The following is a 55,060-nucleotide window of genomic DNA, read 5'->3' as shown; positions in this document are numbered from 1 at the left end:
TCTTGTTCGTAGGCGCATCCGCTGATGCCTTGCCAAGAAGGAGCTGTGCCGCATGGCCGACCACAAGCTGGATCGCATCGATGTCAGGATTCTGGCCGAATTGCAGCGCAACGGTCGCATCACTAATGTCGAACTGGCCGATCTGGTGGCCCTGTCGCCCTCGCCCTGCCTGATGCGGGTGAAAAAGCTGCAGCAGGCGGGCTACATCACCGGCTATACCGCACAGATCGACGTGGCCAAGCTGGGCGAGACGTTGACCGTCTTCACCGAATTCACGCTGAAGAATCACCGCCAGATCGACTTTGCCCGTTTTCAGGAGGCGCTGGAAAAGGTCGACAGCTGCATCGAATGTCACCTCGTCTCGGGCGGCTACGATTATCTGGCGAAATTCGTGACGGCGGGGATCACCGATTATCAGAACATCGTGGAGGCCCTGATCGACCGCGAGATCGGGATCGACAAGTATTTCAGCTTCGTCGTCATCAAGACGCCCTTCGTGAAAAGCCAGATCCCGCTGACCCGGCTTTTCACCGACCGCCCCTAACGGCGGGCGAACTGCGCGACCAGTTCGGGATCCTGTTCCAGACGGCGCAGCCAGTTCGGATCCAGTTGCGGGATGGAGGAAATCAGCAACCGCGAATAGGGGTGGCGCGCCTTGGCGGCCATGTCGGCGGCGGGCAGCGCCTCCACCACCTCGCCCTTGAGCATGACCAGCACGTCGTCGCAGATCGCCTCCACCGTGGACAGGTCGTGGCTGATGAACATGTAGCTGAGGTTCAGTTCGCGCTGCAACTCCTTCAACAGATCGAAGATCGCGGCCCCGACGACGGTGTCGAGCGCGGACGTGATCTCGTCGCACAGGATCAGGTCGGGTTCGGCGGCCAGCGCGCGGGCCAGGTTGATGCGCTGCTTCTGGCCGCCCGACAGTTCGGCGGGCAGGCGAAAGCGCAGGTTGGCGGGCAGGTGGACCATCTCCAGCAATTCGATCACCCGGCGATCGCGCGCCGCCCCGCGCAACCCGTGATAGAAGGTCAGCGGGCGGCCCAGGATCGTCTCGATCGGCTGGGCGGGGTTCAGCGCGGTGTCGGCCAACTGGAACACGATCTGCATCCGCCGCAACTGATCCTTGCTGCGCTGGCGAAGATCGGCGGGAAGGTCCGCGCCGTCCAGCCGGACCTTGCCGCGATAGGCGGGCAGGATCCCCGCGATCGCCCGCGCCAGCGTCGATTTGCCCGAACCGGATTCGCCGATGACCCCCAGATTGCGTCCACGCTCCAGCGTGAAGCCCACATTGTCCAGAATGCGGATCTGGGGTGTGCCGTCGCGGATCAGACCATAGCCCGCGGCAAGGCCCTCCACCGTCAGGATCGGGCTGGCCGCGGCGCGGGGCGCCACCGCCTGATGTCGCGCGGGTTCGAACGCGTCCAGAAGCTGGCGGGTATAAGGGTGGGTGGGCGCGTTCAGGATCTGCTCGGTCGTGCCCTCCTCCTGGATCTCGCCGCCTTTGAGGACGATGATCCGGTCGGCGATCTGGGCCACGACGGCCAGATCGTGACTGACATAGACCCCCGCCATCGACGCCCGGTCCATGACCGCGCGAAAGGCGCGCAGCACCTCGATCTGGGTGGTCACGTCCAGCGCGGTCGTCGGTTCGTCGAAGATCACCAGTTGCGGGTCGGAAATCAGCGCCATCGCCGCCGACAGGCGCTGCAACTGCCCACCCGACACCTGATGCGGAAACCGCGCGCCGATGGTGTCGGGATCGGGCAGCGCCAGCGCGCGGAACAGCTCGCGGGCCTTTGCCTCGGCCTCGGCCCGCGGCATCAGCTTGTGGATGGCCGTGACCTCCACCACCTGATCCATGATCCGCTTGGACGGGTTGAACGCCGCCGCCGCCGATTGCGGGACATAGGACACGTCGACCCCGCGCAGCGACCGTCGCCGGCGTTCCGACATGGCGGTCACGTCGTGCCGCCCGACCCGGATGCTGCCCCCCCGGATGGCACACCCGGTGCGGGTGTGCCCCATCAGGGACAGCGCGATGGTGGTCTTGCCGGAACCGGATTCGCCGATCAGGGCCACGATCTCGCCGGGAGCGATGTCGAAACTGACGCCCTGGATGATCGCCACGTCGCGCCCACTGTCGGTTTTGGCCCCGATGCGCAGGTCGCGAACCGAAACGAGGGGCGTGTCTGCGGAGGTGTCGGCCATCATTCGCTCCGATCTCTGATGCGGGTGGGCAGGTTGTCGATGAACAGGTTCACCGAGATCGTCAGCGTGGCGATCGCGACCGAGGGGAAGATGACCGCCGGCGCGCCAAGGCTGAGCCCCTCGATGTTCTCGCGCACGAGGCCGCCCCAGTCGGCATTGGGGGGCTGCACCCCGATCCCCAGAAAGGACAGGCCCGACAGGACCAACACGATGAAGACGAAGCGCAGGCCCAGATCGGCCAAGGCCGAGCCGAGGATGTTGGGCAGGATCTCGCGCAGGATCAGATAGAAGAACCCCTCCCCCCGCGCGCGGGCGACGGTGACGAAATCCATCGTGTTGACGTTGACGGCCAGCGCGCGGGCAAACCGGTAGGACCCCGGCAGATAGATCACGGCCAGCGTCAGGATCAGCACCGGGATGCTGGAGCCGACCGCGGCCACGACGACCAGCCCGAACAGCAGCGAGGGAATGCCGTTGAACGCATCCAGAAGCCGCGACAGGATGGTGTCGAACCAACCGCCGACCACGCCCGCGATCATGCCAAGAAGAACGCCCCCGGTGCAGGCCAGAACCACCCCGGCCAGCGCGATCCCGACGGTATAACGTGCGCCCATCAGCACGCGCGACAGCACGTCCCGCCCCAGATAATCGGTGCCCAGCCAATAGGTATCGCTGACAGGGCCGAAATAGTCCCAATCCACCACCTCGCCCGGCGGATAGGGCGCGACCCACGGGCCGATGACGGCCATGACCGCCCAGAACAGCATGATGGCCAGACCAAGGCGGCCGACCCAGTTGAACGAGTAACCAAGACGGGCCGGGGTGGGGATGAACTTGAGCGATCGGGTCATCAACGGCGCAACCTCGGATTGGACAGGATGGCGATCACGTCGGCCAGCGTGATCAGGGACAGATAGCTGACGCAGAAGATGATGGCGCAGGTCTGGATCAGCGGCAGATCGCGCGTCGCCACCGCATCCACCATCAGCTTGGCCACGCCGGGATAGTTGAAGATCGTCTCCACGATGATGACGCCCCCGACCAGATAGGACAGCGACAGCGCCATGGCGTTGGCGATGGGGCCAAGCGCGTTCGGCAGGGCGTGGCGCAGCACCATCCGGGGCCGCGACGCCCCCTTCAGCAGCGCCATTTCCACATAGGGGGTGTTGATCGTCTCGATCAGGGCCGCGCGGCTCATGCGGATCATCTGCGCCGCGACCACGAAGCTGAGCGAGATGACCGGCATCGCATAGGCGCGCAGCATGGCGCCCCAACTGTCCATGTTCACCCCATAGCTGAGCGCGGGCAGCCATCCGAGCCAGACGGCGAAGACCAGCACGGCCAGCGTCGCCACCATGAATTCGGGCACCGAGATGACCGAGATGGTGAAGATCGACACGATCCGGTCCAGAAGCGATCCCCGATACATCGCGGCCAGAATGCCCAAGGTCAGCGCGATCGGCGTGCAGACCACCGCGACGATCCCCGCAAGACGCAAGGAATTCGCCAGCCGGCCCGCCAGAAGGTCCGCCACCGGCAGGTTGTTGACATAGGACATGCCCAGATCGCCGGTCGCAAGCCCAGCGAGCCAGCCCAGATAGCGCGAGATCGCCGGTTCATCGAGGCCCATGGCCGTGCGCAGGCCCGCGACCGCCTCGGGCGTGGCCGCCTGGCCCAGCAGGATCTGCGCCACGTCGCCGGGCAGAAGCTGGGTTGCGAAGAACACCGCGAAGGACACGATGAACAGGGTCAGGATCGCGATGGCCAGTCTTTGGACGATCAGGATCCAGGTGGTGGATGATAGCAGCATGCCGCCCCCGTTTTGGAAGTGGCCCGCGCACCGCATCGGCGCGCGGGCGGATGGGCTCAGTCTTCCAGCCAGACGTATTCGGCGAAGGCATAGCCGAACTGGCCCCCAAGCGGGTTCGGGCGCATCCCCTTCAGCTTCGATGACAGCACATCGACGTTCGAGATATAGGCCGGGATGACGGTGCCCGCCTCGTTCGCGACCATCTCCTGCATTTCCCAGTAGATGTCGCGGCGCAGGTTGTCGTCCAGCAGGCCGCGCGCTTCAAGCAGCATGGCGTCGAACTTCTCGGACTTGTATTGGCTCTCGTTCCACGGCGCGTCCGAGGCATAGAGCAGCGAGAACAGGATGTCCGGGGTCGGGCGCGGGTTGATGTTGCCCAGATGGATCGGCGATTGCAGCCAGTAATTCGACCAGTAGCCGTCCGCCGGCACGCGCTGGACGCGGAAGTTCATCCCCGCCTCACGTCCTGCCTGCTGCACCACCATCGCATAGTCGATGCCGGAATTGGGCGCGTCCGAGGTGATGATCTCGATCTCCTGCCCCAGGACGCCCGCCTTTTCAAAGGCGGCGCGGGCGCGCTCGGGATCGTAGGCGCGGGGTGCGAGATTGGGGTTGTGATACCGGTCCATGGGCGAGATGGGCTGATCGTTGGCAATCTGACCCAGACCGCGCAGGACCGAATTCACGATGACCTCGCGGTTCATCAGATACTTCATCCCTTCGACCATGCCCGCCTTGTCGCCGGGCGACAGGTCCAGACGGATGTTGACGTTGGTGTAGTTGCCCGCCGTCGTCACCGAGGACGTGACCTGGCTCTGGCCTTCGATCGTGCGCATCGAGCGGGGGTTGACCGATGCCGCCAGATGAACGTCGCCCGACAGCACCGCGTTGACCCGGGCGTTGTTGTCCGAGATCGCGAAATACTCGAAACTGTCGAGATAGGGCATCTGCTCTTTGAAGTAGTTCGGGTTGCGCACCCCGATCGACCGGATGCCGGGCTGGAATTCGTCGCAGATGAAGGCGCCGGTGCCGTTGGCGGTGCTGAAATCGGTCGTGCCGTCGGCCACGATCATGAAATGGTGCAGCGACAGGATCACCGGAAGGTCGGCATTGGCGGCGGCCAGTTCGATCTGCATGGTCAGATCGTCGCTGGCCTTGAAGTCGACCATCTGCGCCGCGATGGCCGCCGCTTTCGAACCCACCGCGGGGTCGAGGTGGCGCCGCATGGAATAGATCACGTCCGCCGTGGTCAGCGGTTTGCCGTCATGGAACGTCACGCCCGGGCGCAGCTTGACCTGCCACGTCTTGGCGTCATCGCTCTCGACGCTCTCGGCCAACTCCATCTTCAGCTCGCCCCCGTCCTCCAGGAAGGTCAGGCGGTTGTAGAAGGCACAGCAGCGGACGTAATCCGTCGACAGCGACGCCTTGGCCGGATCCAGCGTGTCGGCGGTGGAGGACGACCATCCCGCCCCCCGCAGGTGCCCGCCCTGAACAGGCGTCTGCGCCACGGCGCGCGAGGCGCCCAGAAGAAGCGAGCTGCCCGCCCCCATGGCCACGCCCGATGCCATCAGCATCTTGATAAGGTCGCGGCGCGAGGCGCCCCGGCGGATCGCATCCTCGACCATCGCATCGTCGCGGCGGGTCCAGTTCGTCGTCTTGTGCGTCATGTTCGTGCTTCCCCGTGATATGCCCGGAAGATTCGATGCCTTCCGGGGCTGTTGATCTCAAGCGGCGGCGGCCTCGACGGCGTCCGCCAGGTCGCGCAGTGACAGGAAGTGATGGTCCGGTTCGGTGAAGGCCTGCGGCGCGATGCTGCCGCCATATCCGTCCTGACCGTGGCGGCGCTGGATCCACGCGCTGGTCAGCCCCAGATCGCGCGCCACGCCGATGTCGTGATACTGGCTTTGCGCCGCGTGCAGCAGATTCTGCCGGTCCGCGCCTTCCGCGCGCAGAAGCTGGAACGCGCGTTCGAAAAACGCAGGGTCGGGCTTTTCGGTGCCGGTGTCGTCGGTCGTCAGGCTGGCCCAGAACGGTTGGCCCAGCTTTTCGGCGTATTTGTCGAAGGCCCACCGCCGGGCGTTCGTCAGCGCGATCAGCCGGGCGTTCCGCTTCAGCCGGGCCAGGGCCGCGACGCTGTCGGGAAAGGGCACGGCCTCGGCGGCGGCATCGACCAGCGCCTGCCGGTCGGAGGGCGTGTCGGGCAGCCCCGTCGCGGCGGCGATGCGGCCATAGCAGCGGGCCAGATCGTCCGGGAACAACCCCGCCCCCTCTTCGGCCCGGGCGGCGCGATAGATGTCCAGCGCCCGTTCGGCATCGAAGCGGACGCCCGACCGCGCGGCGATGGCCCCAAGCGCGGAGGTGATCGCACCTTCAAAGTCGATCAGCGTGCCGACGACGTCGAAGCTGACATAATCGAAATCGGCCAGCGACCGATCTGTGTTCTGCGCGTCCATGAAAACCTCGTCTGTCGGTGAGGGTGGCCGCCCTTCGTGCGGGGCGGTCCGTAAGGTTCAGCCTCCTCTGGCGCGGGCGCGCGAAGTCACCAAAAGGTGGCGGGAGGGCAGCATTATATTCCGTTCTTATGCGGTCGACGGCAGAACCGCCCCGCCGGGGTTCAGTATCCCAGCCCGCGATCCACCACCCCCGGCAGGGGCATCCCCGCGCGGGCCGCCGCCACGACTTGCAAGGCGAAGGCCGCCCCGTCCGCCGCATCGGTCTGGGCGGCGACATGCGGCGTCACGATCACCCGCGGATCGGTCCAGGCCCAGTGATCCGGCGGCAGCGGTTCGGGGTTCGTCACGTCCAGCATGGCGGTGGACAGGTGCCCCGCATCCAGCGCGCGGCGCATGGCATCCATGTCCAGTTGCGCGCCCCGCCCGGCATGGACCAGCATCGCGCCGGGGGGCAACGCGGCAAAAAGGGCGTCGTTCAGGGCCCCTCGGGTTTGGTCGGTCAGCGGCATGAGGCAGACCAGCAGGTCGCTGCGGGCCAGAAACGCGCCGATCCCGTCCGCGCCATGCACCTTGATGCCCCCCGGCCCCCGGCCCGAGCGGCTGTAACCCTCGACCTCGAACCCCAGCGACCGCAGGCTTTCGGCCGCCAACGCGCCGATGCGGCCCATCCCCATGATCCCGACACGGCGGGACCGCGCCGTACGGACGGGCCGGGCCTGCCACGCGCCCCGCCGCGCCTGATCGACATAGGCGGGCAGGTCGCGATGCAGGCATAGCGCGGCCATCGTCACCCAGTCCCGCACCATCGCATCCAACCCCGGCGACAGGGTGCGGACCAGGGTCACCCCCTCCGGCAGGTCCGACAGATGGTCGGTCCCCGCCCCGACGCAGATCACGCAGTCGAGGTTGGGATAGCGGGACAGATCGGCGGGCGGCGTCCAGCAGGCGATCTGCGTGACGGCACCGGGGTCGGTCACCTCGGCCTCGGAGGCGAAGAATGGCTCCCCCGCCGCCGCGAAGGCCGCGCGCCAGACCACCTGCCGTTCGGGCGTGGAGGTCAGAAGCAACGCCATCAGCGCAAGGCCGCGCGGATCTCGGGGTCTTCCAGCGTCAGGTCCAGCACCTTGCGCGTGCGATCGACAATCGCGTCGATCTCGTCTTCAGTGCAGCACAGCGGCGGGGCATAGCCGAAGATGCCTTGCGGAAAGGACCGCACGACCAGCCCCTGATCCCAGGCGCGATCGAACAGGCGCGTCGCGGGCTGCACCGCCGCGGGCAGCGGGGTCTTGGCCGCCTTGTCGGTGACCAGTTCGACCGCCGCCAGCATCCCGCGCCCGCGCACGTCGCCCACCAGCGGGTGATCGCGCAGCCCCTCCAGCCCGGCCAGAAGGCGGGCCCCGGCGCGGCGGCCATTCTCCAGCAGGCCGCCTTCGTACAGGGCCAGAACCTCCAGCCCGACCGCCGCCGACACCGGATGCGCGGAATAGGTGAACCCGTGCCCGACCGCCTTGGCCCCCGCCCCTTCGGCGATGGTTTCATAGACGTGGTCGCGCATCAGGACCGCCCCCATCGGGGCATAGCCGGAGGTGAGCCCCTTGGCGACGGTCATCAGGTCGGGGACGATGCCCTCATCCTCGCAGGCGAACAGCGGGCCGGTGCGGCCGAAGCCGGTGATGACCTCATCGGCGACGAACAGGACGCCGAAGTCGTCGCAGACCGCGCGCATCGCCTTGATCCATCCGGCGGGCGGCACCAGAACCCCGCCCGATCCCTGGATCGGTTCGACATAGAAGGCCGCGACCCGCTCCGGGCCAAGGGCTTCGATCTTGGCGCGCAGTTCGGCGGTGGAGGCGTCGATGATGGCCTGCGGATCGGTGCCCACCCGATTGCGATAGATGTAATGCGAGGAGATCTTGTGCTGCCAGTCATAGGGCACGCCGAATCCGTCGTGAAAGCCCGGCAGGGCGGTCAGCCCCGCGCCCATCGTGGTCGATCCGTGATACCCCTGCGCGACCGAGATGACCTGATCGCGCCCCGGTTGCCCCTTCGAATGCCAGTAATACCGGATGAAGCGGATCGTGCTGTCCACCGCGTCCGACCCGCCCAGGGTGAAATAGACGTGGTTCAGATCGCCCGGGCTGCGTTCGGCCAGCGCGGCGGCCAGCCGGATCGGCGCCTCGGCCCCCAGATCGAAATAGCCGGTGGCATAGGGCAGGCGGCGCATCTGTTCGGTCGCGGCCTCAATCACCGATTCCTGGCCATAGCCGGCATTCACGCACCAAAGGCCCGCGAATCCGTCGATCAGGGTGCGCCCTTCGGCATCGGTGACGGTGGCGCCCTTGGCCGAGGTCAGCACCCGGACGCCGCGCGCCTCGTGCCCCCGGAACGAGGAGACGGGGTGGATCAGATGGCGACGGTCGAGTTCGACAAGCGAATTTGCAAGCATGGAGGTCTCCGATGGGTCAGCCGAACGCCTGGGACACAAGCGCGAAGGTTTCGGGTGTGGCCGAGGCGGGGCGTTCGGCCGGGCGTGTGGTCATGGCGGTGCCGCCGCCGGCATGGGCCAGGCCCAGCGTTTCGGCAAAGGGCGACAGATCGTGCCGGGCGGGCAGGTCGACCCGCAAGAAACCGCCCGCACAGCGCCGCGCCGCCTCGGCCATCAGCGCGCGGGCGGCGGCGGGCGTGTCGGCGATCACAGGCCCCACGACATGGCCGCGTCCGAAAGGCCGCAGCACCGCCACGCCCATGTCGGTTGCCAGCACCTCGCCTTCCCCCGCGATGCGCCGCAGCAGCGTGGCCCGCTCCATCCCGGTGGCGGCCCGGTCCATGCGCAGCAGACGGTCCAGATCGGCGGCATCGCCCGTGCGCACCGGCTGCTCCGGCGCGGTCGCCACAGCCATCCCCTGATGCTGGACGATGGTGCCGACGGCGACGAATCCCAGCTTTTCATACAGCGGCAGGCCGTCGGCGGTCGCGGTCAGGCGCATCTCGCACCCCCGGGCCTTGTCCAGCACGGCCGTCATCAGACGTCGCCCCACCCCGCGCCCGCGCAGGGCGCTGTCGACGATGATGAGGCTGATCGTCGCGACCGGGCCGAACTGCGTGCACATCGCCGTGCCGACGACCCGCCCCCCCGCAATCGCCACCACCCCCTCCGAAATGGCCAGCGTCAGCGCCCAATCCTCGATCCGGTGCGGCCACCCGGCCTGTCGGGACAGGTGCAGCGCGCCGGGCAGATGGGTGTCGTCAAAGCCCGTCAGCCGCGGCTCGATCATCGGATCATCTTGCATCATGAGCACCTCTTTTCCCGCAGTGTGATCAAAGCCGCGCGGCGGGGATCACCGTTCGACGGCCCGCCGACGGCAGCTTTTGCCAAATCGGCGCGGCGGATGGCACATGGTGCCGCCGTCATGTCCGGTGCCCCTCGGCAAAGGCGCGAATCATCGCGCAGGTGCCGTCCAGCTCGTCGCGCGTCAGCCATTCCTCGGGGCGGTGGGCGCGGCCGATGTCGCCGGGGCCGCAGATGATCGACGGGATGCCGGCGGCCTGAAACAGCCCCGCCTCGGTCCCGAAACTGACCGCGCCAAGCGCCGGTCGCCCCGACGCCCGTTCGACGCGGGCGGCCAGCGGATGCGCCGCATCCAGCGCCAGCGCGGGATAGGAGGAAAGCCGTTCGACCGTGACCCCCTCGCCCGCCGCCGCCTCGATGGGGGCGAGAAGGTCCGCGGGGTCGATGCCCGCAATGGCCCGCGCCTCGATCTGCGCCTCGGCATGGTCGGGGATGATGTTGACCGCCTGCCCGCCCAGCACGGTTCCGATCTGCAGCGTCGAACAGGGCGGCGCGAAGCGGGGATCGGTCGCGCCCCCGGCCAGGGCCTGCGCCTGCGCCGCCGCCGCCCCCAGGGCCGGAAGGAGGCGGTGGATCGCGTTCACCCCCAGATCGGGGCGCGAGCTGTGCCCCGACCGCCCCCGCGCCACAAGCCGCAGCGCCGCCTTGCCCTTGTGCGCCAGAACCGGCTGAAGCCCCGTCGGTTCGCCCACGATGCAACCCGAAGGCGGGGCGCACAGGTCCGGCAACGCCGCCAGAAGATGGGGCACGCCCCGGCATCCGGCCTCTTCGTCATAAGACAGCGCGATATGGATCGGCACCGGCAGACGCATTTGGGCAAGGCGGGGCGCCATGGCCAGAACGGCGGCGACGAAACCCTTCATGTCGCAGGCCCCGCGGCCGATCAGGCGGTCGCCGTTCCGCCGCAGCACGAACGGATCGGCCTGCCAGTCCGGTTCAAGCGCCGGAACCACGTCCATATGCCCCGACAGCACCGGCCCGGACACCGACGGATCGCCGATCGTCGCGAACAGGTTCGCGCGGTCGCCCTCGGGGCCGGGCAGCACATGGACGGCGATCCCGTGCCCGTGCAGATAGTCGCGCACGAAGCCTGTGATGGGGCCGTTGGGCGTGCCGACCACGCTGGCAAAGCCGACAAGCCGCGCCAGCAGGTCGGTTGCCGCGTCAGCTTGCGACGACATAGATCTTCTGGACCGTTTCGATGGTCTTCCATTCGCCGACGAAGCCGGGCTTCATCACGAAACTGTCGCCGGCGGTGAACCGCTGCATCACGCCGTCGGCGTCCGTGATCTCCACCACGCCCGACAGGATGTGACAGAATTCGAACGTGTCGCCCTTGATCGACCGGGTGGTGCCCGGTGTCGCCTGCCAGACGCCGCTGTTGATGGCGCCCCATTTCGCGGCCTCGGCCAGCGCCTCGTCCATGGCCCAGGTCTTGAACGTGGGCGTGCCCGCGATCAGCCGGTCGGGTGCGGGAACACCGTCGCGCGGGGTGAATTGCGGATTCGGGTCAAGGCGTTTCAGCAGGCTCACGGCATGTTCCCTTTGCGGTTGTGATATGCCGGGCCATTGTGCGGGCCCCGCCCCGTCCCGCCGCACCGTTGTCGGCCCGGTTGCGGCACAGCCTGCCGTTGGTTGATGACAATACGCAACATCCTGCGTCCAGGCCCCACGCTGCCGCACCTCGTGTTGCGCGGGCCAGCCGATGGTGGGGCAACGTCAACAACGAGGCCGCCCATGACCTTCCGTCCCAAATTCATCACCTTCGACTGCCACGGCACGATGATCCTTTACGACATGGCCGGGGCCGCGCGGCACCATTACGGCGCGCAGCTGTCGCCCGAGGCGATGGACACCTTCATCGCGGATTTCTCCGCCTATCGTCTGGACGAGGTTCTGGGCGCGTGGAAACCCTATGCCGACGTCGTGCACAACGCGCTGGAACGCACCTGCAAGCGCAACGGCGTGGCCTTCGATCCGGCGGTGGCCGAAGACATCTACAACCGCGTTCCGACCTGGGGGCCCCATGCCGACGTGCCCGCCGGGCTGGCCAAGATCGCCGGAAACATCCCGCTGGTGGCGCTGACCAACGCCATGAACGTCCAGATCCCGCACAACATCGCCAAGCTGGGCGCGCCGATCGACCATGTGCTGACGGCGGAAAACGCAGGCGCCTACAAACCGCAGATGCAGGCCTTCGAATACCTGTTCGATCAGCTGGGCTGCGGGCCCAAGGACATTCTGCACGTCTCGTCCAGCTTCCGCTACGATCTCATGACGGCCCATGATCTGGGCATCACCAACAAGGTCTGGGTCAATCGCGGTCATGAACCGGCGAACCCCTATTACGGCTATACCGAGATCAAGAGCGTGGGGGAGCTGCCCGGCCTCGTCGGTCTGTGACGCCATGAAATTCGCATCCTTCTGGCATGACACGGCGGTGCCCTTCGCCCATGGCCAATCCGGCCCGGTGGAGGGAAAGGTCGATGTCGCGATCATCGGGGCCGGGTTCACCGGCCTCAACGCCGCGCTGAAGCTGGCGCGCGAAGGGGTTCGCGTGGCAGTGCTCGAGGCGCGTCACGTCGGCGCGGGCGCCTCGGGGCGCAATGGCGGGCATCTGAACAACGGCATCGCCCATGGCTATGCCGACGCCAAGGCGCATCTGGGGTCCGAACGGGCCCATGCGCTCTATCGCGCCTATGACCGGTCGATCGACCTGATCGAGGAGATTGTGCGCGAGGAAGGCATCGCCTGCGATTTTCGCCGGTCGGGCAAGCTGAAGATGGCGTCCAAGCCCAGCCACATCGCGGGCCTGCGCGCCAATTTCGACCTGATCCACCGGGAGGTGGACCCCCAGACCCGCTGGCTGGACCGCGACGAGCTGCGGGCCGAGATCCGGTCGGACAAGGTCCATGCCGGGATGCTGTATGAAAAATCGGCGATGATGCATATGGGCCGTTTCGTCAACGGTCTGGCCGAGGCGGCGCATCGCCGCGGCGCCCTGATCTGGGAGGATGCGGCCGTCACCGGGCGGCAGAAGACGGCGCGCGGCTGGTCGTTGCGCACCCCGCGCGGCACGATCGAGGCCGACCGCGTGATCGCCGCCACCGACGGATACAGCGGCATGGTCAAGGGCGCGCCGCTTGGGCATTTCCGGCGCCGCATCATCCCGGTCGGATCGTTCATCGTCGCGACCCGCCCCCTGACCGCGGCCGAGATCGCGGCCACGATGCCGGGCGACCGCACCTATGTCACCTCGCTCAACATCGGGAACTATTTCCGCCTGTCGCCGGACAGGCGGTTGATCTTCGGCGGGCGGGCCCGGTTTTCGGCCACGTCGGACCAGAGTTCCGACGCCAAGTCGGGCGCGATCCTGCGGCGGTCGATGGCGAATCTGTTTCCGCAATTGGGCGATGTGCCGATCGACTATTGCTGGGGCGGTCTGGTTGGGATGACGAAGGACCGCTTTCCCCGCGCGGGCGAGGCCGACGGCCTGATCTACAGCATGGGGTATTCGGGCCACGGCGCGCAGATGTCGACGCTGATGGGGCAGGTTTTGGCCGACCTGGCCATGGGCCGGGGGGACACGAACCCCCTGCACGGGCTGGACTGGCCCGCGATCCCGGCGCATAGCGGGCGACCCTGGTTCCTGCCGGTGGTGGGGCTGTGGTTCGCGCTGAAGGACCGTTTGTCCTAGCCCAGCGAATGGGCGGCCAGCCCGAAGGTCACGGCCCCGGACGTCTGCCGACGTTCGGGGCCGATGCGCATTTCCGTTACGCTGTCGAAATGGGCCAGCCCCGCCCGTTGCAGATAGGTCATGAGCCGCCCGCTTTCGTCCGGCATGTCCAGGCGCACAAAGCCCCCCTGCCCCTGCGCGATCAGGGGGGCGATCAGCCGAAGGGCGATGTCATCGCTTTCGGCCACCACCGGGCCGATCAGGGTTCCCTTGCCGAACCGGCGCCGCAATGCGTATCCCACGGGCCGGTCCCCCTCGCAGGCGATCAGCCCGTCGCCCTTGGACAGCAGGTAAACCAGGCCCGCATCCCGCGGCGCACCGAACGCCCGCAGGTCCAGCGCCCGCATCGCGTCCAGGTCCGCCGCGCCTACGGGCCGAACCGACAGGCCCGGCAGGGCGTCGGGCATCTCGGCCCCGGTGACGACGCCCTGCATCTGATGCACCGCCCGGACCGGGGTGAACCCGCCTTCCCGATACAGCGAATACCCGGCCCGCGTTGCATAGAGCCGGACATCGCGCCCGCCGCACTCGGCCAGCACTTGCCGCAACAGCCACCGCCCCGCCCCCTGCGCCTGAAGGCGGGGGGTCGTCGTCATCATGCCCAACGTCGCAAAATCGTCGCCCCACGGAAAGAACATCGCGGTGCAGACGGGCCGGTCGATCTCATCCATCCCGATCAGCCCCCGGCCAAGGTCCAGCAGAACGGTCACATCGCGCAGCCGGTGGGGCCATCCGACGCCCACGGTCATCTGGTGCAGACGCCCCCCGTCGGTCGGCCCGATCTCCGACAACCTCAGGCGAAAGCTGTCCAGGTTCAGGTCGCCGTCCCCCTCGGGGGCGACCGAGGCGCACTCCCTCGCCGCAATCCGTGTCATCCTACCTTATCCGCGCTGTCGTCCCCGTCTTGGCCACCCTTACCGCATCCGGCGCCGCAGGTGCTGCCTAACTTGGCCAGCAGGGGCGCAGGTTCTGCCGCGCGGGGCGCAACCCCATTGCGCCCCGTTTCCCGCCGGTGGCATACAGATCCCGCACCGGCAGGAGAGACGAATGCGCGCGCGCCAGCTTGAGATGTTCTGCACGCTGATGCAGGCCGGGACCGTGACGGCGGCGGCGGCGCGGCTGAACATCTCGCAGCCCGCCCTGAGCCAGATGCTGCTTCATGCCGAGGATCAACTGGGGTTCCGGCTGTTCGATCGGGTGCGGGGAAGGCTGGTTCCGACACAAGAGGCGCTGGACCTGTTCCCCGAGGCCGAACGCATCTTCGCCGAACTGGCCGCCTTCCGCCGCCGGACGCGGGACATGCGGCAGGGGCGCACCGGGATCGTGCGCATGGCCGCCTCGGCCCCCCCGGCGATGACCCTTGTGCCGCAGGCCATGGCCGCGTTCCGCGCCGCCCATCCCGACATCGTCGTGCGGTCGCAGATCGCGCCGATGCGCCACATCGTGCAGATGCTGCGCGACGGCGACATTTCCGTCGGCGTGGTGATGAACGACAAACCCCATCCCGACATCCGGGTGGAGGTCATCGGCCAGTCCTGTCTGGCCTGCCTTCTGCCCGACGATCATCCCCTGGCGCGGCGGACCGAAATCGGGCTTGAGGATCTGCAGGACCAGACGCTGATATCCTACCGCCCCGAAACCCTTCCCGGCGCGCTTCTGGCCTCGTTGTGCGACGCGGCGGGGCAGGACTTCGCCCCGTCGATCGAGATCGACGTCTCCATCAGCGCGCTGCCCTTCGTGCAGCAGGGGCTGGGGGTCGCGATCGTCGATGGCCTGCTGCCATGGGACCAGTTCCGGGGCGTGGTCCAGCGCCCGTTCCACCCCCGGACCGGGTTGCCGATCGCGCTGCTGACCCACGCGACGCGCCCACCCACGGGCGCTGCGGACATGATGCGCGCGCAGTTGCTGAAGACCCACCCGCAGGGCTGAGGCCCCACGTCGGTGCACGGGCGCCCGCCCCACGGGACAGGCACCCCCACGGCCGCCGGTGTCAGCCGATGCGGCCGCCGCCCTGTTTGGTGATCGCGACCACGGCGGGGCGCACGGGCATGTCGTCGCGGAAATCGGGCCAGCGCGTGGACAGATCCTCGTAATAGGAGACGCGGCCATGCCCCTCCCAATCCTCGCCCCCGTCGCCGGGATGCTGGACCGCGACGAAGAAGGTGCTCATGTCCTCGGTCGGACAGGGGCCGCACATCTCGGCCCCCACCGGCACGCGGTAAAACAGGCGCGAGGTGCCCCGCGCGTCGCCTTCGGTGTCCACCGCCCACAGCCCGTCGGTGCGCCCCGTATCGGCCATGGAGTTGCCGTCGGTGGACACCCAGAGGCGACCGTCCGCGTCGATGGCGGCGTTGTCGGGCATCCCGAACCAGCCGTTCTTCGTCGTCTCGGTGGAGAAGGTCGCCCCGACCTCGGCCACCGACGGATCGCCGCATTGCAGCAGGATTTCCCACCGGCCCGCCGTGGCGGTGAAATCGCCGTCCTCCTCCAGGATCTCGATGATATGGCCGAAGGCGTTGTCCACGCGCGGGTTGGCGGCGTTCGCCTCTTCGCGGCGGGTGTTGTTGGTCAGCATGACATAGGCGCGGCCCGTCATCGGGTTGGGCTGGATGTCCTCGGGGCGGTCCATCGGGGTGGCCCCCAGAAGGTCGCCCGCGCGGCGCGTCTCGATCAGGACATCAGCCTGGCTGTCAAACCCGTTTTCCGCCGTCAGCGGGCCTTGGCCATAGACCAGCGGCATCCATTCCATCGACCCGTCCTCGTCGAAGCGCGCGACGTAAAGCGTGCCGTCGTCCAGAAGATCCATGTTGGCCGCGCGATCGTCGGGGTTGAACCGGCCCGCCGTCACGAACTTGTAGACATAGTCGAACCGTTCGTCATCGCCGAGGTAGAAGACGATGCGCCCGTCCTTGGCCACGACGCTTTCGGCGCCCTCATGCTTGAACCGGCCAAGGGCGGTGCGCTTTTTCGGGACCGAGGTCGGGTCCATCACATCCACCTCGACCACCCAGCCGAAGCGGTTCGGCTCGTTCGGCTCGGCCCCCAGATCGAAACGCTTGTGGAAATGGCCCCACTGGTAGGAGCCGCCGGGAACGCCCAGACGGTCGTAATTGCCCGCCTCGGCATGGCCTTCGGGCAATTCGCCGGTGAAATAGCCGTGGATGTTCTCCTCGGCCATGATGTAGGTGCCCCACGGGGTGACGCCGCCCGCGCAGTTGTTGATCGTGCCGAAGACCTTGCGGCCCGACGTGTCGGCGGTGGTCTGCAGGCGCGCATGTCCGGCGGCGGGGCCGGTCAGCTGCATTTCGGTCTTGGCGGTGATGCGGCGGTTCAGCGCACCGTCCAGCACCGGCTGCCACTTGCCGTCCACCTTGCGGATTTCGACGACGGTGCCGCCATGGGCCGCCATCTCGATATTGGCCCGCTCCTCGGTCGCGTCGGCGACCACCATCTCGCCGTTCTGCATGGTGACGATGCCGGGGAACATCAGATGCTCGTTGGTGTATTCGTGGTTCACCACCAAAAGCCCGCGATCGGTCGCGCCCTCCAGCGGGATGAAGCCCACGAAATCGTTGTTATACCCGAACTGCCGTTCCTGCGCGGCCTCGGTCTGGCGGGTGGGGTCGAAGTCCGGCGCGTCGGGGAACAGCTTGTCGCCCCACCGCAGCAGCACATCCGCGTCATAGCCTTGGGCGACATGGTGATCGGCATCGACGCCGGCCTCCACCTCGGGGAAGTTGAAACGGGAGGCGGATTGCGCCTTCGCCTCGTCCGCCGCCAGAAGCGCCACGGGCGACACCGTCGCCGCGATGGCCGCCGTCGCCATGGAGCCTTTCAGGAACCCCCGGCGGGAAAAGCGCGCCGCGATGATGTCGCCCATCGTCGCCGTCGCGGTCGGGTTGAGGCCCGGCCCGTCGGCCTCCTCCAGCTTCGATGTGCGGAAAATCTGGCTTTGGCGCATGTCGGTCATGTCTGTCCCCTGGCGTGTGCTTGGTGACCCGGTCCTTAACCGCGCCATGCGACGGTTTTGTGATCCCCCCCGGCCAAGGGCGTCCGCGTCACAGGAAAGGCGGGTTTTCGGGTGACATTCGCGCCGTTTCTGTGCAAGAGGGGTCAGACAAAAAGGAAACATGCCATTGGTTCTGCCAAACACCCCCACCGAGGCGGAGACCATGCTGCCCAACCTTGACGATCCGTTCGCCGCCGCCGTGTCCGTCACGCGGATGCCGATGATCGTCACCGACCCGCGCCTGCCCGACAATCCCATCGTTTTTGTCAACGACGCCTTCGTCACCCTGACCGGATACAGCCGCGAGGATCTTCTGGGCCGCAACTGCCGCTTTCTTCAGGGGCCGGGCACGAACACCGACGACATCACCCGCGTGCGCAACGCCATCGCGCGGCGCGAAAGCATCGAGATCGACCTGCTGAACTATCGCAAGGACGGATCGTCCTTCTGGAACCGGCTTCTGGTATCGCCGGTGTTCAGCAAGGAGGGAGAGCTGACGCATTTCTTCGCCTCCCAGTTCGACGTGTCGCCCGAACGCAACCGCCTGGCCGAAATGACCCGCAATCAGGGGGAGCTGGAGCAGGAGATCGAGCGGCGGATGCGCGACATCGCGGCGACCGAGGCGCGGCTGCGCTTCATCCTGAACGCGGCCAAGATGGGAACGTGGTCGCTGGACGTGACGAACCGGCGCCTTATCAGTTCGGCCCAGTGCCGCGCCAATTTCGGCCGCAAACCCGAAGAACGGTTCGGGTATGACGACCTTCTTGCCGCCATCCACCCCGACGATCTGGCCCGGTGGAGCGCAACCATCGGCCAGGCGATCGCGGATCGGTCCGATTTCCAGATCGAGTATCGCGCCTTCACCCCGGCCGGGGAACTGCGCTGGATCGAGGTGCGAGGCGAGGTGTCGGCCGACAAGGACGATCTGGCCCTGACCATGCTGGGCGTGGCCCAGAATGTCACCGAACGCAAGGAGGCGGAGGAGCATCGCAAGCTTCTGGCGCGCGAGCTGGCGCACCGCGTCAAGAACAGTCTGGCCACGGTGCAGGCGGTCGTGACCCATTCCCTTCGCCATGCCGATGACCTGAAGGACGCCCTGCACCGCGTCACGGGGCGCATTCAGGCGATGTCGGCGGCGCAGGACACCCTGACCAGGGACAGCGCGACCAGCGCCGACCTGCGCGGCGTGATCGAACAGGTGCTGGAGCCGTTCCGCACCTATGACATCCGCTATGGCGGGCCACGGATCGTGCTGAACGAACGGGGCGTCTCCGCCCTGACCCTGGCCTTGTATGAACTGGCGACGAACTCGTTGAAATACGGCGCCCTCAGCGTCGAGGGGGGCGTGGTCGCGATCAACTGGGAGATCGCCGGGCCTGCGCGGGATCGCTTCACCTTCCACTGGTCGGAAATGAACGGACCCAAGGTGGCCCCCCGCACGCGGCAGGGTTTCGGCTCCACCATCATCGAAAAGGTGACGGCGGCGGACCTGAACGGCACCACGCGCCTGTCGTTCAACCCGGACGGCGTCCTGTTCGAACTGGACGCGCCCATTCCCGTCATGTGAGCGGGGGGCGCGCCGTCGCGCCTTGCGTTCCCCCCGGCCCCGCGGCATCATATCAACGATTCTTGAGGGGTTGATTCGATGCAGGAAGAACGCGCGCTGGCCGCCTTTGCCGCCCTGTCGCAGGACACGCGCCTGCGCATCGTGCGGATGCTGATCGAGGCCGGGCCGGAGGGCATGGCGGCGGGGGCCATCGGCGAGGCGATCGGGGCCACCACCTCGCGCCTGTCGTTTCACCTGACGCATCTGGAACATGCGGGCCTGATCCGCTCGCGCCGCGAGGGGCGGTTCATCATCTATACCGCGCTTTATCCGGCTTTCGCGGACCTGATCGGGTTCCTGATGCGCGATTGCTGCCAGGGCCATCCCGAGATCTGCGCCCCTGCCGTCGCGGCGATGGCCTGCGCCTGCGCCCCCGCCGCCACCGAAAAGGCCTGACCCATGGACGTCATCATCTATCACAACCCCGCCTGCGGCACGTCGCGCAACACGCTGGCCATGATCCGCAACGCGGGGATTGAGCCGCATGTGGTCGAATACTTGAAAACCCCGCCCTCGCGGGCGCTGCTCGTGCAGCTTATCGCGCGGATGGGGATCGCGCCCCGCGCCCTTTTGCGCGAAAAGGGCACGCCCCATGCCGATCTGGGGCTGGACCATGCCGATGACGATGCCCTGATCGACGCGATGATGGCGCATCCGATCCTCATCAACCGGCCCATCGTCGTCAGCCCGAAGGGGGTGCGCCTGTGCCGCCCGTCCGAAGCGGTGCTGAACCTGCTGCCCCCGCGGCAGGCCGCCTTCGTCAAGGAAGACGGCGAACAGGTCGTGGACGCGCATGGCAATCCCGTGCGGAGCGCATGATGCCGCGGCTGTCCTTTCTCGACCGTTATCTGACGCTGTGGATCTTCGCCGCCATGGCGCTCGGCATTCTGTTGGGCACGGTGTTCACCGGGCTGCCGGAGGCGTTGGGCGCCCTGTCGGTCGGGTCCACCAACATTCCCATTGCCATCGGCCTGATCCTGATGATGTATCCGCCCTTGGCCAAGGTCCGCTACGAGGACCTGCCGCAGGTGTTCACCGACACGCGCGTGCTGCTGCTGTCGCTGGTGCAGAACTGGATCATCGGGCCGGTCCTGATGTTCGCCCTTGCGGTGATCTTCCTGCGCGACAGCCCCGAATACATGACCGGCCTGATCCTGATCGGTCTGGCCCGCTGCATCGCCATGGTGCTGGTCTGGAACCAGCTTGCGCGCGGGGACAGCCAATATGTCGCGGGGCTGGTGGCCTTCAACTCGATCTTCCAGATCCTGTTCTTCTCCACCTATGCCTGGCTGTTCCTGACCGTCCTGCCGCCCCTGTTCGGGTTGGAGGGCAGCGTGATCGACGTGGGGTTCTGGACGGTGACCGAGGCGGTGCTGATCTATCTGGGCCTGCCGTTCATCGCAGGCTATCTGACGCGCCGCGTCCTGATCGCGCGGCGGGGCGAGGGGTGGTATCAGGACAGGTTCCTGCCGAAGATTGGCCCGCTGACGCTGGTGGCATTGCTGTTCACCATCGTCGCGATGTTCAGCCTGAAGGGCGGCGACGTGCTGCGCCTGCCGCTGGACGCGCTGCGGATCGCGGTGCCGCTGGTGATCTATTTCGCCGTGCAGTTCATCGTCAGCTTCGCCATGGGCCGCTGGCTCGCCAAGGACTATCCGCGCACGACGGCCATCGCCTTCACGGCGGCGGGCAACAATTTCGAGCTGGCGATCGCCGTGGCCATCGCGGCCTTCGGCCTCGCCTCGCCCGTGGCCTTCGCCGCCGTCATCGGCCCGCTGGTGGAGGTGCCGGTGCTGATCCTGCTGGTCGGCGTCGCCCTGCGTCTGGGCCGCCGCTGGTTCCCCGGCGACGCCCCCGCGTGATCCGGTGCCGGATCATTCCGCCGTCCACCCCCCGTCCAGCATCAGCGCGCTGCCGGTCATGAACGACGCCGCGTCCGAGGCGAGGAACACCACGCCATTGGCCACCTCCTCCACGGTGGCCAGGCGGCCCAGCTTGATCTTGCGCAGGACATCCTCGCGGAACGCCGGATCGTCCAGATAGGGGCGGGTCAGGGGCGTTTCGACAAAGGTCGGGCAGATGGTGTTGACGCGGATGCCCCGGGGGGCCAATTCGATCGCAAGGGCCTTGGTGAACCCTTCGATCGCCCATTTCGACGCGCAATAGAGCGTGCGGTTCGCCGCCCCCACATGCCCCATCTGCGACGACACGTTGATGATCGACCCGCGCGCCATGCGGGCCGCCACGGCCTGCGCCGCAAAGATCGCGGCCTTCAGGTTCAGGTCCATGACGGCGTCGTAATCCTCCTCGGTCACCTGCGCCAGGGGCTTTGGCCGGTTGGTGCCCGCGTTGTTGACGAAAATGTCGAACGGCGGCGCGTCCCGCACCATGGCGGCAAAGGCGCTGAGGTCCGTCACGTCGACGGCGCGCGCATGGGCGGGGAACCCCCTGTCGCGCAAGGCGGCGGCGGCCCGGTCCACCTGATCCGCGCTGCGCGCCACAAGCACAACCTCCGCCCCGGCGACGGCCAGCGCCTCGGCGATCGCGCAGCCGATGCCGCGCCCCGCCCCGGTCACCAGCGCGCGCCGACCGTCCAGCCGGAACGCCGTCATTCCGCCGCCGCCCCATAGGCGACGTCCTGCCCGCCATAGCGGCGCACGCGGACATTCGCCTGTTCGGCATGGCCCACGAACCCCTCCAGCAGACACAGGCGGGAACAATAGGCCCCGATTTCCGCCGCCGCCGCGTCCGTCTCGATCCGTTGATAGCTGTGAGTCTTGAGGAACTTGCCGACCCAAAGCCCGCCGGTATAGCGGCCCGCGCGGCGGGTGGGCAGGGTATGGTTCGTCCCGATCACCTTGTCGCCATTGGCCACATGGGTGCGCGGCCCCAGAAACAGCGCGCCATAGCTGTGCATGTTGTCCAGATACCAGTCATCGCGGTCAGTCATGACCTGCACATGTTCCGACGCCATGTCGTTGGCGATGGCCAGCATCTCCTCATGCGTGTCGCACAGGATCACCTGGCCGTAATCCTCCCAGCTTTTGCGCGCTGTTCGGGCGGTGGGCAGGATGTCCAGAAGACGGCTCACCTCCCCCATCGTGCCCTCGGCCAGCCGGGCCGACGTCGTCAGCAGCACTGCGGGCGAATTGAAGCCGTGCTCCGCCTGCCCCAGAAGATCCGTCGCGCACAGTTCGGCATCCACCGTGTCGTCGGCGATGACCATGGTTTCCGTGGGACCGGCGAACAGATCGATGCCGACCCGCCCGTAAAGCTGCCGCTTTGCCTCGGCGACATAGGCGTTGCCCGGACCCACCAGCATGTCCACGGGCGGGATCGTCTCCGTCCCCAGGGCCATGGCGGCCACCGCCTGGATCCCGCCCAGGACATGGATTTCGTGCGCGCCGCCCAGATGCATGGCTGCGATGACGGCGGCGTTCGGCTGGCCGCGAAACGGCGGCGTGGCGGCCACGATGCGCGGCACGCCCGCGACGGACGCCGTCAGCACCGACATATGCGCCGAGGCGACCATCGGAAACGCGCCCCCCGGAATGTAGCATCCCACCGATTGCACCGGAATGTTGCGATGCCCCAGGATCACGCCCGGCAGGGTTTCCACCTCGATATCGGTCATGCTGGCCCGCTGCGCGCGCGCGAAGGTGCGCACCTGATCCTGCGCGAACCGGATATCGGCCAGCTCCTGCGGGGTCAGCGTGGCGATCAGGGCGTCGATCTGGCCTTGCGTCAGGCGGAAGCTGTCGGGCGCATATTTGTCGAACTCCGCGCTCAGCTGGCGGACCGCCGCGTCGCCCTCCTCCTCGACCCGGCGCAGGGCCTCTTCGACGACCTTGCGGACGCGGCCGTCCTCGTCGCTGCGGTCGGCCTCGGATTTGCCGCGTTTCAGATGTCGGATTGCCATGTTCACCCCCGTCATGAATGGGGGGACGATGGCACCGGCGTGGCCACGCGCTCAACCTTCCCGGCGGCGGGTGAAAATCTTTCATTTGCGGCGCGGGGGATCGCGGCCTAATCTGGCACCATGAAGATCACGGCACGACAGGTGGCCGAGGCGGCGGGCGCCTCCCTCTCGGCGGTTTCGCGGGCCTTCGTGCCCGGATCGCCGCTGGCCGAAGATCGCCGCCAGCATATCCTGAACGTGGCGCGCGATCTCGGTTACGTCTCGCCTGCGGGGCGGTCCATCGGTCGGCTGGCGAAAGGGTCGATCAGCCTTGTCGCAGGGGATCTGAGCAATCCCTTCTATGTCAATGTGATGGAGCTTTTGTCCCACGCGCTGAACGCCCGGGGGCAGCGGCTGGTCCTTCATGCCATACCGCCCGGCGGATCGGTCGATCTGGTGATGCGCCACGTCCTGTCCTATGGCGCGGACGCCGCCATCGTCACCTCGGCCCGCATGTCGTCCGAGATTGCGCGCGCCTGCCGCCGTCAGGGGATGCCGGTCGTGCTGTTCAACAGGGTGCAGCCCGATGCGCAAATGGCGGCCGTGACCTGCGACAATTATCACGGATCGGCGCGAATCGCCGCCCGGTTCCTCGCCTCGGGACGCAGGCGGATCGCCCATGTGACGGGCTTGCGCGACACCTCCACCCACCTTGAGCGCAATCGCGGGTTTCTGGACCGGCTTTTGGACGCGGACCTGCACCCCGTGGCCAGCGCCTGCGGCGACTTCACCTATGCCGGCGCGCAGGATGCGGTGCGCGTCCTTCTGGATCAGGGCGTCCCGTTCGACGCCATGTTCTGCGAAAACGACATCATGGCCCTGGCGGCCGCCGATGCCCTGCGCGCGGCGGGCCGGCATGTGGGCGAAGATGTCGCCCTGATCGGGTTCGACGACATTCCCATGGCGGCGTGGGACTCCTATCGCCTGACGACATTTCATCAGCCGGTCCAGACCATGGTGGTCGAAACACTGGATCTTCTGGACAGGCTGGTGGCCAATCCCGGAACGGCGGGCGACATCCGGGTGCTGCCGGGCCATATCGTGGAGCGTGCCACCGGGTGAAAAATATTCACGATCCCGCCGCACGTTGACATCCCGCCCCCCTCCCCCACGCTTTTCGCGTCATCAAAGGGGGGCTGGGAATGCCGGACATCACGAACGTCGCCATCGTCGGTGCGGGACTTGTCGGCCAGGGGTGGGCCCTGGTCTTTGCGCGCGCGGGCAGGCAGGTGCGCATCCACGACGCGGGCGAGGCGGAGACCATTCGCAGCGCCCTGACCGCCACCGCCGACCTTCTGGCGCAGGCGGGCCTTGGCCCCCCCGCCGATGAGATCATGGCCCGCATCACGATCGCGCCCTCGCTCCACGACGCCGTCCGATCCGCCGATTACGTGCAGGAATCGGTGTTCGAGCGGATCGACGTCAAGCGCGACATCTCGCGTGCCATCGCGGACGCCCTGCCCGACCACGCCTTCGTCGGAAGCTCCACCTCCGGGTTTCCCGCGTCGCAATTCACCGCGGAGTGTCCCCGGCGCGACCGTTTTCTGGTCGTGCACCCCGTCAATCCCCCGCATCTGGTGCCTTTGGTGGAAATCGTGCCCGCCCCGTGGACGGATCCGGCGGTGGCGCGGGCCAGCCGCGATCTGATGACCGCCGTCGGACAATCGCCGGTCTCGCTCAGCCGCGAGATTCCGGGCTTCGTGCTCAACCGTCTTCAAGGCGCCCTGCTGGACGAGGCCTTCGCCCTTCTGGGCGACGGATATGCCAGCGCCGACGATATCGACCGCGCCGTGCGCGACGGTCTGGGCCTTCGCTGGGCCTTCATGGGCCCGTTCGAGACGATCGACCTGAACGCGCCCCAGGGACTGGCCGACTATGCCCGGCGCCTGGGGCCTATGTATGCGGGCTTCGCGGACCAACGCCACGCTGAGCGTGGGTGGAGCGCCGAGGCGGTCAAGGCGGCGGACCGGCAACGGCGCGAGGCCCTGCCCCTTGCCGATCTGGCGCAACGGCGCGCATGGCGGGACGCGATGCTGACGCGCATCGTCGCCGGAAAGGCGGGGCGCGAATAAAAGGTTGACGTGGGGCCCTCCCTCGCAATTTATAGTGCACACGTTTGCGCATTCGAGGGGGAAGAGGAGCCCGTTCGAGGCGCATGGCAGGGAGGAAGAACATGTTCACACGGGCATTGCAATTTGCGACCGCGCTCTTGGTGGTCGCCCCGACAAGCCTTGCGGCCGAGGTCTTGCGGATCGGCACCAGCGTCCCGCACAATCATTACCTGACCAGCGCCATCCGCGAATTCGCGGACGAGGTGACCGCCCGGACCGAGGGCGAGCTGACCTTCGAAATCTACGATTCCGGCTCGCTGGTCAGCGATCAGCAACTGGACGAGGCGGTGGTCAACGGAACGCTCGACATCGGCATCGTGTCCGCCTCGATCCTGGCGGGGACGATTCCGGCGCTCAACGTCTTCGCCGTCCCCTTCTATTTCGACACGCAAGAGAAACTGAACAACGCCGTCGTGCCGGGGACCCAGATACGCACGATGCTGGACGATCAGATCGACGATATCGGCGCGCGGGCGCTGTTCTGGCTGCCCTTCGGCTATATCACGATGGTCACGCGCAACCACGAGGTTCACACGCCCGCCGACATGGAAGGCCTGAAGATCCGCACCTTCGGATCCACCGTCAGCGATTTCGTCACCAGCGTTGGGGCCGCCCCGGTCGTGACCAGCGGCGGCGAACAGTTCCTCGCCCTGCAGCGCGGCATCGTCGATGGCGGCCTGACGGGATGGAGCTCCATCGTCGATCGCCGGCTTTACGAAGTGTCGGATTACGTCATCGCCACCGACCACATGTATGAAACGCATTTCGCGCTGCTGAACGATCGCACCTGGAACGGGTTGACCGCCGATCAGCAGGCCATCTTCCAGAAGGTCGCCACCGATCTGGAGGCCCGGCTGATGCAACGGATCGCCGCGACCAACGAAAAGGCGCGGCAGACCCTGATGGAGAAGATGACGGTCATCGACCTGACCCATGAGGAAATTCAGGCGTGGAAGGACGCGACGACCCCCGTCCGGGACATCTATCTGCGCCGCACGGGCGCCACCGGCGCCGAGGTTCTGCGCGCCGCCGAAAAAATCCAATAAGTCCTGAGGGGGGGAGGGAAACCCAATGTCCGGTGCAAGACCGAACACGACCGAATGGATCGAAGGCGCGATCAGGGTGATCAGCGAAATCAGCGCCTGGGTCTATTTTCTGATCGGCGCCATCGTCACCTACGAGGTCGTCGCACGATACGTCTTCCGCAGCCCGACCGAATGGGTGGAGGAGATGTCGCGGCTGGGAATGGTCTGGGCCACGTTTCTTCTGCTGGCGATCTGCCTGCAGCAACGACAGCTCATCACCATCACGCTTTTGTCCAACGCGCTTGGCCCGCGGGGCCGCCTGCGGCTGGAGGCGGCGGTGTTCGCCGTCATCGCCGTCATCGCGGGGGTGGTCGCGGTGTTCTCGGCCGGGGCCGTCCTGACCATGATGTCCATGGGACGGGCGACGGCCAGCACGCTCGCCCTGCCTTACTGGCTGTTCTACCTGCCGATCTTCGTGGGCTTTCTGCTGCTGTGCGTGCAGGCGACACTCGATTTCGTGCTGATCTGCCGGACCGGGCAGCGGCGGAACACCCATTTCGGCCACGAGGAGATCTGAGATGGAAGCCGTCCTCATCATCCTTTCGCTGTTCACGCTGCTGTTCGCCGGGCTTCCGGTCGGCATCACCCTGATCGTCATGGGAACCGTGCTGCTTTTGTTGAAGGGCATCCCGCTGGCCGCCGTGCCGATGGAATTTCTCGGCTCGGTCAACAACTTCATTCTTCTGGCCGTGCCGGTCTTCCTTCTGACCTCGAACATCCTTCTGAAGGCCGGGGTGGCCAAGGACCTGTTCGATGCCGTCCAGCGTTGGGTCGGCAACATCCGCGGCGGGTTGGCCATCGCCACGGTCATCTCCTGCGGGTTGTTCGCCGCCGTATCGGGCTCGTCCGTGGCGGTGGCGGCGATGATCGGCACCGTCGCCGTGCCGGAGATGACGAAACGTGGTTACGACAAGCGGTTCGTCATGGGCACCTTGGCCGCGGGGGCCACGCTGGGCATCCTGATCCCGCCGTCGATTCCGCTGATCATCTATGCCGCCGTGGCCGAACAATCGACCGCCGCAATGTTTCTGGCGGGCATCGGGCCGGGCCTTGTGCTGGTGGCGGCCTTTCTCGCCTATTGCGTCGTGAAATCCTATCTGGGTGGCGCGCCGAAATCGGAAATTCGGCCCGAGACTGCCGAACCGCGCCGGATCGTGACGCTGCGGGCGCTGCCGACGGTCGTGATCGCGGCCACCATGATCGGCGGCATCTATGCGGGCGTCTTCACGCCCACGGAATCCGCCGCCGTCGGGTTGGCCATGACGCTGATCTATGTCTTCGTCTCGCGCCGGCTGAACACCCCGGACCTGCGCAAGGCGGTAAGGGGCGCGGGCCTGACCACGGCGAACCTGCTTTTGATCATCGCGGGCGCGAATGTCTTCGGCAAGGCAATCATGCTGTACCGCATCCCCTATGACGTGTCGCAATGGATCGCGGCCAACATCGAAAGCGCGGGGGTTTTCATTATCGTGGTGACGCTGGTCCTGCTGATCCTGGGCCTGTTCCTGGAAGGGATCGCCATGATCCTGATCGTGCTGCCCGTCCTGATGCCGTCCTTGGAGGTGCACGGCATCGATCCGGTCTGGTTCGGGATCTACTTCGTCATCATGATCGAAATCGCGCTCATCACGCCGCCGGTCGGGATGAATCTGTTCGTGATCCAGTCGGTGGCCCGCGCCAAGTTGAAAGAGGTGATGCTGGGCACGCTGCCCTTCGCGATCATCCTCCTGGCGACGGTGGCCGTGCTGTATCTCGTGCCGCAGATCGTGCTTTATATCCCGCAGACGATGAACTAACCGCCGTGGCCGCTCGATCCCCGCAGGATCAGGCGGCCACGAAGCGCGATCAGCTCGTCGGGCAGCCGATGGTTGCCCGACCGCGCCGCCAACATCTCGAACGCGCGGCGCACCATCACGTCCAGCGGCTGTTCGACCGTCGTCAGGTCATAGATCGCGCGGCCTGCCTCGGCCAGACCGTCGAAGCCTGCGACGGCGATCTCCTCGGGCACGGCCACTTGGGCCAGCCGCAGCGCATCCAGAAGACCCATCGCCATGATGTCGCTGACCGCAAAGACGGCGCTCGGCCGATCGCCGGGCGGCATCTGCGCCAACGCCTGCCCCGCCGCGAACCCGCCCTCATAGGTCGATTGCCCGTCGAAACGATGCGTCACCCCCCGGCCCGCGCGGGCCAGTTCCGCCGTGAACCCCTCCTCGCGCTCCTGCGCGGTGGAGGAGGTGGAGGAGGTGTGGACGATCCCGAACCGCGCATGGCCCCGGTCCAACAGCAGATGCGCGACATCCGCGCCCCCGCCCCGGTTGTCGCAGGTGACGAAACAGCCGTGGCTGAGGGCGACGCGGTTGACCATCACCAAGGGCACGTTGTTGCGCGCGCAAATCTCCGCCGCCCGGGACGACAGGTTGGCCGAGGCGATGATGCAGCCGTCCACCTGATACTGCAAAAGGGCGTCGGCGGTCGAATCCTCGATCGGACCCGCACCGGCATGGATGATCAGAAGGCGCACCCCGCGCGCCCGGGCCTGCGTCGTGGCCTCGTGCAACAAGGCTACATAGAAGGGATTGCTGGCCGGTCCGATGACCAACCCGTAAAGGCCGCTGCGTCCCGACGACAGGGTGCGCGCCTGCGCGTTCGGCGTATACCCGTGTTCCCGCGCAAGGGTCAGGATCTTGCGACGGGTCGCTTCGGAAATCCGTGTATCGCCCCTTAACGCGCGCGTCACGGTCGATGGCGCCACCCCGGCCAGTTCCGACAGCGTGACGACCGTGGTTCGACGCGGTGTTGATTCGGCGGTGTCCATCCTGGCGATGTATCAAACCCGCCTCGCGCTGTCTGCGCGGAAAGTGGACCACGCCCGCGCATCTTGTGTTGACACGCGGCGGTCGATCCCTAATCTCATTTTATGCGCAAACGTGTGCGCACTTGTCCGGCAACTTGTCGGATACGGGAGGAGGAGAAAGACATGGCTGATCATCAACGGCACATCAAAATGGTCGGGTTCCTGCAGGCCCAGAACTGCTCGATCGCGCCGGGATCCTGGCGCCACCCCGCAGGGGCGACGGACTTCCTGACGCCCGAATATTTCCAGCGGATCGGCCGCGTGCTGGAGGATGGCAAGTTCCATCTCGCCTTTTTCGACGACCGCCTGGCCATGCCCGACATCTTCGACAACGACCACCGCGAGGCGGTGGAGAACGGCGTTCGCGTGGTCAAGATGGACCCCGTGTCGATCATCACCGCCATCGGCATGGCCACGAAGAAGATCGGCCTCGGGATCACCTACTCCACCACCTATTACGAGCCGTTCCACGTCGCGCGCCTGTTCGCCACGCTCGATCTGATGACGCGGGGCCGCGCGGCGTGGAACGTCGTCACCTCGCTCAACAACTCCGAAGCGGCCAATTTCGGCCGGACCGAACACCTGGCCCACGATCTGCGCTATGACCGCGCGGACGAGTTTCTGCAGGTCGTTCAGGGTCTTTGGAACAGCTGGGACGACGACGCCCTGATCGTGGACAAGCAAAGCGGCACCTTCGCCGACCCCGCCAAGGTTCATCGGCTGGATCATCAGGGCAGGTTCTTCAGCTCGCGCGGGCCCCTGCCCGTCCCCCGCTCGCCCCAGGGTCAGCCGGTCATCATCCAGGCGGGCCAAAGCGGCAAGGGCCGCCAGTTCGCCGGGAAATGGGGCGATCTGATCTTCGTCGTCTATCCCAACCTCGACGTGGGCCGGAAGCAATACGCCGCCGTCAAGGAAGAAGTGGCCAATGCGGGCCGCAACCCCGACGACGTGGCGATCTGCCCCGCCTGCTATGTCTGCGTGGGCGAAACCCAGGCGATCGCGGAGGAAAAGCGCGAATACATCCGCGCGCTGGCCAAACCCGTGGACGCCGTGGTCCTTTTGTCCGAGGCGTTGAACTTCGATTTCGCCAGCAAACCGATGGACAGCGAATTCACCGACGAGGAGCTGGCCAAACTGTCCTGGTCCGGCTTCAAGGAACGGGTGCAGGCCCTCAGCGGCAAGCAGAACCCGACCGTCCGCGATTTCGTCCATTTCTCGGGCCGCGGCACGATCGGAGAGTTCCCGATCTTCTGCGGCACCCCAAGCCAGGTCGCGGATCAGATGGAGGAATGGTTCACCGGCGGCGCCTGCGACGGCTTCGTTCTGGCCGCGACCCACACCCCCGGCGCGTTCGAGGATTTCACCCGCTTTGTCGTCCCCGAACTGCAACGTCGGGGCCTTTATCAAAAGGATTATGCCGGCGACACCCTGCGCGAAAACCTTGGGATCGGCGTGCCGCCCCGCCCCGCACGGGCCATGGCGGCGGAGTAAGATCATGCAAGAATACCGTATGCTTTCGACCAGCGGCATCCTCGGCTACGGCTATGCCGAGGACTCCCTGAAAATCGGCATGTCGTGGGAGCCGCATGTCATCGGCTGCGATGGCGGCAGCACCGATCCCGGCCCGTATTATCTTGGCGCGGGCAAATCCTTCACCTCCCGCCTGTCGGTGAAACGCGATCTGCGGCTGATGCTTCTGGCGGCGATGGCCGCCAGGATCCCCTGCATCATCGGCACCTCCGGCGGCGCGGGCGGAGAGCCGCATCTGCGGGACACCGCCGCCCTGGTGCGCGAAATCGCGCGGGAGGAGAGGCTGTCCTTCAAGATGGCGCTGATCCATGCCGAACAGCCCAAACGCGATCTGCTGTCCTGGATCGAAAAGGGGCTGACCAAACCGCTGTCGCGCATGAAACCGCTGGAGGCCGCCATGGTCCACAACGCCGAACGCATCGTCGGCATGATGGGGCCGGAGCCGTTCATGAAGGCGCTGGACGAGGGCGCGCAGGTCATCCTGGCCGGGCGCAGCAGCGACCCCGCGCAATGGGCCGCCCCCGCCATCCGCGCGGGCATGGCCCCGGCGCCGTCGTGGTATGCGGGCAAGATGCTGGAATGCGGCGCGGAACCCACCGTGCCCAAGGAACCGGACTGCATCTTCTTGCGGGTGCGGGACGATCACGTCATCTGCGAACCGCCCAACCCCATCCGCCGCTCCACCCCGCTGGCGGTGGCGAACTTCGCGTTGCACGAAAATTCCAGCCCGATCCACCATGTCGAACCGGGCGGGCTCCTGGATACCAGCGCCTGCAATTTCATCCCCGTCAGCGACCGCGCGGTCAAGATCGACGGCATGACCTGGACCCCCGCCGATCAATACACGATCAAGCTTGAGGGCGTGGAAAAGGCCGGCTACCGCGCCATCGCCATCTGCGGCACGCGCGATCCGGTCCTGATCGGGCAGATCGACAGCTATCTTGAGACGCATCGCACGAAGGTCGCGGCCAAGGCGCAGTCCTTCGGCGTTCCGCCCGAAGATTACAGCCTGAACGTCCACTGCTATGGCCGCGACGGCGTCATGGGCGGGTGGGAGCCCGAACGCGCGATCACCAGCCACGAACTGGGCTTCGTGATCGAGGTTCTGGGCAAGACGCAGGACATCGCGAACGCCGTTCTGGCCATGGCCCGCACCTCGATGCTGCATGCCGATTTCCCGGGGCGTCTGTGCAAGGAAGGCAACATGGCCTTCCCGTTCAGCCCCTCCGACATCGAAATGGGCGCGATGTATCGCTTCAGCGTTTTTCATACCGTCGCGGTGGACGATCCCTGCGCGATGTTCCCCATCGAATACGAAAAGGTGTGACATGGCCCTTATCCGCGACATCGCACAGATCTGCAAAAGCAAGAATGCCGGCCCGTTCAACATCACGATCGACGTCCTGTTCGAGGATCACGCGCTCTATCACCGCGTGAAGGCGACGGGGGTGCTCAGCGCGCCGCTGTTCGCCCGGCTTTACGGCGTGTCGGTGATGGATGTGCTGTTCACCCCCTATGACACCGCCGCCGCGTTCAAGGCGACGTTTCCGCGCCGCATCCCGGCGGGGGATTTCGGCGACACGGACGTCTATGGGGCGCAGCAGCACGCGCCGCTTCTTGACATCGACATCCCGCTGGACTGAACGGAGGGCGACATGGATGACACGCGACGCCTGCGCAACGCCTTCGGCGCCTTCGCCACCGGCGTGACCGTGGTGACCACGAAGGGGCCGGACGGCACCGATCTTGGCCGCACCGCCAACAGCTTCAGCTCCGTCTCGCTCTCTCCGCCGATGGTGCTGTGGAGCCTTGCCAGATCCTCGTCCAGCCTGGCGGCGTTTCGGGATGCGGACCATTTCGCGGTTCATGTCCTGACGGCGGATCAGGCGGATCTGTCCGCCCGTTTCGCCGGCAAGGATCCCGACAAGTTCGCGGGCCTGGCGGTGGATCGGGGCGTGGCGGATGTCCCCCTCCTGCGCGACTGCACCGCCCGGTTCGAATGCCGGACGGTGCACCGCTATGACGGGGGCGATCACATCATCTTCGTGGCCGAGGTGTGCGACCACCACCACGCCCCCGCCCCGCCGCTGATCTTTCACGGCGGGGCCTATGGCGGGCTTGCGCCCATCGGCGACGCGGGCGGGTGAACGGCGCCCTGTCCGGTCTGGGGCGGGTTCACCCTGCCTTTTGCATCGGAACATACTTCTTTCCCCTGAACCGGGGTTTCGGCAGACCAAGGGGGCATCGCCCGCCCCCGCGCCGGACCCCAGATCAGGATGACAGACATGACCGCCGAAAAAATCGACACGCTGGTGATTGGGGCCGGTCAGGCCGGAATCGCCATGAGCGAGCATCTGACCCAGATGGGCGTCCCGCATCTGGTGCTGGAGCGCAACCGCATCGCCGAACGCTGGCGGTCGGAACGCTGGGATTCGCTGGTGGCCAACGGCCCCGCATGGCACGACCGCTTTCCCGGCCTTGAATTCGACGACATCGCGCCGGAGGTGTTTCCCCCGAAGGAGCGCATGGCGAAATATTTCGAGGATTACGCCGCCCTGATCGACGCCCCCGTCCGCACGAATGTGGAGGTCACCTGCGTCAAACGCTGCGAAGGGCGGCCCGGCTTCATCGTCATCACATCGCAAGGAGAGATCGAGGCCCTGCGCGTGGTCGCCGCCACCGGCCCGTTCCAGAAGCCGTCCTTTCCCGCCATCGTGCCCGACACGGCAGGCATCACGCAGCTTCACTCCTCGGCCTACAAGAACCCCGGCCAGTTGCCCCAAGGGGCGGTTCTGGTCGTGGGCGGCGGCGCCTCCGGGTCGCAGATCGCCGAGGAATTGCAGCGCGCGGGCCGCAAGGTCTTCTTGTCGATCGGCGAACATTACCGCCCCCCCCGCGCCTATCGTCAGCGCGATTACGTCTGGTGGCTGGGCGTTCTGGGGAAATGGGACGAAATCAAGGTCCAGGCCAAGAAGAAGCATGTGGCCTTCGCCGTCAGCGGCTATGACGGCGGCAAGACGATCGATTTCCGCCGCTTCGGCCATGCGGGAATCACCGTTCTGGGCATGACGCAGGCCTATGAGGACGGCGTGCTGCACATCGCGGGCGATCTGGCGGCCAACATCGCCGAAGGCGACCGCGCCTATCTCGATGTCCTGCGCGAGGCGGACGCCTATGTCACCCGCAACGGGATCGACCTGCCGCCCGAACCGGGGGCGTGGAACATGCTGCCCGATCCCGCCTGCATCGCCGATCCCGTCCGCACGCTGGACCTGCGGGCCGAAAACGTGACCTCGATCATCTGGGCCACGGGCTTCAAGTTCGATTTCAGCTGGTTGCAGGTCGCGGCCTTCGACGAACAGGGCCAGCCCTTCCACAAGCGCGGCATTTCCGCCGAACAGGGGATCTATTTCCTCGGCCTGCCGGAGCTGACCAACCGCGCATCCTCCTTCATCTATGGTTGCTGGTATGACGCGAAATACATCGCGACCCATATCGGGGTGCAGCGCAACTACGTCTCCTATCAGAAGACCTGAGGGGCCCCGATGAAACACGTCCTGTTCCTGAACGGCCCCAATGCGAACCTTTACGGGCTGGACCCCAAGGGCAGCTATGGCCCCGACAGCTTTGCCCAGATCGAGGCGGCCTGCCACACGCGCGCCGCGGATCTGGGGATCGCGCTTCAGTTTCGGCAGTCGAACCACGAAGGCGTCCTGATCGACTGGATCCAGGAGGCGCGCCAGACCAGCGACGGCCTGATGATCAACGCGGCGGGGCTGACCTACACCTCCATCGCGATCCTCGACGCGCTTCTGGCCTTCGACGGCCCGATCCTGGAATGCCACATGAGCAACATCTGGAAACGCGAGCCGTTCCGGCATCATTCCTTCATCTCCAAGGCGGCGACGGGGGTCATCGCGGGTCTGGGCCTGCGCGGCTATCTTCTGGGGCTGGAGGCGATGGCCGACCTGATCGGGGCGCGGGACGCATGACCGACACGCTTGTCTTCTCCAGCGCGTTCGACCCGTTCGACCGGTGGCACGCGGCACTTGCGCCCCTTCTGGGCGACGGGGTGCGGATGGAACGCGCCGAGGCGGTGACCGATCCCGCCCGCGTGCGCTTCGCCCTTGTCTGGATGCCGCCCGAGGGGTTCTTCGCCCGTTTTCCCAATCTGGAGCTGGTGATCAATCTGGGCGCAGGGGTGGACCGGCTGGTCGCGCGCACCGATCTGCCCGATGTGCCGATCACCCGCCTGTCGGACCCGGAGATGGGGCGGATGATGGCGGGCTATGTCCTGTTCGCCGTCCTGCGCCACGCCCGCGACATTCCGCATTTCGAGGCGGCGCAGGCGCGGCGCGAATGGGCCTACAAGCACCCCCGCGCGGCGTCCGACATCACGGTGGCGGTGCTGGGTCTGGGGGATCTGGGCGCACGCGCCGCGACCGAGGTGGCGCGGCAGGGCTATGACACCCACGGCTGGGCCACGCGGCCCCGCGATCTGCCCGGCGTCACCGTCCATTGCGGCGATGACGCGCTGCCGGGGCTTCTGGCCCGCGCCGACATCGTCGTCTGCATGTTGCCGCTGACGCCCGCCACCCGCAATCGTCTGGATCGGGCGGCCTTTGCCGCAATGAAACCGGGCGCGGCCTTCATCAACGTCTCGCGCGGGGAGGTGGTGGATCAGGACGCGCTGGTGGCGGCGCTGCGGCAGGGGGCGCTTGCCGGCGCGACGCTGGACGTGTTCGAGCGCGAGCCCCTGGATCCCGACCACCCGCTCTGGTCGCTGCCGGGGGTGCTGATCACGCCGCACCTCGCGTCGGTGGCGCTGCCCGAAAGCGCCGCCCCGCAGATCGCCGCGAACATCCGCGCCGTCCGTGAAGGCACCCCGCTGGCGCATACGGTTTCCAGAACGCGCGGATACTAGGCAGACCGCCCGGATGATGGGCGTCCGCACCACAAGGCCGCGGACGCGCCATCGGAAAATATCCAGCTTTTCGGAGACTTGCCTCAAACTGCGCCCCGAACCTTCGCAATGGAAAGGCATTTTCAGATACGCCCCGCCCCGGCCACCCCCCTAGGGTCGGATCGACATCCGCCCCATCGGCCCAACAGAGGATCCCCGCCATGAAACGCCTTCTTTTGACCGCGGCCACCATCGGCCTCATCGCCCCCGCCGCCCATGCCGAAACGCTGGTCGTCAGCAGCTGGGGCGGCAGCTTCCGCGACCTGATCGCCGACACCATCGCCAAGAAGTTCACCGAAGACACCGGCGTCGAGGTCGAGTTCATCACCGGCGGCACCATCGACCGTCTGAACCAGGCCAACCTCAGCCGCGACACGCCCGAAAGCGACGTCACCTTCACCACCTCGCATGTCGGCTGGCTCTATCGCAATCAGGGCCTGTTCGAGGATCTGGACATGTCCAAGATCCCCAACGCCGCCAATCTGGTGGAACAGGCAAAGATCAGCCCGTCGCATATCGGGGCCTGGGCCTATGTCTATACCATCGGCTATCTGCCCGACATGCTGCCCGAAGGGGTGAGCTTTGACAGCTGGAACGACCTGTGGTCGCCCGAGCTGGAGGGCATGGTCGCCCTGCCCGATTTCGACCCGTCCCACATCATCGCCGTCGCGGCCAAGCTGGAAGGGGTGGAGATCGAGGACTGGCAGCAGGCCGAGGACAAGCTTCTGGCGCTGAAACCGAACCTGCGCGCCTTCTATACCAACGACGCCAACTCGCAGCAGCTTTTGTCCACGGGCGAAACGCCGGTGCAGGTCCTGTTGTCGATGAACGCCTATCACATGCAGTCCCAGGGGCTGGACGTGGAACTGGCGATCCCGTCCGAAGGCGCGGTTCTGGGCGTGGATACGATGGGCATCACCGCCGGATCGGACAAGCAGGATCTGGCCTATCAGTTCATCAACGCCGCCCTCGACCCCGAGGTGCAGGCCCAGATCGCCGAGATCAAGAAGGGCAGCCCCGTCGTGTCGAATGTCGAACTGTCCGAGGAACTGGCCGCCCTTCCCGGCATCTTCACGACCCCCGAACAATGGGCGACCCAGACGCTGGTCATCCCCAACGAATTCCGGGCCGAAAAGATCGGCGAATGGCGCCAGTGGTTCTCGGAAAACATGATCGCCGCGAACTGATCCCACCCTTGCGGCCCGGTTCCCCCCGGGCCGCCCCAGCCGGAGCCTTGTATCCCGCATGACGACGCGCCCCTTTCTCGGTTGGTTCGCCCTGCCCTCGGTCCTGATCGCGATCGGGATCGCGGCGTCCTTTCTGGCCATCGTGCAATACAGCTTTCGCGCGCATGTGCCGGGCGCGCTGGACCCCGGCGGCCTGACGTTCGACAATTTCACCACGTTGTGGAAGGCGGTCTATGGGCAGGCCTTCGTGAACACCGTCCTTCTGTGCGCCTGGACCGCGCTGTTCACGCTGCTGATCGGGTATCCGCTGGCCTATGCCATGGTGCGGGCGCGGTCGGCCAAACTGCGCAGCGCCATTCTTCTCATCTCCCTCACGCCGCTGTTTCTGGGGGAAATCGTGCGCACCTATTCGTGGATGATCGTTCTGGGCAATCGCGGCTTCGTCAACGCGATCCTGATGGATCTGGGGCTGATCGACCGGCCGATCGCGTTCATGTTCACCATGACGGGCGTGGTCATCGCCCTTGTGCATTTCACGCTGCCCATCGTGGTGGTGATGCTGGCGGCGGCGCTGGCCCATATCGATCGCAATCTGGAACGCGCGGCCAGTTCGCTGGGGGCGGGGCGCATCCGGCGCTTCGTCACGGTGACGTTGCCCCTGTCGGTTCCGGGGATCGTGGCGGCCACCTCCACCGCCTTCGCCTGGACGTTTTCGGCCTTCGCCACGCCGCAGATCATCGGCGGGGGGCAGGTGCAGACCATCTCCACCCTCGTCTATCAGGTGGGGTTCGCCTCGTTCAATTTCCCTCTGGCGGCGTCCTTGTCGCTGGTGGGCCTCCTGTTCACCATCGCCGTGCTGACCGTCTTCAACACGGGTATCCGCCGGTTGGAGCGTCTGGGAGGGCATGGCGCATGAAAAAGACCGCACTCGATCATCTGCTGGACTGGGGCGGGCGCATCGTTCTGGGGGCCATTCTGGCCTTCGTGCTGCTGCCTTTCGTCGTCGTGGCCATCGCGTCGTTCAACGACGGGGCGATCTTGTCCTTTCCGCCCAAGGCGTGGTCGCTGCGCTGGTATGCCAACGCCTTCGAATACCGCGATTTCGGCGCGGGCCTGCGCAATTCGCTGAAGATCGCCGGGATGGGCGCGGCGATCGCGCTGATCGCGGGGGCGGGCTTCGCCTATGTCATCGACCGCTATGACTTCGCGCTGAAACGCACGCTGAACGCGGTTCTGATGTCGCCGCTGATCATCCCGAACTTCACCATCGGGCTGGGGCTTCTGGTTTTGTCCGCGGCGGTGTCGATGCCCCGGTCGCTGGGGCTGGTGGTGGCGACGCATGTGATCATCGTCCTGCCCTTCGTCGTCCGCTCGGTCTATGTCTCGCTTCAGAATTTCGAGCGGCGGTATGAACAGGCGGCCGAAAGCCTGGGCGGCACGCCCGCCCATGTGCTGCGCACCGTCACCCTGCCGCTTCTGGTGCCGGGGCTGGTGTCGGGGGGGCTGTTCGCGGCCATCCTGTCGTTCAACGAATTCACCGCCTCGCTGTTCGTGGTGAACCAGAGCACGCAGACCCTGCCCGTCGCGATGTACAACTACGTCCGCGAATACGCCGATCCCACGCTGGCGGCCGTCTCGGTCATCTATGTCCTCGTGGTCGCCGCGATCCTGATGATCGTCCATAGGTTCTTCCGTCTTGAAAAGGTTCTCAATGTCGAATGAGATGCCCCACCCCGCCGTGCAGATCGACGGCGTCACCAAATCCTTCGGCGGCAGCGTGGCCCTGAACCCCATCTGGCTGAAGATCCAGCGGGGGGAGTTTCTGACCCTTCTGGGCCCGTCGGGCTGCGGCAAGACCACGCTTTTGAACCTGATCGCCGGGTTTCTTGAGGCGGACGCGGGCGAATTGTTCATCCACCGCGATCTGGTGACCCAGGTGCCGCCGCATCAACGCGAGATCGGGATCGTCTTTCAGAACTACGCCCTGTTTCCGCACATGACCGTGGCGCAGAACGTGGCCTATGGCCTGCGCACCCGCCGCGTGGCCAAGGCCGAGATCGCGACTCGCGTGCAGGAGGCGCTGGCCCTGGTCAAGCTGGAGGATTTCGCCGATCGGCGCCCCAAGCAGCTTTCGGGCGGGCAGCAGCAGCGCGTGGCCCTTGCCCGCGCCCTGGTCATCCGCCCGCGCGTCCTGCTGCTGGACGAGCCGTTCTCGGCGCTGGACCGCAACCTGCGCACCGCAATGCAGGTGGAACTGCGCGAGATCCAGATGAAGCTGGGCCTGACCACCGTCTTCGTGACCCATGACCAGAACGAAGCGCTGAGCATGTCGGACCGCATCGCGGTGATGTCGCGCGGCGAGATCCGCCAGATCGGCGCGCCCGCCGACATCTATGCCCGCCCGGAAAACCTGTTCGTGTCCACCTTCGTGGGCGATGCGAACCTGTTTTCGGCGCGCATCCTTGCCCGCACCGGCCCCGTGGCCGAGGTGGAGGTGGGCCCCGCCCGCCTGCGCATCGCCCCCTGCGCGGCGGACCTTCCGGCCTTCGGGCCCGCCACGCTGGTCGTGCGCCCCGAACATTGCCGCCTGACCGAGGCGGGAACCGCGAACGCCATCCCCGCCACGGTCGCGCTGTCGGTCTATCAGGGCAGCCATGCCGAACTGCATCTGGACTGCCCCGCGGCCGAAGGGGGGCGGATGATGCTGCGGGTTCCGGCGGCGGAGGCCATGGCCCCCGGCACCGCCGTGGGGATCGCGCTGTCCGAAACCGGACCGTCGGTCTTTCCCCCGGCCGCGGATGGAAGGGCCGTCGCATGACGACCATGCCCGCAATCATCGCCACCCATCCCGGCGGCCCCGAGGTGCTGACCCCCGTCACCCGCCCCATCCCCACCCCCGGGGCGGGCGAGGTGCTGATCCGGGTCGCCGCCGCCGGGGTCAATCGCCCCGACATCATGCAACGCTCGGGCGTTTTGCCCGCCCCCGCCCATCTGTCCGACATTCTGGGGCTTGAGGTGGCAGGCCACATCACCGCCGTCGGGCCGGACGTGGACGCGGCCCGCATCGGCACACCCGTCATGGCGCTGGTTCCTGCGGGCGGCTATGCCGGTTGGGCCGTGGCCCGCGCCGATCACTGCCTGCCCGTGCCCGAGGGGCTGGACATGATCCAGGCCGCGATCCTGCCCGAAGGCCTGTTCACCATCTGGCACAACCTGTTCGATCGGGGGGCGCTGGCCCCCGGCCAGACGGTTCTTATCCAAGGGGGCAGCAGCGGCATCGGCACGCTGGCGGCGCAACTGGCCCGCGCCTGGGGCGCCCGCGTGATCGTCACCGCCGGGGGCCCTGCGAAATGCGCCGAAGCCGAGGCGTTGGGCGCGCGCGCCATCGATTACCGCCAGGCCGATCTGGTGGCCGAGGTGCGGCGGCTGACCGACGGGCGCGGCGTCGATGTCGTGCTGGACATCCTTGGGGGCGACGCGATCAACCGGCATCTGGAATGTCTGGCCCCCGGCGGGCGGCATATCGGGCTGTCGTTCATGACGGGGATGATCGCGCCGGTCGATCTGGGTCTGGTGATGCGCAAGGGGCTCTGGCTCAGCTCCTCCACCCTGCGGCCGAAATCCGACGCGGAAAAGGCGGCCATCGCCTCTGCCGTGCGCACGCATCTTCTGCCGCTGATCGGTCCGGGGCGGGTGATGCCCGTCCTGTCGCGCGCCTTCCCGCTGAACCACGCCGCCCAAGCGCACAGTTTTCTGGAAAGCGGCACGAATTTCGGCAAGATCGCCCTGACATTGCAAGGAGAGACGGCATGAAACTCTATTACGGCCCCGCATCGCCCTTCGTGCGCAAGGTGATGGTCACGGCCCACGAACACGGCCTTCAGGACCGGATCGAACGGCAGTCCACTGCCGCCCACCCGGTGGAGCGCGACACCCGCATCCAGGCCGCCAACCCGCTGGCCAAGGTTCCCGCCGCCCTGACCGAAGACGGCACGGCCCTTTATGACAGCCGCGTCATCTGCGAATATCTGGACCATCTGGGCGGCGGCGGCCTGTTTCCGGCCCCCGGCCCCGCCCGCTGGACCGCGCTGCGCCGACAGGCGCTGGCCGATGGCCTGATGGATGCGCTGATCCTGATCCGCTATGAACATGTCGCGCGGCCCGAAAACCTGCGCTGGTCCGCCTGGACCGACAAGCAGCGCGAAAAGGCGTTCGACGCGCTGGACGCCATGAACACCGACATTCCCGACCCCGCCTGCCACGACATCGGCGCGATTTCCGCCGCCTGTGCCCTGGGCTGGATGGATTTCCGTTTCTCCGATCTGGACTGGCGGGCCGGACGCGGCGCGCTGGCCGACTGGCACGCGGCGTTCGACGCCCGCCCGTCCATGGTCGCGACCCGCCCCACCGCCTGACCTCCCTTCAACGAAAGACACGACCCATGGCCCATCTTCGGCACCGCAAGTTCAACACCAAGGACACCTATCCCGAACAGAACCTCGACAACGATCTGTCGCAGGCGGTGGTGGCCAAGGGGGGCACGACGATCTTCCTGCGGGGCCAGTGCCCGCAGGATCTGGACACCGCCGTCAATCTGGCCAGCAGCGATCCGGTGGAACAGACCCACAAGGTCATGCAGAACATCCGCCAACTGGTCGAGGAATGCGGCGGCGAGATGGCCCATGTCACCAAGCTGGTCGTCTATCTGACCGATGTCCGCCACCGCGAGGCGGTCTATCGCACGATGGGTGAATACATCCGGGGCGTGTTTCCGGTCTGCACCGGCCTGACGGTCGTGGCGCTGGCGCGGCCCGAATGGCTGGTCGAGATCGAAGCGACCGCCGTCATCCCGGATTGAAGCGGCCCATTTGCAAGGGGGCGCGCCCGCGCCACAGGTGTTTTCCATGACGTTTTCCATCATCGGCCATTGCCCGGACACAGGCATGTTCGGCGTCGCCATCTCCTCCTCCTCGCCCGCGGTGGCGGCGCGCTGTGCGTTCGCGCGCAGCGGTGTGGGGGCGGTGGCGACCCAGAACGTGACGGATCCGCGCCTTGGCCCCCACGCGCTGGACCTGATGGCGCGCGGCGCCACCGCGGCCGAGGCGCTGTCCATTCTGGAACGCGGCGGGGCCGACATGGCCTATCGTCAGGTGCTGGCGGTCGGCAGATCGGGGGAAAGCGCCATCTATTCCGGCCCGAACGTCCTTGGGCTCTGGTCCGAGGCGCAGGCGCGCGACACGGCGGCGGCGGGAAATCTTCTGGCCGATGCCGGGGTGGCCGAAGTGATGGTGCAGGCCTTTGCCGCCAGCGACGGGCATCTGGGCGCGCGCCTGATGGGGGCGCTGCGGGCCGGTCTGGACGCGGGGGGCGAGGCGGGGCCGGTCCATTCGGCGGGCCTTCTGGTGGTGGACCGCCAAAGCTGGCCGCTGGTCGATCTGCGCATCGACTGGACCGAGGCCTGCCCCATCGCCGCCCTTGAAGACGCGTGGCGCGTCTATGCCCCGCAGATGGACGCCTATGTCACCCGCGCCCTGTCGCCCGGGGCCGCGCCGTCCTATGGTGTGCCGGGCGACGCCTAGATCGGGGGAGGTTCACATGCCGCTCAGATTCACCCTTCGGCAGCTGGAATATTTCATCGCCGTGGGCGAGGCGGGCAGCATCGCGCTGGCCGCCGAAAAGGTGAACGTCACCGCGCCCTCCATGTCCTCGGCCATCGCGCAGCTGGAGGCGGGGTTCGGCGTGCAGCTTTTCACCCGCCGCCACGCGCAAGGATCCGCCCTGACCCCCACCGGAGAGCGATTCATGGAACAGGCCCGCGTCGTTCTGGACAGCGCGGGCAAGCTGAACGACCTGGCGCAGATCTATACAGACAGCGTGCGCGGATCGCTTCGGGTGGGCTGCCTGCGCACCTTCGTGCAACTGATGGTCCCGCAACTGCGCCGCAGCTTCGAAGGGCGGTTCGAAAGCGTGGATTTCAGTCAGGTCGAACTGGATCAGGCGCAGATCTTCGACGCGCTCGGCGCCTCACGCGTGGATCTGGCGCTGACCTATGACCTTGCCTTGCCCAGCGATGTGACCTTCCACCCGCTGCTGACGCTGCCGCCCTATGTCATGGTCGATGTCGATCACCCGCTGGCGGGGGCCCGCCGCGTGACGGCGGACGATCTGATCGCGCATGACATGGTCCTTCTGGATATGCCCCACAGCTCGGATTACTTCCTGTCGCTGTTCCGGGCCACGGGGCAGCGCCCGCGCATCGCCGAACGCACGACCGACATCTCGGTCCAGCGCAGCCTTGTCGCGAACGGATACGGGTTCGGGATCAACAACATGCGCACGGTACAGGAAACGTCGATGGATGGCCGCGTCCTGAAGTTCATCCCGCTTGACACCCCGGTCCCGCCATTGCGGCTGGGGATCGCGATGTCGCGCGCGGCCCATGTGTCGCGCACGATCCAGGCCTTCATCGACCATTGCCACGAGGCCGCCGACGCCGCCCATTTTCCGGGGATCGTGCTGTGAGCGCCCCTCAGCGCGCCGACAGGTAATCGGCCGAGACATAGCCCGTCACGCCCGGCGCATCCGCCAGCGCCACGCGGCACCACAGCTGCCCCACCTCGGTCACGCATTCCCGGCGGGTCAGTTTCGTGCCGTCCGGCAGCCCCATCAGGATCTTGTAACCAAGCCCCGGACCGGCCCGCAGCTTCAACAGATCGTCGGGGCCCGCATCCCGCACCACGACGCCGGTGCCCGTCGCGCATCCGGCGACGATCAGAAGAACGGGAAGAAGGGCGAGGGATTTCATCATGACCGGACCTGACTCGTTTCTTTTGCCATCTTACCCGCCCGCGCCGCCCGTTCCAACCCGCAGCGCCGCCTCCAGCGCCTGAACCGGGTGGCGCAGGCGGGCGCCCGCAAAGCGTTCGGCCTGCCCCCGGCAGGAAAATCCGGTCGCCAGAACCTCGTCGCCCGCGCCGATCTTTTCGGCCCAGTCAAGGTCGAACACCTGTCGGGACAGGGCGCGGTTCTCCGCCTCGTGGCCGAACATGCCCGCCATGCCGCAACAGCCCGCCCGCTGCGGGGTCAGGGCCAGACCGGCGGCGGCGAAAATCCGCTGCCAGCGCGTGAGGTTCCCCGGATCGGCCGAGGTTTCGGTGCAATGCCCGATCAGGCGGAACCGCGCCCCCGCCCCCGTGGGCATCCGGTCGGCCAAGGACATGAGCACCCGATCGAGCGAGGTCAGAACCCCCTCCTCCAGCTTGTAATCCTGCCGGTAGAGCATGGTCACCGCCGGCTCCACCGTTACCAGCGGCACCCCGAGTGCGGCATAGGCGTCGATGCGGGCCACGGCGGCGTCGCGCGTGGCGCGGAACGCGTCCAGATATCCCCGCACCTGCGCCGCCTTGCCATTGCGCTGGATGGGGGTGTGGAACACCTGAACCCCCAGCCGCGCCAGCACCCGCGCGGCGCTTTCCAGCACCTCCGGCTCGAACGGGCCGAGGAAACTGTCGCAGACAAGGAGGGCGGCGTTGTCGCGGTCCACCCCGGCGGGCAAGCCCTCGCCCGGGGCCAGACGGCGCGCGCCCGCCGCGCGCATCCGCGCCTCCAACCCCCGCACTCCGAAGCGCGGCAGATCCACCAGCCCGAAGGCGCGCGCCAGCCCGCCCTGCGCAATCGCCATCCCCAGATTGGCCAGACGCGGAACCCGCGCGGCCACAAGGGTCAGGGCCTCCATGTGCCGCACCAACCGATCGCGCAGCGGGCGCGACCGGTGGGCATAACGGTCGGCCAGAAACTCCGCCTTCAGGGTGGGGATGTCCACATGGACCGGGCATTGCGAGGTGCAGGCCTTGCACGACAGGCAGGTGGCAAGCGAGGCCGCCAGCGCGTCGGCAGCCGGGGCCGCATCGCCGCCGGTGTCGCGGATGTCCAGCCAGTCGCGGATCAACGCCGCGCGCCCCTTGGGCGATTGCACCCGATCGCGCGTCGCCTTGTAGGAGGGGCACATCTCATTCGCGCTGTCCCAGTGGAAACAGGCGCCGTTGCCGTTGCACTCGCTGGCCTTGGCGAAGGCCGTGTGCCCCGCGATGCGTTCGTCGCGCGCGCCGCGAAAGGGGATGGCGTCGATGCGGTCCACGGCCAGATCGGTGCCGAAGGCGGTGACCAGCTTGCCGGGGTTCAGCCGGTTGGCCGGGTCGAACGCTGCCTTGATCCGGCGCAGAAAGGCAAACAGGTCGGGGCCGAAATACAGCTCCACATATTCGCCGCGCACCCCCTTGCCGTGTTCGCCCCAGATCAGCCCGTTCTGCGCCCGCGCAAGATCGGCCACCGCGTCCGAGATCGGGCGGATCTTCGCGCGATGTTCGGGCCGCCGCATGTCCATCAGCGGGCGCACATGCACGCACCCCACATCGGCATGGCCATACATGCCGTATTCCAGGCCATGCGCGTCCAGAATGTCGCGAAACCCCGCGACGAAGGCGACAAGGTTTTCGGGCGGGACGGCGGCATCCTCGACGAAGGCCACGCCCTTGAACGCCCCCTTGCCCTTGCCCATCAGACCGACCGCGTCCTTGCGCAGCCCGTTCAACGCCGCCATCACGGCCGCGTCCTGCGTCGCGATCAGGCCCGTGGCGCGGGTCGTGGCGGCCAGGGCCGCGCGCTCCACCGCCGCCAGCCGGTCGGCCACCGCTTCGGGCGTGTCCGCCGACACTTCGGCGAACAGATACCCGCCGCTGGAGGCCAGATCCGCCCCCAGAACGGGTTCCAGCACCGGCCAGGCGGGCGAGGTCTTGCCCAGATGCACGGTCCGGTCGTCCAGAAACTCGATCGCGTCGGGGTCGGCGGGCAAAAGGTCCGCCACGGCGCCAAGCGCCACCAGACTGTCGGCATAGCCGATGATGGCGATGCCGAAATGTTTCGGCAGCTTCACCACCCGCAGGTCCAGCGCGGTGGCCACGGCCAGCGTTCCCTCGGACCCCGCCAGCAGCTTGGTCAAACGCAATTCCCCGTTCGGCCCCCGCACCTCGTCAAGGTTATAGCCGGTGAGGCCGCGATTCATCGGCGGAAAGACCCGGGCGATGTCGCCCGAAAGCGCGGGCAGCCGATCGCGCAGCAGCGCCGCCGCCTGACCCAGCGGGCCGGGCGGCAACGGCGCGTCCGCCGCCAGATCGCCCACCGTGGCGGGCCGGCCATCCGCCAGAACCACCTCGGCCGACACCAGATAATCCGAGGTCCGCCCGTAGCGGCGCGACCCCTTGCCCGAGGCGTCGGTCGCCACCATCCCCCCCAGCGTGGCGCGCGAGCCCGTGGAGACGGCGGGCGGAAAGACATACCCCCGCGCCTTCAGGAACGCGTTCAACTGGTCCAGCACGACGCCGGGTTCGACGCGGACGATGCCCTCCTCCTCGTGGAAGGCGACAATCCGGTTCATGAAGCGCGACAGGTCCAGCACCACCCCCTGCGCCAGCGCCTGCCCGTTGGTGCCCGTGCCGCCGCCGCGCGGGGTGATCGGCACCCCCACCTCCGCCGCCGCCGCGACCGCCGCCGCCACATCCTCGGCCGACCTCGGCTCGATCACGCAATCGGGTTCACGGTAATAGATGGAGTTGTCGGTGGCGTTGACGACGCGCGCGGCGCGGTCCGTCCGAACCTGCCCCCGAAACCCCCGCGCCGCCAGCGCCTGCCGGAACGCGGCGCCGTCGAAGGGCAGGGAGGCGGGGGCGTCGATGTGATCTTTCATGCCGGAACTGCGAAACCTTTGCGGCCAGGGTGGGCATGAGGTCGCCGCCCACGGAAAACTGGGGGGAACCTTAAGGGCATGGTCCGCAATGCCAAGCCCAATCGTGCGGCCTCAGTCCAGCTTGTCGGCCTTCGCCCGGCGCGCGGCGCGGCAGCGGTCCGAGCAATGGCGCACCTGATCCCAATCCCGTGCCCACGCCTTGCGCCAGGTGAACGGCCGGCCGCAGGTCGCGCAGACCTTCACCGGCAGATCGGATTTCTTGCGCATTTTCGCCATGACGCCCCCCTTCGGGAAACCTATCCCGCGCCGGGGGTGGGGCAAGGGACGACCCCCGCCCCGCAGGCTGATAGTTGACCAGATTACTCGCTTATACTATCTGCCACCCCAAGACGCCCTTTCGATGGACCCATCATGATCACCCGAGCCGGCCTTTTCCTTGGACTTGCCCTTGCGACTGCCGGGGCGGCACAGGCGGACCCCGTCACCGTGACCGATGTCGCCGGACGCGAGATCACCCTTGAGGCGCCCGCACAGCGCATCATCCTGGGCGAAGGGCGCCAGATCTATCTTCTGGCGGCGCTGGAGCGCGAGAACCCGTTCCAACATGTCGTCGGCTGGCGCGAGGATCTGTCGCAGGCCGATCCCGACACCTATGCCGCCTATGCCGCGCAATTCCCCGAACTGGAAGATCTTCCGACCTTCGGCGGGTTCAAGGACGGCACGTTCGACGTGGAACAGGCCGCGACCCTTCAGCCCGACCTGATCCTCATGAACCTTGAGGCGAAGGCCGCGACCGAGGATGCGGGCTATGACGACAAACTGGCGCAGTTGGGCATCCCCATCGTCTATGTCGATTTCCGCGAAGATCCGCTGGCCCACAGCGTCCAGTCGATGCGCATCATGGGCGCGCTGACCGGGCACGAGGATCGGGCCGAAGAGTATATCTCCTTCGTGGATCGGCAGATGGCCCGCGTCGCCACCGCGCTGGAGGGGGGCAATTTCGACCGGCCCCGAGTCTTCGTGGACCGCGCGGGCGGATATTCCGACGATTGCTGCATGACCTTCGGGCGCGGCAATTTCGGCGAATATGTCGAACTGGCGGGCGGCACGAACATCGCCGCCGACATCGTTCCCGGCACCTTCGGCACGCTGAACCCCGAACAGATCATCGCCGCCAATCCCGATCAGATCATCGTGACGGGCGGGCAGTGGGACGCCTACGTCCCCGGCGGCAACTGGGTGGGCGTGGGGCCGGGATCGGACCTGACCGAAGCGCGCCGCAAGCTGGAGGCGCTGACCCACCGCACGGCGATGACCGGCGTGGCGGCGATCGGGACCGGGCAGGTCCACGCGATCTGGCACCAGTTCTACGACAACCCCTATTACTTCGTCGCCGTTCAGCAACTTGCGAAATGGCTGCACCCCGACCGGTTCGCCGATCTGGACCCCGAGGCGACGCTGAAGGAATTGCACGAACGCTTCCTGCCCATCCCCTATCAGCCGGGATACTGGGTGTCGCTGCATGACTGACCTGCCCGCGCATGGGACGGAGGCGGGGCGCGATTTCTATCGCGCCCTTGTCGTTCGCCGGCAGATCATCCTTGCGGTGCTGGCGGGTCTCCTGATCCTCAGCATCTGCACGGACCTGGCGCTCGGCCCCGCCCGATACAGCCTTGGGCAGGTGGTGGAGGGGCTGATCTTCCCGTCGCGCGTCAGCGATCAGGTGCGCGTCATCCTGTGGGAGATCCGGATGCCCGTCGCCCTGATGGCCGTCATCGTGGGGGCCAGCCTGTCGGTCGCGGGCGCGCAGATGCAGACCATCCTGAACAACCCGCTGGCCAGCCCCTTCACCCTGGGCATTTCGGCCGGTGCGGGGTTCGGGGCGGCGCTGGCACTGGCCTTCGGCGTGGCACTCTTTCCCTTCGCGGTCGAATACATGATCCCGGTCAACGCGTTCCTGATGGCGATGCTGACCGCGCTGGCGATCTATGGCCTCAGCCTGCGCCGCGGTGTCACGAGCGAGACGATCATCCTTCTGGGCATCGCGCTGGTCTTCATCTTCAACGCGCTGATGTCGCTGATCCAGTTCTTCGCCAGCCAGCAGGCGGTCGCCGCCGTGGTGTTCTGGACGATGGGCAGCCTGACGAAAGCCACCTGGCCCAAGGTCTGGATCGCGCTGGCGGTGCTGGCGGTTGCGCTGCCGCTTCTGGCGCGCCGGGGGTGGGCGTTGACCGCGATGCGGCTGGGGGATGCCAAGGCCGAAAGCATGGGCGTGCGCCTGCGCCCCCTGCGGCTGGAGGTGCTGGTCATCGTCAGTCTTCTCGCCTCGGTCTCGGTGTCGTTCGTGGGCACGATCGGCTTCATCGGGCTGGTTGGCCCGCATATCGCGCGAATGCTTCTGGGCGAGGATCAGCGCTTTCTTCTGCCTGGCGCGGCGTTGTCGGGGGCGCTGATCCTGTCCGTCGGCTCCATCCTGTCGAAGATGATCATTCCCGGGACGGTCATTCCCATCGGCATCGTCACGGCCATCGTGGGGATTCCGTTCTTCCTCTATCTCATCCTGAACCGAAGGACGGCGGCATGGTAAGCCTGCAACTGGACGGGGTCGCGGCGGGATACGGGCGCGCGCCGGTGCTGTCGGACATCTCCACCCCGCCGCTGCAGGGGGGGCAGCTCGTGGCGCTGCTGGGGCCGAACGCCGCTGGGAAATCGACGCTGTTCCGGCGCATCTTCGGGTTGCTGCGCGGGCCCGGCACCGTGCGGATCGACGGGGCGCGCACCGACCGCCCCATCGCCTACATGCCGCAGGACAATGGCGCGCGTCCGGTGCTGTCGGTATATGAATCCATCTTGCTTGCGCGGATGCAGGGGGGGCGGCTGACGGTGCAGCCCCAGGACCATGCCGAGGTGGAACGCGTTCTGGCGCTGCTGGACATCGGCCATCTGCGCGGCCGCCATGTCGGCGATCTGAGCGGGGGGCAGCGCCAGATGATCGGCGCCGCGCAGGCGCTGGTCCAGAATCCGCAGATCCTGCTGATGGACGAGCCGACCTCGGCGCTCGACCTCAGCCGGCAGATCGGGCTTTTGGGGCTGCTGCGCCGTCTCGCGCGGGATCAGGGGCTTTTGATCATCGTGGCGTTGCACGATATCGGCCACGCCCTGCGCTTTACCGACGCCTGCATGGTGATCCGCGACGGCGCGCTGGCCGCCTGCGGGCCGACCGCGACCGTCGTCACCCCGGCCCTGCTGAAACAGGTGTTCAAGGTGGAGGCCCGGATCGAGCCCTGTTCCAAGGGGCACCCGCAACTCATTCTGGACTGACCCGGCCCCCTGACGCGGGACTTGCGTCCCGGCCCCTCGGGCGTATACGTTACGTTATATCATATCGTATGAGGTCCCATGTCCCCCCCTGCCCGCCTGCCCGTCACCGTCCTGTCCGGCTTTCTTGGTGCGGGAAAGACGACGCTGCTGAACCACGTCCTCAACAACCGCAACGGCCGCCGCGTCGCCGTCATCGTCAACGACATGTCCGAGGTGAACATCGACGCCGACCTGATCCGCGGTGGCACCGACCTGTCGCGGTCCGAAGAAAAGCTGGTGGAGATGTCGAACGGCTGCATCTGCTGCACCCTGCGCGACGACCTGCTGGTGGAGGTGCGCCGTCTGGCCGCCGAAGGCCGCTTCGATTATCTGCTGATCGAAAGCACCGGGATCGCCGAACCCCTGCCCGTCGCCGCGACCTTCGATTTCCGCGATGCGGACGGGGCCTCGCTGGCCGATGTCGCGCAGCTGGACACGATGGTGACGGTGGTCGATGCCGTGAACCTGACGCGCGATTTCTCCAGCCACGATTTCATCGCCGACCGGGGCGAATCCTTGGGCGAACAGGACGAGCGCACGCTTGTGTCCCTTCTGACCGACCAGATCGAGTTTGCCGATGTCATCATCCTGAACAAGGCGACCGAGGCGGGGCCCATGCGGCGGGATCAGGCCCGCAAGATCATCCGCGCCCTGAACCCCGAGGCCCGCCTGATCGAGACGGACTTCGCCCGCGTCCCGCCAGAGGCGATCTTCGACACCGGCCTTTTCGACATCGACCGCGCGCATATGCACCCGCTTTGGGCCAAGGAGCTTTACGGCTTTGCCGATCATGCGCCGGAAACGGAGGAATACGGCATCTCCTCCTTCGTCTATCGCGCCCGGCGGCCCTTTCACCCGGCGAAGGTCCACGCCGTGCTGAACGGCGATCTGCCGGGCGTGATCCGCGCCAAGGGGCATATGTGGATCGCGACCCGTCCGAACTGGGCGGTGGAGTTCAGCCTGGCCGGGGCCATCTCCTCCATCACGCCGCTGGGGGGGTGGTGGGCCAGCGTGCCGAAGGACCGATGGCCGACGCATCCAGACGTTCTGGCCGAGGTGGGCCGCGTCTGGCAGGAGCCGTGGGGCGACCGGCGGCAGGAGGTGGTGTTCATCGGCGCGGGCATGGACCGGGCGGCGATCACCGCGGCGCTGGACGCGGCCTTGCAGGGAGGGGAGGCGTTCGACCCGGCGGCCTGGTCGGGGCTGCCCGATCCCTTCCCCGAATGGGGCCGGACGGGGCGCGCATGATGCGCCGCAATCTGGTCACCAGCCTGCGGCGGCGGGGAACGGGGTCGATGGAGGGGTATGACCGCCTGCCGCCCGACGTGCGGGCCTGGCTGGCCGGGGCCGCGCTGCCGTGGAGCGCGCGGTCCGCGCTGCGCATCTGGCGGCGGGCGATGGCCGACCGCCCCTGCCCCCACCACGCCCGCGCCTGCCTGTGCGCGGCCGAGGCGCGGATGTTGGCAAGGGACGCCCCGACCGTCTGGGGTGTCAACCACCCCTCGGTCGCAGGACGTCCCTGACCGTCGGTCCTGTGCGGACCGATCAGACGTGCTTGGCCTTGCGGCGACGGCCGAGGATGATCGGCACGAACACCACGGCGATGGCCAAGGCATAGAGCAGGATCGACTGCCAGCTTTGCAGCAGGATGCCCCAGTCCCCGCCCGAGATCGACAGCGCGCGGCGCAGGTTGTTTTCGAACAACGACCCCAGCACGAACCCGAGGATCACCGGCGCGAGCGAGAAGTCCAGCTTGCGCAGGATCCACCCGAAGATGCCAAGCGCGATGATCAGGAACAGGTCGAACGGGTTGCCCACGATCGAATAGATCCCGATGAAGGCCAGAACGGCGATCAGCGGCGTCAGGTAATGCTGCGGCAGCGTCAGCATCCGCGCGAACAGGCCCACCAGCGGAAGGTTGATCACCAGAAGGGCGATGTTGCCCAGATACATGGAGGCGATCAGACCCCATGCGATCTCGGGGTGTTGGGTGAAAAGCAGCGGACCGGGCTGGATGTTGAACATCAAAAGCGCGCCAAGAAGGATCGCCGTGGTGCCCGAACCGGGGATGCCCAGCGTCAGCATGGGCACCATGGCGCCCGTGGCGGCCGCGTTGTTGGCGGCCTCGGGTGCGCACAGGCCCCGCACGTCGCCATTGCCGAAATCACCCGAGGTTCCCGCCAGACGCTTCTCCGTGCCATAGGTCACGGCCGACGCCACCGACGCGCCCGTGCCCGGCAGAACGCCGATGACGAACCCGATCAGCGACGACCGCAGGATGGTCCATTTGGCAAAGGCCAGATCGGCGAATTTGACGAAGCTGCTGTCCACCGGCAGGGTCTTCAGCTTGCCCGTCGCCTGCTGTTCAACGAGATGGAACAGTTCCGCCATCCCGAACAGCCCGATGACGACGATCAGAAAGTCGATCCCCGCCAGAAGGTCGGGCACCCCGAAGGTGTAGCGGCTGACGCCCGTGTTGGCATCGACCCCGATCGTGGCCAGCATCAGGCCCATCGTGGCCCCCACCAGCGTCTTGACCGGGTTCGCCCCGACAAGCGACGCCAGCGACGCAAAGGCGAAGACCATCAGCGCCACGTAATCGGACGGCGTGAATGCCACCGCGAATTTCGCGAGCAGCGGCCCGAACAGCGTCATCAGGACGACCGCGACCGTCCCGCCGATGAAGCTGGCCACGGCCGAGATGGAGAGCGCGCGCCCCGCCTCGCCCCGCCGGGCCATGGGGTTGCCGTCCAGCGTGGTCATGACCGCGCCCGCATCGCCCGGCACGTTCAGAAGGATGGACGAAATACGCCCCCCGAACTCCGCCCCGTAATAGATGCCGGCCAAGAGGATCAGCGCGCTTTCGGGCGGAAAGCCCAAGCCATAGGCGATGGGCAGCAGGATCGCCACGCCGTTGATCGGGCCGATGCCCGGCAGCGCGCCGATCAGCGTTCCGGCAAAACAGCCGAACGCCACCAGCATCAGGTTGAACGGGGTGAAGGCGACGCCGAACCCCGTCGCGAGACCGTTAAGAACTTCCGTCATGGGTTCCTCCTCAGAAATCCAGCAGGCCGCGAGGCAGGTTCAGCTCAAGAAGTTCGACGCACAGGAGGAACCCCACGACCCCGGCGATGGCCCCGAACAGGGCGGCGCGGGCCCAGGTCGCGCCCAACATGCGCGCGGCAAGCGTGCCGAACAGGAAGGTCGCGATGATGAAACCCAGCCGTTCATACAGCTCGGCATAGGCGATCAGCAGGACGACCATGATCGACAGACGGATCCATGTCGGACGCGCCACGTTCATGGACGGGGTGTCCGGCCGCAGGATGATGATGGCAAAGCACAAGGCGGTCACGACCGACAGGATGCGGGGCCAGGATTCGGGTCCGAGGGGGTCATATTGGAAGGGGGCGCTGATGGCGGTGAAGGCCAGCCATCCATAAGCCAGCGTCACCACCAGCATGACCCCCGCGAAAATGCGGTCGGCCATCTTGATACCTTTCTTGAAAAAGCGGGGGGCGCCAAGGCCCCCCCGCAGACTTACTGGATCAGACCCGCTTCGGTCGCGATGGCGCGCAGCTGCTCGGTCTGTTCGTGCACAAAGGCCGTCAGTTCGTCGCCCGCCATGTTCAGCGGCATCAGGCCGTGCGATTTCTGCGTCTCGGCGAATTCGGGAGTGTCATAGGCGGCCTTGAAGGCGTTGACCCACTGGTCGTAATCCGCATCGGCCACGTCCTTGCCGACATAGAAGCCGCGCAGGATGGTCCAGGACACGTCGTATCCCAGTTCCTTGGCCGTCGGGATTTCCGCAAAGGGGGCGTCCAGACGTTCGTCGGCCATCACGGCCAGAACCCGCAGATCGCCCGCTTCCAGATGCGACGTCATCTCGCCCGCATCGCCGGTATAGACCTCGATCGAGCCGCCGAGAAGGCCCGCGACCGCATCGCCGCCGCCATCGAACGCGACATAGCGCATACTTTGCGGCTCACCGCCCGTGGCGCGCAGCAACAGCGCGGCCTTCATCCAGTCCTGCGACCCGACGGAACCGCCGGCCCCCACGACCACGCCGCCCGGATTGGCCTTCAGCGCGTCCATCACGTCGTTCAGGGTCTGGAACTTGCTGTCGGCGCGCACGATGACCGCGCCGTAATCGGCCCCCGCCGTGGCCAGCCAGCGCACGTCGTCCTCGGTCCAGTTCGGCCCGTATTTCCCCGTCAGCAGGTTCAGAAGCGACCCGGACGAGAACGCGACGATGGCGTCCTGATCGGCCTTGCGGGTGGTGTTGAACATGTTGAACGCCACGGCGCCGATGCCGCCGGGCATGAACGTCACCTCGATCGGGCGCGAGAATTGCGCTTCCAGCCCCTGCTGCGCCACCCGGCAGGTCAGGTCGAAGCCGCCGCCGGGCTGCGCCGGGGCCACGCATTCGGGCCTGCGAATCTCGGCCAGCGCGGGCAAGGCGCACATGGACATGACCGCCCCGAGGGCGGCGATACGAGAAAATTTCATGCTGTCCTCCCAGACATCAGGGGCCGCCTTCCAGTCAGCCCGATCTTTGGACGTTAACGCACGGACCTTGTCAGCGTCCTGACATGGACCTGACAGGATGCTGACACGGCGATCCGCGCTTCCCCCCCCGTGCGCCCCCCGCTATCGTGCCGCCATGCGGATGCTTCTGGTTGAGGATAACGACGATCTGGCGGAGACGATCCTTGATCGCCTGCGAAGCGAGGGACATGCGATCGACCGCGAACGCGACGGGATCGACGCCCACGCCCTTCTGACGCACGCGCGGTTCGATCTGGTGATTCTGGACGTGAACCTGCCCGGCATGTCGGGATACGAGGTGCTGCGCCGCCTGCGCGAACGGGGGGACGCGACGCCGGTCCTGATCCTGACCGCCCGGTCCGAGATTGACGATCGCATTGTGGGCCTGGATGCCGGGGCGGACGATTATATGGTCAAACCCTTTGATTTTAGGGAACTTTCCGCGCGTTGCCGTGTTCTGGCGCGGCGTCGGTCGGGCACCGCGTCCAACGTGTTCACCGCGGGGGCGCTGACCTTCGACCGGGGGGCGCGGCGCGCGCGGATGGGGG

Annotated in this window: 56 protein-coding genes (1 of these 56 running past the window's edge); 35 read left to right on the top strand and 21 right to left on the bottom strand. The window is 67.0% G+C overall.

The window, feature by feature from the left end; genetic code table 11:
• Positions 1 to 52 precede the first annotated feature (52 nt).
• On the top strand, positions 53 to 544 hold the full coding sequence (locus tag MU449_RS14200) for an Lrp/AsnC family transcriptional regulator (RefSeq protein ID WP_244739285.1): 492 nt from the start codon (positions 53 to 55) through the stop codon (positions 542 to 544).
• Here the strand turns inward: MU449_RS14200 and MU449_RS14195 are convergent.
• The 10 genes from MU449_RS14195 to MU449_RS14150 all read right to left on the bottom strand — a co-directional run bounded on the left by MU449_RS14195 (position 541) and on the right by MU449_RS14150 (position 11,356).
• Positions 541 to 2,214 carry an ABC transporter ATP-binding protein gene (locus MU449_RS14195; protein WP_244739284.1) on the bottom strand — a complete coding sequence of 558 codons (1,674 nt, stop codon included), beginning with the start codon at positions 2,212 to 2,214 and terminating at the stop codon, positions 541 to 543. The genes MU449_RS14200 and MU449_RS14195 overlap by 4 nt on opposite strands.
• Positions 2,211 to 3,062 carry an ABC transporter permease gene (locus MU449_RS14190; protein WP_244739283.1) on the bottom strand — a complete coding sequence of 284 codons (852 nt, stop codon included), beginning with the start codon at positions 3,060 to 3,062 and terminating at the stop codon, positions 2,211 to 2,213. The genes MU449_RS14195 and MU449_RS14190 overlap by 4 nt, the downstream gene beginning before the upstream one ends.
• Positions 3,062 to 4,021: an ABC transporter permease gene (locus tag MU449_RS14185; RefSeq protein ID WP_244739281.1), complete on the bottom strand. Its 960-nt coding sequence runs from the start codon at positions 4,019 to 4,021 to the stop codon at positions 3,062 to 3,064. Before MU449_RS14185 ends, MU449_RS14190 begins: the two co-directional genes overlap by 1 nt.
• 56 nt (positions 4,022 to 4,077) lie before the next feature.
• Entirely contained in the window at positions 4,078 to 5,688 is a 1,611-nt protein-coding gene (locus MU449_RS14180; protein WP_244739279.1) for an ABC transporter substrate-binding protein, read from the bottom strand.
• A gap of 57 nt (positions 5,689 to 5,745) precedes the next feature.
• Positions 5,746 to 6,474, bottom strand: coding sequence for an HAD-IA family hydrolase (locus MU449_RS14175; protein ID WP_244739278.1), 729 nt, complete (start codon positions 6,472 to 6,474; stop codon positions 5,746 to 5,748).
• A gap of 161 nt (positions 6,475 to 6,635) precedes the next feature.
• Entirely contained in the window at positions 6,636 to 7,547 is a 912-nt protein-coding gene (locus MU449_RS14170; protein WP_244739276.1) for a 2-hydroxyacid dehydrogenase, read from the bottom strand.
• Entirely contained in the window at positions 7,547 to 8,920 is a 1,374-nt protein-coding gene (locus MU449_RS14165) for an aspartate aminotransferase family protein (RefSeq protein WP_244739274.1), read from the bottom strand. Before MU449_RS14165 ends, MU449_RS14170 begins: the two co-directional genes overlap by 1 nt.
• A gap of 16 nt (positions 8,921 to 8,936) precedes the next feature.
• On the bottom strand, positions 8,937 to 9,767 hold the full coding sequence (locus MU449_RS14160) for a GNAT family N-acetyltransferase (RefSeq protein ID WP_244739273.1): 831 nt from the start codon (positions 9,765 to 9,767) through the stop codon (positions 8,937 to 8,939).
• A 115-nt stretch (positions 9,768 to 9,882) separates the two neighbouring features.
• A complete protein-coding gene (argE, locus tag MU449_RS14155) occupies positions 9,883 to 11,004 on the bottom strand; it encodes an acetylornithine deacetylase (protein ID WP_244739272.1) in 1,122 nt (373 codons plus the stop codon).
• Entirely contained in the window at positions 10,988 to 11,356 is a 369-nt protein-coding gene (locus MU449_RS14150; protein ID WP_244739271.1) for a cupin domain-containing protein, read from the bottom strand. Before MU449_RS14150 ends, argE begins: the two co-directional genes overlap by 17 nt.
• A gap of 204 nt (positions 11,357 to 11,560) precedes the next feature.
• Between MU449_RS14150 and MU449_RS14145 the strand changes: the two genes are divergently transcribed.
• Positions 11,561 to 12,226 carry a haloacid dehalogenase type II gene (locus tag MU449_RS14145; RefSeq protein ID WP_244739270.1) on the top strand — a complete coding sequence of 222 codons (666 nt, stop codon included), beginning with the start codon at positions 11,561 to 11,563 and terminating at the stop codon, positions 12,224 to 12,226.
• A gap of 4 nt (positions 12,227 to 12,230) precedes the next feature.
• The gene (locus tag MU449_RS14140; protein WP_244739269.1) at positions 12,231 to 13,520 is read left to right on the top strand and encodes an NAD(P)/FAD-dependent oxidoreductase; all 1,290 of its coding nucleotides are present in this window, start codon (positions 12,231 to 12,233) and stop codon (positions 13,518 to 13,520) included.
• On the opposite strand, the gene MU449_RS14135 is transcribed toward MU449_RS14140, so the two are convergent.
• Complete coding sequence (locus MU449_RS14135) at positions 13,517 to 14,434, bottom strand: GNAT family N-acetyltransferase (RefSeq protein WP_244739268.1); 918 nt, start codon at positions 14,432 to 14,434, stop codon at positions 13,517 to 13,519. The two genes, MU449_RS14140 and MU449_RS14135, sit on opposite strands and share 4 nt — an antisense overlap.
• 172 nt (positions 14,435 to 14,606) lie before the next feature.
• Here MU449_RS14135 and MU449_RS14130 point away from each other — a divergent pair, with 172 nt between their 5' ends.
• Positions 14,607 to 15,488, top strand: a complete 882-nt coding sequence (locus MU449_RS14130) for a LysR family transcriptional regulator (protein ID WP_244739266.1) — start codon at positions 14,607 to 14,609, stop codon at positions 15,486 to 15,488.
• 61 nt (positions 15,489 to 15,549) lie between these two features.
• Here the strand turns inward: MU449_RS14130 and MU449_RS14125 are convergent, their stop codons facing one another.
• Positions 15,550 to 17,529 (bottom strand): PhoX family protein, encoded by a 1,980-nt coding sequence (locus MU449_RS14125; RefSeq protein WP_244739265.1) that lies wholly within the window; start codon positions 17,527 to 17,529, stop codon positions 15,550 to 15,552.
• 160 nt (positions 17,530 to 17,689) lie between these two features.
• Here MU449_RS14125 and MU449_RS14120 point away from each other — a divergent pair, with 160 nt between their 5' ends.
• The 4 genes from MU449_RS14120 (at position 17,690) to arsB (ending at position 21,036) form a co-directional block, all read left to right on the top strand.
• A complete protein-coding gene (locus MU449_RS14120) occupies positions 17,690 to 19,135 on the top strand; it encodes a PAS domain-containing protein (RefSeq protein ID WP_244739264.1) in 1,446 nt (481 codons plus the stop codon).
• A 78-nt stretch (positions 19,136 to 19,213) separates the two neighbouring features.
• Complete coding sequence (locus MU449_RS14115; RefSeq protein ID WP_244739263.1) at positions 19,214 to 19,570, top strand: ArsR/SmtB family transcription factor; 357 nt, start codon at positions 19,214 to 19,216, stop codon at positions 19,568 to 19,570.
• A gap of 3 nt (positions 19,571 to 19,573) precedes the next feature.
• Positions 19,574 to 19,993: an arsenate reductase (glutaredoxin) gene (gene arsC / locus MU449_RS14110; protein WP_244739262.1), complete on the top strand. Its 420-nt coding sequence runs from the start codon at positions 19,574 to 19,576 to the stop codon at positions 19,991 to 19,993.
• Positions 19,993 to 21,036 (top strand): ACR3 family arsenite efflux transporter, encoded by a 1,044-nt coding sequence (gene arsB, locus MU449_RS14105; RefSeq protein WP_244739409.1) that lies wholly within the window; start codon positions 19,993 to 19,995, stop codon positions 21,034 to 21,036. Before arsC ends, arsB begins: the two co-directional genes overlap by 1 nt.
• A 12-nt stretch (positions 21,037 to 21,048) precedes the next feature.
• Here the strand turns inward: arsB and MU449_RS14100 are convergent, their stop codons facing one another.
• Together MU449_RS14100 and hisD are read right to left on the bottom strand one after the other, a co-directional pair.
• The gene (locus MU449_RS14100; protein ID WP_244739260.1) at positions 21,049 to 21,786 is read right to left on the bottom strand and encodes an SDR family NAD(P)-dependent oxidoreductase; all 738 of its coding nucleotides are present in this window, start codon (positions 21,784 to 21,786) and stop codon (positions 21,049 to 21,051) included.
• Positions 21,783 to 23,093, bottom strand: coding sequence for a histidinol dehydrogenase (gene hisD / locus MU449_RS14095; RefSeq protein WP_244739258.1), 1,311 nt, complete (start codon positions 23,091 to 23,093; stop codon positions 21,783 to 21,785). Before hisD ends, MU449_RS14100 begins: the two co-directional genes overlap by 4 nt.
• A 120-nt stretch (positions 23,094 to 23,213) precedes the next feature.
• On the opposite strand from hisD, the gene MU449_RS14090 reads away from it, so the two are divergent.
• From MU449_RS14090 to MU449_RS14070, 5 genes are all read left to right on the top strand, one after another.
• Positions 23,214 to 24,194, top strand: a complete 981-nt coding sequence (locus tag MU449_RS14090; RefSeq protein ID WP_244739256.1) for a LacI family DNA-binding transcriptional regulator — start codon at positions 23,214 to 23,216, stop codon at positions 24,192 to 24,194.
• 80 nt (positions 24,195 to 24,274) lie between these two features.
• The gene (locus tag MU449_RS14085) at positions 24,275 to 25,204 is read left to right on the top strand and encodes a 3-hydroxyacyl-CoA dehydrogenase (RefSeq protein ID WP_244739254.1); all 930 of its coding nucleotides are present in this window, start codon (positions 24,275 to 24,277) and stop codon (positions 25,202 to 25,204) included.
• A 101-nt stretch (positions 25,205 to 25,305) separates the two neighbouring features.
• Positions 25,306 to 26,289: a TRAP transporter substrate-binding protein gene (locus MU449_RS14080; RefSeq protein ID WP_244739252.1), complete on the top strand. Its 984-nt coding sequence runs from the start codon at positions 25,306 to 25,308 to the stop codon at positions 26,287 to 26,289.
• 25 nt (positions 26,290 to 26,314) lie between these two features.
• Positions 26,315 to 26,845, top strand: a complete 531-nt coding sequence (locus tag MU449_RS14075) for a TRAP transporter small permease (RefSeq protein WP_244739251.1) — start codon at positions 26,315 to 26,317, stop codon at positions 26,843 to 26,845.
• Position 26,846: 1 nt separating this feature from the next.
• Complete coding sequence (locus MU449_RS14070; protein ID WP_244739250.1) at positions 26,847 to 28,124, top strand: TRAP transporter large permease; 1,278 nt, start codon at positions 26,847 to 26,849, stop codon at positions 28,122 to 28,124.
• Here MU449_RS14070 and MU449_RS14065 read toward each other — a convergent pair.
• Entirely contained in the window at positions 28,121 to 29,143 is a 1,023-nt protein-coding gene (locus tag MU449_RS14065) for a LacI family DNA-binding transcriptional regulator (RefSeq protein WP_244739249.1), read from the bottom strand. The two genes, MU449_RS14070 and MU449_RS14065, sit on opposite strands and share 4 nt — an antisense overlap.
• Positions 29,144 to 29,305: 162 nt before the next feature.
• Between MU449_RS14065 and MU449_RS14060 the strand changes: the two genes are divergently transcribed.
• The 16 genes from MU449_RS14060 (at position 29,306) to MU449_RS13985 (ending at position 43,384) form a co-directional block, all read left to right on the top strand.
• Positions 29,306 to 30,673, top strand: coding sequence for an LLM class flavin-dependent oxidoreductase (locus MU449_RS14060; RefSeq protein ID WP_244739248.1), 1,368 nt, complete (start codon positions 29,306 to 29,308; stop codon positions 30,671 to 30,673).
• A gap of 4 nt (positions 30,674 to 30,677) precedes the next feature.
• On the top strand, positions 30,678 to 32,039 hold the full coding sequence (locus MU449_RS14055; protein WP_244739247.1) for an acyclic terpene utilization AtuA family protein: 1,362 nt from the start codon (positions 30,678 to 30,680) through the stop codon (positions 32,037 to 32,039).
• Between the two features lies 1 nt (position 32,040).
• Complete coding sequence (locus MU449_RS14050) at positions 32,041 to 32,355, top strand: DUF4387 domain-containing protein (RefSeq protein WP_244739246.1); 315 nt, start codon at positions 32,041 to 32,043, stop codon at positions 32,353 to 32,355.
• A gap of 12 nt (positions 32,356 to 32,367) precedes the next feature.
• Positions 32,368 to 32,859 (top strand): flavin reductase family protein, encoded by a 492-nt coding sequence (locus MU449_RS14045; RefSeq protein ID WP_244739245.1) that lies wholly within the window; start codon positions 32,368 to 32,370, stop codon positions 32,857 to 32,859.
• A 138-nt stretch (positions 32,860 to 32,997) separates the two neighbouring features.
• Complete coding sequence (locus tag MU449_RS14040) at positions 32,998 to 34,248, top strand: flavin-containing monooxygenase (protein ID WP_244739243.1); 1,251 nt, start codon at positions 32,998 to 33,000, stop codon at positions 34,246 to 34,248.
• 9 nt (positions 34,249 to 34,257) lie between these two features.
• Positions 34,258 to 34,704 (top strand): type II 3-dehydroquinate dehydratase, encoded by a 447-nt coding sequence (locus MU449_RS14035; protein WP_244739241.1) that lies wholly within the window; start codon positions 34,258 to 34,260, stop codon positions 34,702 to 34,704.
• A complete protein-coding gene (locus MU449_RS14030) occupies positions 34,701 to 35,636 on the top strand; it encodes a 2-hydroxyacid dehydrogenase (RefSeq protein WP_244739239.1) in 936 nt (311 codons plus the stop codon). The genes MU449_RS14035 and MU449_RS14030 overlap by 4 nt, the downstream gene beginning before the upstream one ends.
• Before the next feature lie 200 nt (positions 35,637 to 35,836).
• Positions 35,837 to 36,862: an ABC transporter substrate-binding protein gene (locus MU449_RS14025; RefSeq protein ID WP_244739237.1), complete on the top strand. Its 1,026-nt coding sequence runs from the start codon at positions 35,837 to 35,839 to the stop codon at positions 36,860 to 36,862.
• 58 nt (positions 36,863 to 36,920) lie between these two features.
• Complete coding sequence (locus MU449_RS14020; protein ID WP_244739236.1) at positions 36,921 to 37,778, top strand: ABC transporter permease; 858 nt, start codon at positions 36,921 to 36,923, stop codon at positions 37,776 to 37,778.
• On the top strand, positions 37,775 to 38,584 hold the full coding sequence (locus tag MU449_RS14015) for an ABC transporter permease (protein WP_244739235.1): 810 nt from the start codon (positions 37,775 to 37,777) through the stop codon (positions 38,582 to 38,584). Before MU449_RS14020 ends, MU449_RS14015 begins: the two co-directional genes overlap by 4 nt.
• Positions 38,574 to 39,680: an ABC transporter ATP-binding protein gene (locus MU449_RS14010; RefSeq protein ID WP_244739234.1), complete on the top strand. Its 1,107-nt coding sequence runs from the start codon at positions 38,574 to 38,576 to the stop codon at positions 39,678 to 39,680. Before MU449_RS14015 ends, MU449_RS14010 begins: the two co-directional genes overlap by 11 nt.
• Positions 39,677 to 40,675, top strand: a complete 999-nt coding sequence (locus MU449_RS14005; protein ID WP_244739233.1) for an NAD(P)H-quinone oxidoreductase — start codon at positions 39,677 to 39,679, stop codon at positions 40,673 to 40,675. The genes MU449_RS14010 and MU449_RS14005 overlap by 4 nt, the downstream gene beginning before the upstream one ends.
• Positions 40,672 to 41,277 (top strand): glutathione S-transferase, encoded by a 606-nt coding sequence (locus MU449_RS14000; RefSeq protein WP_244739232.1) that lies wholly within the window; start codon positions 40,672 to 40,674, stop codon positions 41,275 to 41,277. Before MU449_RS14005 ends, MU449_RS14000 begins: the two co-directional genes overlap by 4 nt.
• Before the next feature lie 26 nt (positions 41,278 to 41,303).
• Positions 41,304 to 41,720, top strand: a complete 417-nt coding sequence (locus MU449_RS13995) for a RidA family protein (RefSeq protein WP_244739231.1) — start codon at positions 41,304 to 41,306, stop codon at positions 41,718 to 41,720.
• A gap of 46 nt (positions 41,721 to 41,766) precedes the next feature.
• The gene (locus MU449_RS13990) at positions 41,767 to 42,441 is read left to right on the top strand and encodes a DUF1028 domain-containing protein (protein WP_244739230.1); all 675 of its coding nucleotides are present in this window, start codon (positions 41,767 to 41,769) and stop codon (positions 42,439 to 42,441) included.
• A 16-nt stretch (positions 42,442 to 42,457) separates the two neighbouring features.
• Positions 42,458 to 43,384 (top strand): LysR family transcriptional regulator, encoded by a 927-nt coding sequence (locus tag MU449_RS13985; RefSeq protein ID WP_244739229.1) that lies wholly within the window; start codon positions 42,458 to 42,460, stop codon positions 43,382 to 43,384.
• A 7-nt stretch (positions 43,385 to 43,391) separates the two neighbouring features.
• Here MU449_RS13985 and MU449_RS13980 read toward each other — a convergent pair whose 3' ends face one another.
• From MU449_RS13980 to MU449_RS13970, 3 genes are all read right to left on the bottom strand, one after another.
• Positions 43,392 to 43,670 (bottom strand): SH3 domain-containing protein, encoded by a 279-nt coding sequence (locus MU449_RS13980; RefSeq protein WP_244739227.1) that lies wholly within the window; start codon positions 43,668 to 43,670, stop codon positions 43,392 to 43,394.
• Positions 43,671 to 43,700: 30 nt separating this feature from the next.
• Positions 43,701 to 46,604: an FAD-binding and (Fe-S)-binding domain-containing protein gene (locus MU449_RS13975; protein ID WP_244739225.1), complete on the bottom strand. Its 2,904-nt coding sequence runs from the start codon at positions 46,602 to 46,604 to the stop codon at positions 43,701 to 43,703.
• Between the two features lie 111 nt (positions 46,605 to 46,715).
• Positions 46,716 to 46,880 (bottom strand): DUF2256 domain-containing protein, encoded by a 165-nt coding sequence (locus tag MU449_RS13970; protein ID WP_244739224.1) that lies wholly within the window; start codon positions 46,878 to 46,880, stop codon positions 46,716 to 46,718.
• A 135-nt stretch (positions 46,881 to 47,015) separates the two neighbouring features.
• Here MU449_RS13970 and MU449_RS13965 point away from each other — a divergent pair, with 135 nt between their 5' ends.
• The 5 genes from MU449_RS13965 (at position 47,016) to MU449_RS13945 (ending at position 51,487) form a co-directional block, all read left to right on the top strand.
• On the top strand, positions 47,016 to 48,134 hold the full coding sequence (locus MU449_RS13965) for an ABC transporter substrate-binding protein (RefSeq protein ID WP_244739223.1): 1,119 nt from the start codon (positions 47,016 to 47,018) through the stop codon (positions 48,132 to 48,134).
• Entirely contained in the window at positions 48,127 to 49,191 is a 1,065-nt protein-coding gene (locus MU449_RS13960) for a FecCD family ABC transporter permease (RefSeq protein ID WP_244739222.1), read from the top strand. Before MU449_RS13965 ends, MU449_RS13960 begins: the two co-directional genes overlap by 8 nt.
• Positions 49,185 to 49,925, top strand: a complete 741-nt coding sequence (locus MU449_RS13955) for an ABC transporter ATP-binding protein (RefSeq protein WP_244739219.1) — start codon at positions 49,185 to 49,187, stop codon at positions 49,923 to 49,925. Before MU449_RS13960 ends, MU449_RS13955 begins: the two co-directional genes overlap by 7 nt.
• 78 nt (positions 49,926 to 50,003) lie before the next feature.
• Positions 50,004 to 51,212, top strand: a complete 1,209-nt coding sequence (locus MU449_RS13950) for a GTP-binding protein (protein ID WP_244739217.1) — start codon at positions 50,004 to 50,006, stop codon at positions 51,210 to 51,212.
• Entirely contained in the window at positions 51,209 to 51,487 is a 279-nt protein-coding gene (locus MU449_RS13945) for a DUF6525 family protein (protein WP_342345663.1), read from the top strand. The genes MU449_RS13950 and MU449_RS13945 overlap by 4 nt, the downstream gene beginning before the upstream one ends.
• 22 nt (positions 51,488 to 51,509) lie before the next feature.
• On the opposite strand, the gene MU449_RS13940 is transcribed toward MU449_RS13945, so the two are convergent.
• Genes MU449_RS13940 through MU449_RS13930 form a run of 3 tightly spaced genes read right to left on the bottom strand, consistent with a single transcriptional unit; the run spans position 51,510 to position 54,473 of the window.
• Entirely contained in the window at positions 51,510 to 53,009 is a 1,500-nt protein-coding gene (locus tag MU449_RS13940; RefSeq protein WP_244739216.1) for a tripartite tricarboxylate transporter permease, read from the bottom strand.
• 10 nt (positions 53,010 to 53,019) lie between these two features.
• Positions 53,020 to 53,454 (bottom strand): tripartite tricarboxylate transporter TctB family protein, encoded by a 435-nt coding sequence (locus tag MU449_RS13935; protein WP_244739214.1) that lies wholly within the window; start codon positions 53,452 to 53,454, stop codon positions 53,020 to 53,022.
• Between the two features lie 50 nt (positions 53,455 to 53,504).
• Positions 53,505 to 54,473, bottom strand: a complete 969-nt coding sequence (locus MU449_RS13930; protein WP_244739212.1) for a Bug family tripartite tricarboxylate transporter substrate binding protein — start codon at positions 54,471 to 54,473, stop codon at positions 53,505 to 53,507.
• A gap of 97 nt (positions 54,474 to 54,570) precedes the next feature.
• Here MU449_RS13930 and MU449_RS13925 point away from each other — a divergent pair, with 97 nt between their 5' ends.
• On the top strand, positions 54,571 to 55,060 hold the 5' portion of the coding sequence (locus MU449_RS13925) for a response regulator transcription factor (RefSeq protein ID WP_244739210.1). The gene runs 239 nt beyond the window's last position; the window shows 490 of its 729 coding nt (coding positions 1–490); the start codon lies at positions 54,571 to 54,573; its stop codon lies beyond the right edge, outside the window.

It is taken from the genome of Falsirhodobacter halotolerans, from assembly GCF_022899245.1.
Classification (GTDB): Bacteria; Pseudomonadota; Alphaproteobacteria; order Rhodobacterales; family Rhodobacteraceae; genus Falsirhodobacter; species Falsirhodobacter halotolerans.
Note: the sequence above shows the minus strand (reverse complement) of the source record. Positions and strands in the feature narration are given on the sequence as shown.

What these genes read in the sequence shown, in the direction of transcription:
- MU449_RS14200 (WP_244739285.1), top strand. Translation starts at nt 53, where the DNA reads ATGGCCGACCACAAGCTGGATCGCATCGATGTCAGGATTCTGGCCGAA.
- MU449_RS14195 (WP_244739284.1), bottom strand. Translation starts at nt 2,214, where the DNA reads ATGATGGCCGACACCTCCGCAGACACGCCCCTCGTTTCGGTTCGCGAC.
- MU449_RS14190 (WP_244739283.1), bottom strand. Translation starts at nt 3,062, where the DNA reads ATGACCCGATCGCTCAAGTTCATCCCCACCCCGGCCCGTCTTGGTTAC.
- MU449_RS14185 (WP_244739281.1), bottom strand. Translation starts at nt 4,021, where the DNA reads ATGCTGCTATCATCCACCACCTGGATCCTGATCGTCCAAAGACTGGCC.
- MU449_RS14180 (WP_244739279.1), bottom strand. Translation starts at nt 5,688, where the DNA reads ATGACGCACAAGACGACGAACTGGACCCGCCGCGACGATGCGATGGTC.
- MU449_RS14175 (WP_244739278.1), bottom strand. Translation starts at nt 6,474, where the DNA reads ATGGACGCGCAGAACACAGATCGGTCGCTGGCCGATTTCGATTATGTC.
- MU449_RS14170 (WP_244739276.1), bottom strand. Translation starts at nt 7,547, where the DNA reads ATGGCGTTGCTTCTGACCTCCACGCCCGAACGGCAGGTGGTCTGGCGC.
- MU449_RS14165 (WP_244739274.1), bottom strand. Translation starts at nt 8,920, where the DNA reads ATGCTTGCAAATTCGCTTGTCGAACTCGACCGTCGCCATCTGATCCAC.
- MU449_RS14160 (WP_244739273.1), bottom strand. Translation starts at nt 9,767, where the DNA reads ATGATGCAAGATGATCCGATGATCGAGCCGCGGCTGACGGGCTTTGAC.
- argE (WP_244739272.1), bottom strand. Translation starts at nt 11,004, where the DNA reads ATGTCGTCGCAAGCTGACGCGGCAACCGACCTGCTGGCGCGGCTTGTC.
- MU449_RS14145 (WP_244739270.1), top strand. Translation starts at nt 11,561, where the DNA reads ATGACCTTCCGTCCCAAATTCATCACCTTCGACTGCCACGGCACGATG.
- MU449_RS14140 (WP_244739269.1), top strand. Translation starts at nt 12,231, where the DNA reads ATGAAATTCGCATCCTTCTGGCATGACACGGCGGTGCCCTTCGCCCAT.
- MU449_RS14135 (WP_244739268.1), bottom strand. Translation starts at nt 14,434, where the DNA reads ATGACACGGATTGCGGCGAGGGAGTGCGCCTCGGTCGCCCCCGAGGGG.
- MU449_RS14130 (WP_244739266.1), top strand. Translation starts at nt 14,607, where the DNA reads ATGCGCGCGCGCCAGCTTGAGATGTTCTGCACGCTGATGCAGGCCGGG.
- MU449_RS14125 (WP_244739265.1), bottom strand. Translation starts at nt 17,529, where the DNA reads ATGACCGACATGCGCCAAAGCCAGATTTTCCGCACATCGAAGCTGGAG.
- MU449_RS14120 (WP_244739264.1), top strand. Translation starts at nt 17,690, where the DNA reads ATGCCATTGGTTCTGCCAAACACCCCCACCGAGGCGGAGACCATGCTG.
- MU449_RS14115 (WP_244739263.1), top strand. Translation starts at nt 19,214, where the DNA reads ATGCAGGAAGAACGCGCGCTGGCCGCCTTTGCCGCCCTGTCGCAGGAC.
- arsC (WP_244739262.1), top strand. Translation starts at nt 19,574, where the DNA reads ATGGACGTCATCATCTATCACAACCCCGCCTGCGGCACGTCGCGCAAC.
- arsB (WP_244739409.1), top strand. Translation starts at nt 19,993, where the DNA reads ATGCCGCGGCTGTCCTTTCTCGACCGTTATCTGACGCTGTGGATCTTC.
- MU449_RS14100 (WP_244739260.1), bottom strand. Translation starts at nt 21,786, where the DNA reads ATGACGGCGTTCCGGCTGGACGGTCGGCGCGCGCTGGTGACCGGGGCG.
- hisD (WP_244739258.1), bottom strand. Translation starts at nt 23,093, where the DNA reads ATGGCAATCCGACATCTGAAACGCGGCAAATCCGAGGCCGACCGCAGC.
- MU449_RS14090 (WP_244739256.1), top strand. Translation starts at nt 23,214, where the DNA reads ATGAAGATCACGGCACGACAGGTGGCCGAGGCGGCGGGCGCCTCCCTC.
- MU449_RS14085 (WP_244739254.1), top strand. Translation starts at nt 24,275, where the DNA reads ATGCCGGACATCACGAACGTCGCCATCGTCGGTGCGGGACTTGTCGGC.
- MU449_RS14080 (WP_244739252.1), top strand. Translation starts at nt 25,306, where the DNA reads ATGTTCACACGGGCATTGCAATTTGCGACCGCGCTCTTGGTGGTCGCC.
- MU449_RS14075 (WP_244739251.1), top strand. Translation starts at nt 26,315, where the DNA reads ATGTCCGGTGCAAGACCGAACACGACCGAATGGATCGAAGGCGCGATC.
- MU449_RS14070 (WP_244739250.1), top strand. Translation starts at nt 26,847, where the DNA reads ATGGAAGCCGTCCTCATCATCCTTTCGCTGTTCACGCTGCTGTTCGCC.
- MU449_RS14065 (WP_244739249.1), bottom strand. Translation starts at nt 29,143, where the DNA reads ATGGACACCGCCGAATCAACACCGCGTCGAACCACGGTCGTCACGCTG.
- MU449_RS14060 (WP_244739248.1), top strand. Translation starts at nt 29,306, where the DNA reads ATGGCTGATCATCAACGGCACATCAAAATGGTCGGGTTCCTGCAGGCC.
- MU449_RS14055 (WP_244739247.1), top strand. Translation starts at nt 30,678, where the DNA reads ATGCAAGAATACCGTATGCTTTCGACCAGCGGCATCCTCGGCTACGGC.
- MU449_RS14050 (WP_244739246.1), top strand. Translation starts at nt 32,041, where the DNA reads ATGGCCCTTATCCGCGACATCGCACAGATCTGCAAAAGCAAGAATGCC.
- MU449_RS14045 (WP_244739245.1), top strand. Translation starts at nt 32,368, where the DNA reads ATGGATGACACGCGACGCCTGCGCAACGCCTTCGGCGCCTTCGCCACC.
- MU449_RS14040 (WP_244739243.1), top strand. Translation starts at nt 32,998, where the DNA reads ATGACCGCCGAAAAAATCGACACGCTGGTGATTGGGGCCGGTCAGGCC.
- MU449_RS14035 (WP_244739241.1), top strand. Translation starts at nt 34,258, where the DNA reads ATGAAACACGTCCTGTTCCTGAACGGCCCCAATGCGAACCTTTACGGG.
- MU449_RS14030 (WP_244739239.1), top strand. Translation starts at nt 34,701, where the DNA reads ATGACCGACACGCTTGTCTTCTCCAGCGCGTTCGACCCGTTCGACCGG.
- MU449_RS14025 (WP_244739237.1), top strand. Translation starts at nt 35,837, where the DNA reads ATGAAACGCCTTCTTTTGACCGCGGCCACCATCGGCCTCATCGCCCCC.
- MU449_RS14020 (WP_244739236.1), top strand. Translation starts at nt 36,921, where the DNA reads ATGACGACGCGCCCCTTTCTCGGTTGGTTCGCCCTGCCCTCGGTCCTG.
- MU449_RS14015 (WP_244739235.1), top strand. Translation starts at nt 37,775, where the DNA reads ATGAAAAAGACCGCACTCGATCATCTGCTGGACTGGGGCGGGCGCATC.
- MU449_RS14010 (WP_244739234.1), top strand. Translation starts at nt 38,574, where the DNA reads ATGTCGAATGAGATGCCCCACCCCGCCGTGCAGATCGACGGCGTCACC.
- MU449_RS14005 (WP_244739233.1), top strand. Translation starts at nt 39,677, where the DNA reads ATGACGACCATGCCCGCAATCATCGCCACCCATCCCGGCGGCCCCGAG.
- MU449_RS14000 (WP_244739232.1), top strand. Translation starts at nt 40,672, where the DNA reads ATGAAACTCTATTACGGCCCCGCATCGCCCTTCGTGCGCAAGGTGATG.
- MU449_RS13995 (WP_244739231.1), top strand. Translation starts at nt 41,304, where the DNA reads ATGGCCCATCTTCGGCACCGCAAGTTCAACACCAAGGACACCTATCCC.
- MU449_RS13990 (WP_244739230.1), top strand. Translation starts at nt 41,767, where the DNA reads ATGACGTTTTCCATCATCGGCCATTGCCCGGACACAGGCATGTTCGGC.
- MU449_RS13985 (WP_244739229.1), top strand. Translation starts at nt 42,458, where the DNA reads ATGCCGCTCAGATTCACCCTTCGGCAGCTGGAATATTTCATCGCCGTG.
- MU449_RS13980 (WP_244739227.1), bottom strand. Translation starts at nt 43,670, where the DNA reads ATGATGAAATCCCTCGCCCTTCTTCCCGTTCTTCTGATCGTCGCCGGA.
- MU449_RS13975 (WP_244739225.1), bottom strand. Translation starts at nt 46,604, where the DNA reads ATGAAAGATCACATCGACGCCCCCGCCTCCCTGCCCTTCGACGGCGCC.
- MU449_RS13970 (WP_244739224.1), bottom strand. Translation starts at nt 46,880, where the DNA reads ATGGCGAAAATGCGCAAGAAATCCGATCTGCCGGTGAAGGTCTGCGCG.
- MU449_RS13965 (WP_244739223.1), top strand. Translation starts at nt 47,016, where the DNA reads ATGATCACCCGAGCCGGCCTTTTCCTTGGACTTGCCCTTGCGACTGCC.
- MU449_RS13960 (WP_244739222.1), top strand. Translation starts at nt 48,127, where the DNA reads ATGACTGACCTGCCCGCGCATGGGACGGAGGCGGGGCGCGATTTCTAT.
- MU449_RS13955 (WP_244739219.1), top strand. Translation starts at nt 49,185, where the DNA reads ATGGTAAGCCTGCAACTGGACGGGGTCGCGGCGGGATACGGGCGCGCG.
- MU449_RS13950 (WP_244739217.1), top strand. Translation starts at nt 50,004, where the DNA reads ATGTCCCCCCCTGCCCGCCTGCCCGTCACCGTCCTGTCCGGCTTTCTT.
- MU449_RS13945 (WP_342345663.1), top strand. Translation starts at nt 51,209, where the DNA reads ATGATGCGCCGCAATCTGGTCACCAGCCTGCGGCGGCGGGGAACGGGG.
- MU449_RS13940 (WP_244739216.1), bottom strand. Translation starts at nt 53,009, where the DNA reads ATGACGGAAGTTCTTAACGGTCTCGCGACGGGGTTCGGCGTCGCCTTC.
- MU449_RS13935 (WP_244739214.1), bottom strand. Translation starts at nt 53,454, where the DNA reads ATGGCCGACCGCATTTTCGCGGGGGTCATGCTGGTGGTGACGCTGGCT.
- MU449_RS13930 (WP_244739212.1), bottom strand. Translation starts at nt 54,473, where the DNA reads ATGAAATTTTCTCGTATCGCCGCCCTCGGGGCGGTCATGTCCATGTGC.